We start from the raw sequence: 57671 nt of genomic DNA, 5'->3' as shown, positions 1-57671 counted from the left end.
AATTTCCATGTGAGCACCGCCAGGAGAGATATAAACATTACCAGGAACTATGACATCTCCTGCCTCAGCTTCGCGTATTCGTAATAGTGAAGTGCGATTAAGGCGATCCGCAAATGCCTTAGTAAATTTTTCGGGCATATGCTGTGAAACTAGTATTGCAACAGGTATGGTAGGAGATAAAACTCTTAAAATAGACTGTAACGCTGGAGGTCCTCCAGTAGAAGCCCCAATAGCAATTATACGAGCAAGAGGTTGACCCTCGAATTCTCTAAGTTGGTCATAAGATTTATCAATAGATTTTATTGATGAATTACTAGCTAAAGAAGATCTACGAGCAAATGATAATGCCTGCAAAGAACGTACTGCCATCGCTTTGCGAATAATTTCATTTTTTAACTCTGAAAGGTCTGGCGCTAAAAATCTTTGTGGCTTTGCAACAAAGTCAAGTGCACCCAATTCAAGTGCTTGAAATACATCTTGTTTACGACTGTGAGAACTTATCACAATGACCGGAGTTGGCATTTGCGACATTAAAACACGCAGAAAAGTAAAGCCATCCATCCGCGGCATTTCAATATCTAAAGTTATCAGATCAGGTTTTAGTAAAGCCGTTAATTTTAGACCTTGTTCACCATCTTCAGCGCGTCCAACAACTTCGAATTCAGGATGGCCGCTAAAAAACTCAGAAATTGTCTGGCGGTTATATGCAGAATCATCAACAACTAAAACGCGAAGCTTCGCTACACCCATCAGCTTACCTACGATACCTTTTTAGGTCCAATTATTTTTGTATCTGGTGGCCTACGATATACGATATCATTTTTTAAGGCGACTAACTCAAATTTTGTACTTGAATTAATCAAAGATTCAGAATGGCCTAAAAGCAAAAAACCGCCTGGGCGAAGTTTACGATAAAATGCATCAATTAGTTGTACTCGGCTTTCAGCAGAAAAATAGATAAGTACGTTCCTACAAAAGACTACATCGACATTTGCTATTAGCGCCATGGAAGCTTCATCCATGAGATTTACATGACCAAAAGTAACTGAACTGCGAATTTCATCGTTTATTTGCCAACCGTCTTTCGCTTTGTGAAAATACTTATCACGATAGCGTTTATCGGTTTGACGAAACGAGTTCTCACGATAAAAACCAGCACGAGCTAAACGTAATACTTTTTTTGATACATCATTGCCAAAAATATCAAACTTGTATCCTTGTGTAGACTTAGCTTCTCTTACTAACATGGCAATAGTATAGGGTTCTTCGCCAGTGGCACATCCTGCAGACCAAATACGGATACGTTCTCTTGAGTCTCTATTAGAGGTAATTATTGGCATAATTTCATCAGTAAAGGCATCAAGCTGATAAGATTCTCGAAAAAAATAAGATTCGTTAGTAGTAATGCGTTCAACAATTTCATCAAATTCATTGTGAAGATCACGACCATATTTAATTAAACGATAATAATCACGAAAGCTAGTCAACCCATGAGCATCAAGTCGAGGTCGTAATCGACGTTCTACTAGATATGCCATCGATTGTGGTAAAAGTATTCCACAGTAGTTGTAAATGAGGCCTCTAATGAGGAGAAATTCCTCCTCAGTAATTGTTACAGCCTCAGTACCAAAGGCCATTATCCCCTGCCTCGACTAATAGTAAAAAGACGTTCAAGAGCATCAAGCACTAGTGGTTCGGTTTCATCCTCTAAGACTTTATTTAATATTTCTTCGCCAATAATTAAGTCACGATTCGCTAGTGCTTCAGCAGCCGCCAAGCGGACATGCCATGAACGATGCGATAAACATGGCAATAATAATGGCAATGTTTCTTCAACGCTCAGACGCATAGTGAGAACAATTGCTTCTCGCACTACTTCAGGATCAACATGCTGTAGAGCTCGCTCAACTGCATGCATTATACCTTTCGGTCGTAAACGGAATAAGCTCTGTAAAGCAGCAATAGCTACGGGTGCCTGCGAACTAGCTGCAGCATCAAGCAGGGTTGTAGCAGCTTTTTCACCACCAGCTCTTCCTAAAGCGCGTAAAGTCTCAGCTACAACTAAGGCATCTGTATCATTAACACTTACCATTAAAGCATTTATGACACGCTCACTATGGTAATGTCCTAAAGCTCTTGCAGCTACAGCTCGAACTGCTGGACTCTCGTCTGTTAGTGCTAAGACCACAACGTTTTCGTCTACTTCGCCGTGATATGCGCTAAAAGCCTCAATAGCAGCCCGACGTACATCAGAATCTCGGTGACGGCTTGCTGCCACAATAGTATCCATATCTTCGCTACGACCTATTAAACCAAGCACTATTATCCAAACCGGTCTAACATCTCCATTTGCCAATACTGCTCTAATTTTGCCAGCAACCTCTGAAGGATGTCGTATTCCTATTGCAGCTAATGCTAATGCCGTTTGGCGAACAATATCATTATCACCATTGCAAACGACATTCATTAATTGGTCAATACAATCTGGACCACCTAATTTACCTAAAGCACTTATTGCTGCTTCTGCAGCGCGTGGTTCTATACCAGAAGCAATGCTGAGTAATTTTGCAACAGCTCTTGGATCACCAAAACTTTCAATGACCTCTAAGGCTAATATCCGCGCATCAATTGATAAATCATCAATAGCATCTAATAACGGTGGAACTACTTCTGTACCCATTGGACGAATTGCATCAAATGCTGCTTTTACAAATGGTCTTGAGGCAACAGCTTCAAGAATTCGAGGAACAAAAGCTGGTTCACGAAGTATACCTAATACAACAACAGCTGCCTCTGTAATTGCATCATCTGGATTATCGAGAGCTTTTTCAATATCGGTGATTGCGTTAGGAGCAGCTTTAAGCAAATCACGTAACTCGAACTCAGAATTTTCGTCAAGATGCTGATACTGCAGCGCTAACGCACGAATAGCCTCATATCGTGCACCTTTAGCACCAGTAGTAATAGCTTCAACAAGTCGCTTTCTAGCTCGTTGATCATTGCATCGCCCTAATAAGGGGTGCACAAGCCGGGCAAGTTCTGGACGTTCAAAGAATAAAGCCAATTCTTCGTAGCGTAATTCCGCATGAAGTTCTTCAAGAGCGCTAAGGACGTAAGCGGTAAGCTGCATATCTTTTGTACGATTTGCAAGGCGAGCTCTCAAAGCTTCTACAGTGTCACGGTCACCTATATGCGCCAAGGCCGATACTACCGACGCTTTAACGTTTTCATCGCTGTCATCTAATGCAGCTATTAAACTATGGCCTACTCCAGCAGAACCAATTTCACCTAAAACTTCTACTACAAATTTTCGAATATCGACATCAGATGTCCCTAAAGCACGGATCAATTGTGGTACGGCTACTTCGCCAATGCGAATAAGAGTCTCAGCACAAGCACTTCGTAAACCAGCATTCTCTGGTTCACCCAATGCAGCAATAATCGATGGAATTAAATCTGGCCGTTTTCGTAAACCTTCTGCATGATTGAGTGTAGCTTTGCGCACACGCCAACTACGATGCCCTAATAAAGGTATGAGCTCATCACTAGTAACAGTGGCCAAATTTAGTGTTAAAGATTTGGCATGGCAGCGTTCTTCTTCAATATCATATGAAGTTACCGGATTCATGCTGTGCCTCCACGAAGCTCAGCAACTATCGCCGCTAAGGCTTCAGCAATCGGATCCCCCTGCACCGCTGCTTGACCCCCCACCATATCAGCAAGTAATCGTCGACCTTCATCGATTGCTACATCGAGTCTTTCATCTCTTTCACCTTTAGATAATTTTGATAATTCTTGCTGATGATATAAAGCGACATCAGCGGCAATACTACGCGCTAAAGTTAATATCCTCTCACTTCGATTTAATTCATTTCGTGTATCTGGCCCGTCAATCGCTTTGAACTTCTCATGAGATGAAGGAGCTGGTATCTGTAGTAAAGCACATAGTTTTTCTGGCAAAAGATCATGCACATGATGTTGTTCAACATAATCATCTGCACCATATAGCGATGTCGGTCTTCGTTTATATGCTGTGTGATTAAAAACCGAAGCAATTAATATAACTTTTATTCCGTTAAACTCTTTGCGTGAACGAATACGTTCAATTATTTGAAAAGACATTACCTCTGGCAAAGCTACATCTAGCACCGCTGCATGTGGATGTTTCTTTTCAAGTAAATGCATGGCAATAGCGCCATTTGGTGCATGCATCGGCCATAGTCCTGTCTCTGCTACAATAAAACCAATACGTGCTGCAATATTCTCTGACTCATGTGCAACTATGACTTTTAAATCACTCGTTTGTGGAAAAACCATAGCGTGACAAGTGTCACAACGAGACCATGCGACGTTATTATGAACAATTTGCTTGCTGCATGATGGACAAAAAAACGTCACATGCTACTCCGTGCAATTTCGTTGGCGCCAACTACATCGATACTATCTTCACTAGCAACAACATTTTTAACATTTAGAAGCAGCAAGGTCCGCCCACGGTATTGACATACGCCTAAAAAATAAGGGGCTTGTTCTGGTGTAAAAATACCAGGTGCTCCCCTAATAGTATTACGGGGCGCACGTACAACTTCAGTTACAGAATCGACAACTATACCCAATACACGACCTTCAACCATAAGAATAATAATTCTACGACGTTCTGAATCTTCAGGAGGTAGCTCGAAACGAACACGTAAATCGACAATCGGAATGACTTCTCCACGTAAGTTGATAACTCCCTCGACAAAACGTGGTCCTTTGCGTACTTTAGTTACTGTCAGTGGTCGAATTATTTCACGCACTCTCATTATATCAACCACATACTCTTCTTGGCCAACACGAAAAGCTGTCAGCTGCACCAGTTCGCTGTCTTGCTTTTCAGTAACATAATTCATGCGGCAGCATCCATAATAGCAATAACTGAACTAACTTCGAGAATAATGAACAAACGGGAATCTAATCGGCCAACACCTCGAACAAACTCGCTAGTTTGACGGCGCATCGCGTGTGGTGTTGCTTCAACCTTTTTAGCATCAAAACGTGTTACACTAGTTACACGGTCAACTAATAATCCAATTGGATCATCTTCAGAGCGAACAACCAAAATTCGCGTCTGACGAGAAATAGGTCGTTCTTCTAGATGTAACACACGACGTAAATCTAAAATTGGCACGATCGTTCCACGCAAAGATATTATACCAAGCACCGCAGAACCAGCACGAGGAAGTTCGGTTATTGGTTGAACCTTAATTATTTCTTGAATTTCGATAATCGAAATTGCGTACTCTTCATCAGCTACCCAAAAAGCTAATAATTCTAGCGTCTGCTCAGTTTTGCCTATTTTCTTATCACCCTTGGTGCCACCTGAGACAAAGCTCTTTGTCATTAAGGCTTTTTCATTTTCGGATACAAAAAACTCTTGCAATGGATCATAAGTAACATCTCTAGATTCATTTTCAGAATTTTCTAAAACAGTTGATTCGGAAGTATTCGATATAGATTTTGTAGATATTGCCTTTTTTCGTGATATTACATCTTCACGCGATGGTGTTTTCTTCATCAAGCCTCCGTCGCAGCGCTATCCACGGCAAGCTCATTAATGAGTGCTACCATATCGATAACTAAAATGGTTTTTTGGTTACCTAGTTCAGTAGCTCCAGCAATTCCCTTAATGTGCTGCAAGCGGCGCCCTAAAGATTTTATAACAATATCTTGTTGTCCAACAAGTTCATCAACAACTAGGGCCATACGATGTTGACCAACTCCAGCAACAACTCCATAACAAACTTCTGGGCGTTCTTTTGTTTCCATCCGAAAGTGATGACGCAAATCAACTAAGGGAACTGTTGCGCCTCGTACAGATATTACCTCACGACGTTCAATAGTGCTTACTGTAGTATCTTCAATAGCTAAAGTTTCAAGAACGTTGTTTAGTGGAATGGCATAAGTACGTCCCGCAACGGCAACTACCAATGCTGGAATGATTGCTAAGGTAATAGGTAACGTCACAGTAATCGAAGTGCTTTTACCTTTTACTGAAAAAATATCTATAACACCTGATAACTGAGAAATATTATTTTTAACAATATCAAGACCAACACCGCGACCACTATATTCTGAAACTTCGCTTCTTGTTGAAAATCCTGCAATAAAAAGTAGATTAAAAATCTCCCGTCTAGTAAGTTCTTTGGCACGTTCAGGAGTAACAAGTTTCTTTGCAACAGCCATCTTAATAACTTTTTCAGGATCAATGCCACCGCCATCATCAGAAACTTCAACGATAACATGATTGCCTTGCGCAAGAGCAGAAAGACGAACAGTACCTTCAGGATCTTTGCCAGCAGCAGCACGCACTTCGGGAGTTTCTATGCCATGATCAATAGCATTTCGAATTAAGTGCATTAAAGGATCTGCGAGATCTTCCACAATAAGCTTATCAAGCTCAGTGTGCTCTCCAGAAACTTCAATTCGCACTTGTCGCTTAAGCTCACGACTTATTTTACGCCCTACTCTCACCATACGCTCAAAGAGATTAGCAAGTGGCACCATTCGTACTTCCATGATACCTGCTTGCAGTTCAGATAAGCGTCGTTCGAAATTACGGCTTTCTTTATGTAAATCAACAGCAAGTCCGACAAAACCAATCTGTTGTTTCATTACATCGCTGATATGTAAAAAAGCGGTTTTCGTGAGTGATAACTCACCAACTAAATTCATCAATCGATCAAGACGGCGAATATCTACCCGTACAGTTTGTGAAACACTTTTAACACTGGCAGACTCATCTTGCGAAGAACGAGCAAACTCACTGCCTTCAACAGCTAATTGTGAGTTGCTACCTTCAATATTTTTATCTTGCTCTACGATCGCATCCGATTTAGTAGTATCCTTTTGTGGTATCGGCATCGCTCTTTTTTTCAGAGCGGTAGCCACCATCTGTTTTCGCTGAATTGTTGTGATCTCTATGCGGTCGTCGCCTAAGGTCTTACTCAATTCTTGAATGTTACTATCTGAACCAACTATAATATCAAATGAAATTGAACCTGATTCTGCAGTTTTTGAACTTGGAAGCTTAGTAATAACTTCTCCGATGCTTTTAACTGCTGCATCTAATTCAGCAAGCCCCAAATCGAAATTTGCAAGGTCGAAAGTTATACGCAAAATATATAAATTACGACCGCGTTTAATATTTTCTTTAAGGCGATGCTCTTCATACTCAGTTAAAACAGTGCGTACCTCACTACCCAACTCAATAAATTCAAGTGGATCTGCGGTATCGGCTGCGTCCCCTCTAGCAACTTTTTCAAGACGTTTAGTTAAATCTTCAACATTTGCATTACAATCTTCACCCGTTGCTGCTGCTGCAATAAGAGAATTAAAGCGTTCAACGCATGCAAATAAAACATCTAAACCTACAGGGTCGATATGCACACGACCAAGTCGCATACCATCAAGTACACTTTCGAGGCTGTGGGCAAGTCGGGAAATCGAATCGAACCCAAACATCCCAGAAATGCCTTTAAGCGAATGAGCGCTACGAAATAAATTATTAACCCGCTCAGGATCGATTTCACCACCAGTACTAGATTCATTTTCAGCAACAATAAGATCGCGATTAAGAACATCAACAATCTCTTGGGCTTCAGAAATGAAATCCTGGTTTACTGGTGGGCTCATGTTGCACTCCCAAGTAAACGCAACACTGCCGCCTTAAGGTCATCTGGGATAAAAGGTTTTGTGATATATGCATTTGCTCCTAAAGCCAAACCTTTAGCACGATCACGCTCACTCGACTCTGTAGATACAATAAGCACGGGTGTCTGGGTATAATTAGGATTTTTACGTATGAACGACAGCAGCTCAAGACCGTTGATATCTGGCATATTTATGTCAGTAATAATCAAAGCAAATCGTTCACGCGGCAGCTGTCTTAATGCGTCAAAACCACCTGCGACCTCGACAACTTCACAGTCATCGACCTGATCGACAATAGACGCAATCAAGCCGCGCATCGCCGATGAATCCTCGACCACCAGCACCTTGCGCATATTCACCTCGTATAGAACACTTTATTTAAAAGTTGCTGCGATACTTGCGCGAATCTTCAAGCTTACGCTCAAGTAAAGCTCGGTCCATCGCCAATCCAGCTTGCTGTAAGAATATCTCAAGACTATCGGTAAGTCCCAATGCTTTTCCAGAAGGATTATCTCCAAATAAGATAGCAGCCACACGATCGCCAGAAATAAGCGGTGCAGCAACAGCTTCATTTGTCGGCCAAGTTCCACTTAGTCCCTCAATCAAACGACGATTTCCATCACAATCTTTCAATGGTGCTCTAATCATAGAACGAAAATGACAGACGCGGGAAAAAATTGATTCAATTTCGACAGGAATTTGAATCCTCCGTACACGACTGACAAATTGATCGGATGCTTCATCGATACTGAAACCTCCTAAACCTACAAAAACACGTCTTGTTGCTAAAAACAAACCTGCACGTTCAACTAAATGACTTGCAAAACGTAGAACAAGTAAGGTTACCGTTTCTCGATTAGACGGGTCAACCAGCTCTGCAAGCATTGAGCGTAAAATTGCCATATCTCCAGCAGAAAGCATTGGTGGTGGTAGGTCATTTTCAAAACGTACACCTAATGCATCAATTTCGCTGCTTATTGCTGTACTTAAATCAAAATTTGCAAATGTATTGTTTTTTGAAGAAATAGAAGAATGTTCAGGTAGTGATAGCTCTTCTTGGTTATCGCTATCTGGTAATGATTTAGCTGCAATTTCATTGCTTAAAGTTTCATGCATCGCCGGTTTTTTAATCGGTGACGGTAAATCATTTACAAAAATATTTACATTTGCAGTTGAAGAATCTGTCGTTAAAATAGGTGCAGATTGAATTGATGCGGTTGTTGTTAAATTTAAAGTTTCTGATTTTTGATCAAGATTATCATTTGATGCAGTTTTGATATACGGGGCCAACACACCAGAAAGACTAACAATAAATTCTGCGAAGACCTCTTGGCCTCCTTGCTTAATTGCTGCTTGTACTTGAGCCTTACGAGGTTTTTGCAAGGTTGCAAGTGCCCCAAGATTTTTTGCACGAGTTTCGGCTTCTTCGTTTTGATAATCAGTAAATAAAACTACGGGTATATTCGACCATCGTTGACGAATTTTCTCAAGAATTTCAATACCACCTAAAATACCCTTGCCATCCGAGCGAGCAATTATTAAATCTGAAGCTATTACTAAATTTTCAGGATCTTTTTCTATCTCATTGAAGGCATCGCTGACACTTTCGCTAGTTGTGATTTCAACAAAATTATCAGCAAAGGCATCACGAATATATTTAGTTACTAATGGGTCATCATCAATAGCGAGTAATCGATAACCTGCATTTGTTTTCAATGTTGATAGTGATTGGCCTGCTGTTTGTAGTAATGAAACCGAATTGTCTATAGTTTTAACAGGGTTACTTTCAATTGTTGCAGATGGTACTTGTTTTATTTCAGTTTCGTTAGACTGTTTTTGTATTGTTATTGTATCTTCTATTTTTGCTAATTTTGCAGGTTCAAAAGATTTTAAAGGCGGGGTTGCAATATTTATATTAACACTATGTTCGGGCAAAGAATCAAGTTCAGCCGCATTACGTAGTTTTGCTGCAATTTCTTTAACATCTAAAGCAGAGTTCGCACTATGGCTTTCGCTTGGTTCCTGAGCTTTTAATAAAAAGGTCGATAATGTATCTTCTTTAGCTTTCTCATCGCGTATACGTGCACCTTCGATCGCTAAATATTGTGGATTAAGACCATTTTCAGCAACAGCCCTAGCCCCTTCAAGAGCAAATCCACGCCAAATATCTGGAGAGTCTTCAAGAACGAATGAAAATGTCCCTTCATTCCATTCAAACATAGTATATATTACATGTTTAAGAACATTTTCGAGAGTTTCTTGCAGTGCCTCTGGATTAACACCTGTTAAATTAAAAAGTTCAGGCCCACGTTTGCCATTTCGTTGGGCGGCTAACATATCCTGATAAGAATTCGGTGCAAGCACACCCTCTGCAAGCAAATCTTCGCCTATACTATTTTTGGCATTTGAACGAAAAGCTGCAACAACCCTGCCAGCACGAAAAACAATCTCGCCTGATTCTACCGGAGTAGTAAGCTGCAGGGTACCAGAACGACGGCTTAGCGAGACAATTTGAAAAATGTCGCCAAGTCCAAGGTCTGCAAGATTTCCAACCAGGCTCAGAGTATCCCACCTTTCATGGTCATAACTCGTACTCTGTGAGCACAAGTTCAATTAGTCCAGGTAACTCCGCTTCAAGAGCATTAATAAATTGCTCTTCTAACTCTGGTTTTTCTCTCGCAGATGGTACTGCGAAGACCATGCGTTTAACTCCTGCCAAGGTCATTACTTCATACGCTTTTCGGCAAGCCTTCCGTATATTCGTCGTTGACACCTCACTTGTCTGCCCAAGGCCGAAAACAAAAAGTCGATGCACTGTTAAACGGCTTGAAACTGGCGTTAACATTACCTCAAAAAGATCCGCCTCAAATTGCCTTTTTTCAATGGTACGGGACAACGCACCGCATAATCGCCAATCAATATATCCTACTGGTCCAACTAAAGGAGCAACATCAGACCAACAAAAAGCACCAACTGATTCAACTTCAAGAGCATCAAGCGCAGCTAAATCGCAGCGTAGGAAAACACTCTTTTGCCCCAAGCGATTTGGCGGTTTACTATTTGCTTGCGCTTTCATAATGTTTCTCACTCGTACATTTTTAGTTAAGCTATATTGCCTGATTACTGCCAGTATTTTCTGAACCTCCCACTTGGTCTAGTATTCCGTTCACAAAAGCTGCTGATTCTTTACCAGAAAATCGTTTTGCTATTTCAACAGCCTCGTTAATACTCACTACACGTGGAATATCAGGACAATATAGAATCTCGTAAGCAGCAACACGAATCAAGCAACGATCTACTTTTCCCATACGTGCCACTCGCCAATTTTGCGATACTTTAGCAATTGCTTCATCAAGATCGTGCAAATTCGCAGTTACACCTCGAATTAGACATTCAGCAAAATTGCGATCCTCTTCATCAACATTTTCAAAACTTTGCCAAAAATAATTAATGGCTTTATCGACATTAACTTTTTGACCATTATTTTCAAGTTCGCGGTTAACGTCCATTTGATATAGTATTTGAAGAGCACACTCCCTGCCACGACGCCGCATACTAACTTGTCCTTACTGGTAAATTCTTCCATAGCTGAGCCATCTCAATGGCTGCTATAGCTGCATCAAAGCCCTTGTTGCCACCCTTCGTTCCTGCACGCTCAATGGCTTGTTCTATGTTATCACAAGTAAGCACCCCAAAAATTATTGGTACATCACTTTGCCAAGCTGCCTCGGCAATTCCTCTGGTCATTTGGGCTGAAATATACTCAAAATGTGGTGTACCACCGCGAATTACTGCCCCTAAACAACAAATAGCGTGATAAAGACCACTTTGTGCCAACCGCCTAGCTACTAAAGGCATTTCGAAAGTACCGGGAACCCACGCAATATCAATTTTATCAGCGCCATGACGATGAAAACCATCACGCGCACCATCAATTAATTTTTCGGTTATAAAATTATTAAATCTACTGGCTACAATTGCAAAACGTAAGCCATCACCTGATAAAATTCCTTCATAAACATTTGCTATCTGGGGGTCTTTTAGGTTCATCATGATGATTGTATTCCTCCTACATGCGCGTCAACCACTACAGAAGTAGCATTAGTATACTCAAATTCAAGTGGTTGTACTCCATCGATTGTCAAACCAAAGCCCTCGATACCAGCATAGCGCTTTGGTTGATTTGTTAAAATACGAATGCGGGTAAGACCAAGGTCACGCAAAATTTGTGAACCAATACCAATATCGCGAAATACTCCACTTTTCTCATCACTTTTATTCACATCTTTTGAGCCTCCAATAGAACGTAAACGTTGTTCAAGTGTAATATTGGGGGGTAAACCTTGATTAAGACAAACAACAACACCACAGTCAGCTTTGGCAACACTGGTAAGTGCCGCATTTAATTGAGCATAATCATCACTGAAAAGATCAGCATACAAGTTACTGAAAGTATGACCGACATGCACGCGAACTAATGGCGGTTCGTTGGCGCTAATATCGCCTTTTACAATAACTAAATGTTCATGTGAATCTAAAGTAGTTCCGTAAGCATATAGTACTACTTCTCCCCAACGTGGGTGCATTACCTGTCGTGCGACCAAACGCCGAACTAAAGTTTCATGAGCTAAACGATAATTAATCAGCTCAGCAATACTTAAAATTGTTAGATCATGCTCTTGAGCAAAACGAGTAAGGTCAGACATACGCGCCATCGATCCATCGTCATTCATTATCTCACAAATAACCCCGGCAGGATAAAGTCCTGCTAAGCGTGCGAGATCAACCGAACCTTCGGTTTGCCCGGTGCGTACAAGCACACCACCATCACATGCGCGTAGAGGAAAAATATGGCCTGGTCTCACTAGGTCTTCAGGACGAGTTTTAGGGTCGATGGCTGTTAACACCGTTGTAGAACGATCATGAGCGCTAATACCGGTGGTCACTCCTCGGCGTGCTTCAATCGGTACAGTGAAAGCAGTACCATAAGCGCTGGTATTCTCATCGACCATCATCGGCAGCTCAAGCTGGTTAATACGAGCACTGGTTAATGTTAGGCAAATTAAGCCACGACCAAATTTAGCCATAAAATTGATGGTTTCAGGAGTAATTTTTTCTGCAGCGATACAAAGATCTCCTTCATTTTCACGATCTTCGTCGTCGACCAGGATAATCAATCGCCCATCGCGGATTTCCTGAATCGCCCGCTGTACGGGCTCAAATGTCATAAAAACCCCTTAGCTTCGAGGAATTCTTGAGTCAAGCAACCTGATGATTGCTCTTTGTTGTAATTTAATAAGCGCTGTACATAGCGAGCAATGGTATCTACCTCTAAATTTACTGTAGATCCATAAGGTAAATTATTTAAAATCGTCACTTGTCGCGTGTGTGAAATTAAAGCCACCCAAAATAATGCACCACGAATTTGTGTTACTGTAAGTGAAACACCAGATACCGCAATTGCACCTTGATCCGCAATTAATGGCAAAATCGTTTTAGGGGCTTCGATACCCAAATAAAGAGTATTCTCTTTGAAATTACGTTCTCGGATAAATCCGATACCATCAACATGACCGCTTACTAGATGGCCAGCAAGGTGATCACCTAAACGCAATGCGCGTTCAAGATTCACTTGGTCACCAATTCGCAATTCACCTAAATTGGTGCGGGCAAGAGTTTCGGCTGCAGCTTCATAAACTATACTATGAGATTCTTTTAAAATCGCTGTAAGACAACACCCATTAATGGCAACTGAATCACCAATAGCAACACCTTCAACAGGAATTGTCGATTCAATACAAATAAGACTTGGTGAGTTACCCGTAATTCTTTGTACGGTACCCACAGTTTCAACAAGACCGGTAAACATTGATGATAATTTAAAAACACTACAGCGTTGGCGCTACTTTTTAGGTAGTACCAACGCTGTTTGACTAAAGTGAACGTGACGGAATAAATAACGCCGCCACTGTTTATATTAATAACGGCTTATTTTTATTTCTCGTATACTTCGATTTCCCATGGTGAATAGCCATAGGCAGTACCACGTTTGATACCAAGGAGTTTAACATAATGACCCTGAACTGGAGGGTCGATTTTGTGTACTGAACGGCCTACGTGACCATCTTTCTCGTGATAAGCGACTTTCCATTCTTTGGCATCGTCAGAAACGAGAATTTGATACTCAAGACCATAAGCGGCTTCCCAGGTAATAACTACGGTACCGATAGTCTTGACTTCGCCTAAATCTATATAAATCCAGCCAACTGTTGGGTCAGGATCAGTAAAGAAGTTTGAACCCCAACGAGTGCTGAGATCACCATCAACCGCATATTTTGGTGCCATTTCGGCTTTTTCGTCAGAAGAACTGACTGCTGGCTTGTTAAGTGCCAGATTTTCACCGAGGGGGTTTGGTTCTTCAGCATCGCCACCTTCAGCACTAGCTTGAGCATCACCACCAGCTTTGGTAGTTGCGCAACCGGGCTGACCCACAGCGATCGCTAAACCAAAAAACGCTACGAGCAGACAACGCGAAAGATCTATATACCTCATACCTTCTCCTTTGGGTTTTTGTTGGTCCAAAAAGAGCAAACTGTATTTCATAATCACAGTCAGGCGTCAAATCATTCTGCAAAAGTTCTAAAACAGTTTTTTTAAAGGCGATCGAGTATTGTTTATAACTTTGGGTAATTATTAGCAAATCAAGGAGTTATACTGGATAGACAAATACTGCATTGTAAAGAGTAAGATATTTACCTACAAGTAGAAAAGACCCAGAGTCCTAGGGCATCCCCATAGATAAGCCATAGCAATAACCTATGCTGTGTTAATAGTCTATTATTATTAACTAGTTATAGATATTGCCTAACTTGGCATTGCCCTTGCTTATAACAATAAGTATGCGTTGGTTACTTGTTACATTTTCAGTTTTTTTCAGCAGCCAGACGGTTTTTGCCGCTAAGAGTGATAGACTTACTGTCAGCGTTAAAGTGATGCCAACTTGTGCAATTGCAAATTCTGCGTCAGCCATTAACGACACACTCGAAGGTAACATTACCGTCAGATGCACTAGAGGAACCATACATCCGCTTACTAGCGCACGTACGGATATAAACAAAGTTACGTCATCGCACATTAAACTCAATTCCAATACATCGCCTGACCAAAATGCAATCCACGTCTCACGCGTTATGTTAGCTAGTACTTCAACCGATACTGATTATCTTCTAGCTTCGAATACCCCAGCTTCGACAGTAATCACTACTTTGAATTTCTAATCCATCCATTCTCTAAAATTATTAAACATCTCCGTGCATTCAACACATTTAGAATAATTATTAAGCATGTCATGTATGTCGGTGTATAATATCAGCATGAATATTTTGCTTAAATACCTTAAAAATGCGTGAATATCGACACGCAACTATGTAAAATATGCATAGTTAATGTAACCATAGCTACCACCTGCAATATTATAATACCTTGTTTTTATTATACTTTTTCGTATGTAAAAAGTGCCAAACACCATTTTAATAGTTGGCACCAAAAATGCTCTACTATTTATCCAAGAAAACACACGCATTGCGGATGCGTTAGACTGGAGCACGGAAATGGCAAAATCATTCAAAATTAGTTTAGTAACCATCGCTTTTTTAACTGCGATTTCTTCGTCAGCTTTGGCTGCTACTGCTACTGCCAACCTCGATGTTAGCGCTGTAGTAGTTAATAATTGCAGTATCACCACCGCAGCGCTGGCATTTGGCACCTACGATCCTATCGTCGCTAACGCGGCCGTCGACCTAGATGCAACTGGCACTGTGACTGTGACCTGTACCCAAGGAGCAACGACAACAATAGGTCTTGGTCTTGGCGTCAATGCTTCTGGTACCCAACGACGGATGAATGACGGTGGCACTGGTTATTTAGAATATGACCTTTACCAAGATGCAGGCAGAACGACTTCATGGGGTGATGCGGCTCCTGATTTGCTAACTCCAGCTCCAGCACCCAGTAGCGCCCCTCGCCCCTTTACGGTTTACGGTCGCGTTAGCGCCGGTCAAGATGTACCAGCCGGCTCATACAATGATACCGTAGTAGCTACTGTAAACTTCTAAGAACAATAATTAGACCCTCAAGGCACCTTGCTTTACAATCTATGCATGCGCTGCCTCTACCCCATCCTGACCGCTTACTTACTCCTTATAACTAACCCTGCACTTGCAAGCACATTTAGTGTCAAACCGGTGCAAGTCACACTATCGTCAGATACCTCAAGCACTTTATTAATGATAACTAATGATAGTGCTGAAACCCTGCGTTTGCAGGTACGTGGGTTTTCTTGGGATCAGAAAAACAATGGTGAAATGGTATTAAAACCTACACAGGATATTGTTTTCTTTCCAACCTTATTAATGCTTCAACCTAAAGAGAAAAGAAATATCCGTGTGGGTACAAGAGTGAAAGCTAGTGATATAGAAAAATCATATCGCATATTTGTCACTGAACTACCGCCAGATAATAAAGACAAAAATACTGCTGAAGGTAATCAGTTAAGAATATTAACCGAGCTGGGTATCCCAATTTTTATTCATCAGGGCACCGCTAAACATAGTGTCAGTATCGAAAAAATAGTGCTAGCTAAACACCAGGTGAGTTTTGCCATATTAAATACAGGTAATGTGCATTTTTCTTTACGTAAAATTAATTACTCGATCACTAATACCAAAGGCTCCATAATAAAGGAGCAAAGCTTTGATGGTTGGTATGTCCTTTCAGGCGGCCAAAGAATCTACAATGTGGAATTAACTGCAGATGAATGTAAAAATAGCAAAGCATTAAATTTAAACATTGAAACCGATTTTACTACAGTGACCAAGAGCATGGATCTCCCAGTAAATGTATGTGGGCCTTAAAATAGGTGCTTTAGCACGTTATTTTTATTTTATATTCCGACTCTTGGCGCGGCATCAACGAACTGTATTTATATTTATCTTCTTTATTAGTCTGCCAGCATTAGCCATCTCTGATCTACCTGAAGATCCCACTATGTTACCCTTACCCATAGTAGTACCAATGTCGGTAAATTCAGTACCCAAGGGTGAAGTGTTAATCTATTTACTTAATAAGGATATTTATTTGCGAGTTAATGACTTACTTGCTGCAGGCATTAAAGAAACCAAAGGTACTTATAATATTTTTTATGGCGAAGACATGGTGTTGTTAAAATCGTTAGCGCCAAAAATAACTTATACCTTTGACGAGCAAACACTTAGTTTAAGCTTAACTGCTGCCCCTGATTTTTTTGCACCGACGACTATTAGCATGAGGTCTAATCGACCCAAGGATATCCAATATCCACGTGATAACAGTCTATTATTAAATTATGCTATTGATTGGAGCAATAGTACCGATTTTAGTGGGTTTTCTGAGTTGGCATTTAATTCACCTTGGGGACTACTTTATAACAGCGTCAGACGTACTACTTTAGGTGAATTTGTTCGCGGACCAAGTTATTTTGTTTATGATGACACAGAAAATCTAACGCGCTGGACTCTTGGTGACGCGCAAGCTAGTACCGGACTTTTAGGTAGTAGCGCACAATTTGCGGGTATTAGCGTTGCACGTAATTTTGCTCTTGACCCCTATTTTTTACGGCAACCAGGACATGGTATTTCAGGTTCAGTATTAACCCCAGCAACTATTGAAATTTATCGTAATGGGATATTTCTGCGGCGTGAACAATTGCCGCCAGGACCTTTTAATATTGAAAATATTCCAACACCAGTAGGTCGAGGTTCGGTAGAAGTAATTATGCGTGATGCTTTTGGCGAAAGTCGTGAAATAATTTCGCCTTATTATTTTGCAGCATCTTTATTATCGCCAGATATTACGGAATTTTCGGTCAATCTAGGGGTCCTACGCGAAAACACCCAAAAAAGTTTTGACTATGGTAAAGCTGTAGTTCTTGGATATTACCGCACAGGTGTTAATGATTGGTTGACGGTTGGTGGTCGCACTGATGCCACACCATGGCAAACTAATTTTGGTCCTACCATTAGCTTGGGTTTACCTATTGGTGAATTAGAGCTTGCAGGCGCCATGAGTTTTAGTGAAAACCGCACTGGTTCTGCCGGAGCGTTAATCTATACTAACTCTAGTCGATATCTTAGTTTTGGCGGCTCGCTACAAGTGCAAAACAATGCTTACACCAGCCTTAATTCATCGACTGAAATTGAAAAATTACCTATCGATGCTGCAGCTTTTATTTCATTACCATTACCTTTTGGTGTAGGTTTGTCACTACATTATGATTTAGGTGTGCATCAGAACCATACCGCCACACATCAATTTTCGGTTAATACTAATTGGCAGCTTGGTGCGTTAAGTTTCTTTTTAACAACAGATTTAACAATTGAAGATAATTCAACTACTACCTCTGCTTTTATAGGCTTGACTTACACAATGCCGCAATCGACTAGCGCCGCGGTATCACATCAAACTGGTGCAAATGCCACTACAACTTTTCAAATGCAAAAACCCTTACCTCCTAATGAAGGCATCGGTTACCGCTCTGAATTACAAACATTTAACGCTGGTGGTGGTGCCGCACGGGCGTTAATGCAGTATCAATGGGATTATGGACGCTATGAAGCTAGCTATGATGGTATCCATAATGAGTATGGTGCACAGAACACCGGCAGTGTAAGTGCAACTGGTTCTTTAGTTTGGCTTGACGGGTCGCTTAAAGCCAGCAGACCAATAAGTAATAGTTTTGCATTAGTACGTTTACCAAAAACACCCGATGTCTCCGTATTACTAGACAATCAAATTATTGGTCAAACTGATGCTAGTGGAGAATTTTTAGTGCCCAATTTATTACCATATTATGGCAATCGCATAAGTATAAGTGATGCTGATGTTCCTTTTAATTATGAAATTGAGCAATCGGAAGTAATAGTTGCTCCACCATATAGAGGTGGAGCATTAGTAGAGCCAAAGATGCGTAAAATGCAAGCTATTATCGGCAAAATCATTCTCATCAAGGATGACGAAATACTTCAACCAAATTATGGAGATTTAACCATCGCGACCAACAATGGCATTATGACATCACCTCTTGGCGCGAATGCTGAATTTTATTTTGAAAACCTGCGCTCAGGAACTTATCAGGCTACAATATATTATAGCGGTACAAACTGCATTTTTGCTTTAGTTGTACCACAAAAAGACGAACAATTTATCGACTTGGGAGTAGTTAAATGTATTGCCATTTCGGAATAAAAAAATTTGATAAGGTCGTTAAACCCCGACCTATCAGCTATAATGATAAAAAGACATTAAGTAGATTTAATATTCTATCAGTGTTTATCTTACTTTTTTTACTATTTGCCCCTACCAATGCACATGCGATTTATTGTTTTATTACCCAATCGACGGGAATAAATTTTGGGGCTTATGATGTATTTAATAGTACTCCCACTGATTCGACTGGCAGTTTCAGCTATTTCTGCTTTTTTGTCGGAGGCGCTTCAGTAAGATTATCCCTCAGTCGTGGTGGTGCCGCAAGTTATACTCCTAGACGAATGCAAAATGGTGGATTCACCTTACAATATAATCTTTATCTCGATGCATCCCGCACCATCATATGGGGTGATGGTTCAGGAGGTAGTTCGTATTTTCAAACTGTCCCGCCTAATTTCAGAACCGAAACTGTTACTATTTATGGACGTATACCCCCAGGGCAAGATATACCAGCAGGTAATTACCACGATACCATCGTTGCAACATTACAATGGTAACACTGTACAAATAATATAATTTTAGCTTTCCTATTTAAAACATTTAGTTATCTATTTTTGCGTATATAACATGCCTTATGTTAAATAACACGATACAATATAATTATGTGATTGCGGTTGTTTGATTTTACTAACTAAGTAAAAACGAACATTGCGAGACATCGTTTTTGGAGTATATGTATGCATATATGCCACCGTTTTCAACCGCGCCTCATTTTTAAACAGGCAAGGCAAAAAACAAATGGTTGGTTTAAAAGAAGAACACCACTTATTGCATTTGTTTTTGGTGTATTTCTTTTGTTTGCAGCATCTAATACTGCCTTGGCGATAAAATGTAATATTCGAGGTACTGTAGGCATTAATTTTGGCACCTACGATGTTTTTAACGCCACTCCAACTGATTCAACCGGCAGCATCACTTATCGTTGTCGTCAAGTAAATGGAGATCCCGTATTAATAACCCTTAGCCGTGGTAGTGCTACCAGCTATAATCCGCGCCAAATGCAAAGTGGTGCTTATGTGCAACAATACAATCTCTATTTAGACGCAGCACATAGTAATATATGGGGAGATGGTACAGAAGGTACTACTTATTACCAAACTATACCGCCAAAAAACTCAAATGTAACTGTAACTATTTATGGGCGAATACCACCAGGCCAAGACATACCGGCTGGTAACTATCTCGATACTATTGTAGCAACTGTACAATGGTAGTAGGGGCTAATAATTATTAGCCCCTACTTTACTTTACGTTCATTCAGTTGCTTGAATTCCTAAACGTCGGCAACGCTTTGATAAGGTACTGCGATTTACTCCAAGAGTACGTGCTGCTTTAGCAATAACCCCTTGGTTGATACGCAGGGCTCTTTCGATAAGTCTTTTTTCACAATCTTCAAGTGCTGCGTCTAAAGGCATGGTTTCTTGTAGATCTTCTATCTGTTGCGAGCTTAATTTTTCGCGCCCTAAAATATCAGCAACACTTTCAGCAGTAATTCGTGCTCCTTTCGGAGTCAACATGGCAAGCTTTTCCATAGAGTGCTGCAATTCACGCACATTACCTTTCCATGAATATGCTTCTAACAATCTCATTGCTTCAGCCGATACCATTACGGGCTCGGTACCATTTTCTGCCGCAAAATGCGCCAAAAAGTGTGTAGCTAAGGCAAGAATATCATCACGACGTTCACGTAATGGTGGTATGTGTAATGAAATAACCGCAATGCGATAATATAAATCAGCCCGAAATCTGCCATCGGCAATCATCGTCTCAAGATTACGATGAGTTGCACATATTACCCGTACATCAATTTGACGAATTTTAGTTTCACCTATGCGACGAAGCTCCTTATTTTGTAATACGCGCAAAAGCTTTGCTTGCATAGTCTGACTCATCTCAGCAACTTCATCTAAAAAAATGGTACCGCCATCAGCAGCTTCAAATAAACCAGCGTGATCCAAAACCGCGCCGGTAAAAGCGCCACGACAATGACCAAATAATTCGCTATCCAGCAAAGATTCTGAAAGTGCAGCACAGTTTTGCGCAAGAAATGGTTTATCTGCACGACGACTATGCAAAAATAAAGCACGAGCGATTAGCTCTTTGCCTGTCCCTGTTTCACCTAAAATAATAGCATTCGCGTCCGAAGCTGCTACCCGTTCAACAGTTTCATATAAGCGTCGCATTGGTGCACTATCACCAATTATTCCTTCAAAACGAGAGCCGGTGACAAATTTACCTCTGAAAAATTGGTTTTCACGTTGTAGCCGTTCAACCATACCTTCTAGTTCAAACCTTAATCTGGCATTTTCTAAAGCTACAGCATGGCTTTCAACACTTCTGACTGCCAAAGCACGCAGTTCTAAGGCACTAATTGGCCAGCGGGCAAATAAAACATTAAATTTATCAGGGGGAAGCTGAGAAAAAGCTTTCGAATCTTCGGGCACACATACTAATAATGGTGGTTGAATTTCTACTTGCGTGTACCGTAAAATTTCAATAACCGTTTTAATTAAAACATCATCTCCTTTACCGTTGCCAATAACAATTAATCCGACTTCACTGCGAGACATCGAAGTATTTAATGTCTCAAGGTCCTTTATCTCTTCGATTGGATATAAATCATCTAATGTCTCTTTAATTTTTTCAATTACAGGAAAATCAATAATAGCTATACGATGACGAAAACTGGCCATAAGCTCGACAACAGCTTGGTCGACACTGGGTTGTTCGGAACAAAAATGTACTCCCATACGAACCGCAAGTCGTCCTGCAGAATCTCTGGCAGGCTGGCCAGTCCAAGCTACTTGACATTTAATGATCAATGGAGCCTGAAGAGTTGGAAGATGCAAACGCAGAGCTAATTCAGTACCTACCGGCAATCTACCAGCTTTTTCGCCCAAATCTTTAAGCGGTAGACTAAAAGCCAAACCATCACGGCTAATATTGCTAGTAAACCCAGCAATGTTTAATGAATTACCGCTTACATCGACATGAGTGTGAAATGGTACACGTGGGTATCGTCTGGTTTTAGCTTCACCCTCAACTCGCTCCATAGAGACTCCTTATTATTCAAACACCCTACCATTGTTATTAGGTATAGTCCGCTTTTTTGCTTACAACATGGCATTTTTACGAAAAAACCTACCATTTACGCATCAAATCGCGATTTAAGTTTTTATACAGGTTTTTGTACGTTTTAAGTCCTTGATCGCCTAGCTTATTCGTTGATTTTATTGGTTTTTTATAATTTTAACAATAAATTTACAATTCTGCTGCTCTTAAAAAACCTTTTGTGTACTTTTCAGCCACTGATCAAATCGAGTATAAGACTTTTCTACCTTGCTCTATCTTATATTTTGGTTGAGCGGTGGTGTGATGATTGGGTTATTCTTTTTTCGCGAAATTGCCAACCGCCAAAGGGGGCCCGATCATCGCACCATCACTCCACCAAAACTTTTAACAGAACTAACTGTATTTAATTAACGTTCAAGACATAAAATCGTCTTGTTATATTTTAGTTTACTAGTAAGTGCGGTGTATCGTCTAAAGAAATTTAAGCGCTTGCTTTTGTTTTGACCCGACGGTCGTATTGCTCACGCAACAACACATAAGATGGAGCAGCAATAGCAATTGATGAATAAGTACCAATGATAATTCCTACCAATAAACACGCGGAAAAATCCATTAACGCGCGACCGCCCCAAATAAATAACGAAATTACTACGAACATTGTTGTTAGACCTGTAAGCATAGTACGGGAAAGCGTTTCACTAATCGAAGAACTAACTAAAAAACGCAACTCACGACCACGTAACCGAGCAATATTTTCTCGAATGCGATCATAGACAACAACCGTATCGTTTAATGAGTAACCAATAAGAGTAAGAATACCGGCAACCGTTGATAAAGTGAAATCAATTTGAAAAAACGAAAACACTCCTAGAACTATTGTAACATCATGAAGAATAGCGATGATGGCACCAGGAGAAAAATAAAAATCAAAACGAATGGCTATATATAACATCAAAAATAGTAGCGATATTGCTACGGCCATAATCCCCTGATTACGAAGTTGCTCACCAACTTGAGGGCCAACAAATTCTATCGATACATTGCCTGCATCTACATTCATTTTTTTATTTAAAACTTCAGTTATTTGCTGGCCGATAGATGCAAGTTCAATTGTATATTCTGACTTATCTGCACGTTCGCCAGCGGTAATCTTGAGCACTTTTAAATTATGCTTAGATAGCAGAGCTTGTACTTGATCTTCGATTATCGGTTGATCAAAACCCACACTTATAACTTCACCACTTTCGGCTATTGTCCAATTAGCAATTTTATTAATACCACCAGCAAGTGTTTCAAATTCATTCTTAAGTGCGTCTTTTTCTTTTTCACCAAGAGTACCCTGTTGGCGAACGAGAATTAAGTATTCAAGGCCATCTTGATTACCAAGTTGTTGCACTCGAGCATCGGTAATACCTAATGGACTAATTACTGAATTAATCTCGTCTTCGTTGACAGCTTTTGGCAATTTAACCTGAATTTCATAACCACCAGCAAAATCGAGACCAAAATTAAAACCACGTACTGCTATCGATACTATGCTACCGATAATCAGCAATGCTGAAAATGTCCCGAAAACTCGGAACTTACCCATAAAATTTATATATAAACCTGGTTTGAAGAACTCTCGCATAATATTTGGTTCCTTAAATACTTAAACGCTGAATACGCCAGCTAGAAGTAATAAAGTCATATATCAACCGCGATACAATTACTGATGTATATAACGAACAAAGCAGACCAATTATAAGCGTCACGGCAAAACCGCGCACCGGCCCCGTGCCATACTGCATAAGCACTACTGCAGCAATTAATGTTGTCACATTAGAGTCAAAAATTGCTGAAAAAGCTTTGCTGTACCCAGTATCAATGGCAGCTCGCGGTGTTTTACCCAAACGAAGTTCTTCACGAATACGCTCACAAATAAGTACGTTGGCATCTACTGCCATACCTAGAGTTAAAGCGATGCCAGCCATACCTGGTAGGGTAAGAGTTGCTTCAAAAACGACCATAATTGCCAACAATAAAACAAAGTTGAGAATTAAGCCGAAATTGGCAATTAAACCACTTACCCGATAATAGAAAACCATAAAAATTAATACAGCAAAAACACCAACAACCAAGGCTATTTGGCCCTTGCGAGCAGTATCCTCTCCCATAGTTTTGCCAACTTGGCGTTTTTCACGAACATCAACTGGTGCTGGTAAAGCACCAGCTTTTAGCACGGTTGCAAGATCTTTTGCTTCTTCAAAGCGAGAATTTGTTGAGCCGTAATTGCCACCAAGAGTGATACGGGCTGAGCCTCCACCAATTTTTTCTTGAATAACTGGGGCGCTATTAACTTTTTCGTCAAGCACAATAGCCATCATACGCTGTTCGTTTTCTTCAGTTAACTTTGCAAAAATTTGAGCGCCCTTTTGATCGAAAGTCATAGAGACATAATAGTCACCCGGCATTTTTGGGTCTTGCTCGACATTAGCGTCAGTTAAATAATCACCGGTAATCCCAGGACGGGTAGTAACTAAATAGGTGCGCAAACGTTGTGGTGTTTTTACTTGTGTCGCTTGAGCCGCACTGCCTTTTCTATCGATATCACCAAATAAAATCTCTCGGTCAGAAGGTATTTTTGCGGTAAGTAATTTTTCTAAGGCTTCTTTTTGCTCATATGGCGTTTCAAAATAAACTTCGCGAGTTGATTTACCACCATGACCTGTAAAGGTGTGCTCTTCTTTTGTAACACCTTGCGGCAATTGCTCATTAGTAATTTCGTCAAAAACCGCAGTTGCTTCAGCGTCAACTATTTTAAATTCGAGTTGTGCCGTGCGGCCAATAACTGCAATAGCTCGGTCAGGGTCGCGAACGCCTGGCAATTGAATTAAAATGTTATCAGTACCGCGCTTTGCAATCGTAGGTTCGGTAACACCTAGTTTATCAGCACGGTTACGAATGGTCTTAATTGCCTGCTCAACGGCAGATTCGCGAATGTGCTCTGCATATTCCCCGGTTACCGCAAGGGTATAGGTACGATCTTCATGTTGAACTATGTGTAATACTTTAAATTCTTTACGAATTATTTTTTTAAAACTTTCATCAGAATCATTAGCGGTTAAAGTAACAATGATATCGCTATTGTCTCTTGGTCTAATAATATTTGAAAAATTAATTTTTTGCTCTTTCAACTCTTGACGCAGGGCATCTGCGAGACGATCAGCTCTTTGTTGCACTGCTTTTTCAACCTCAACACCCATGACCAGATGAACGCCACCATAAAGATCTAGGCCGAGATTGAACTTTTTACAATGCATGCCTTTTGGCATTGATTTGCAAAAAGCATCGTTGTCTTCACGTTCAGCTGCGGAAGCCTTATAGTAGTAAACGTAAGATGGGTATAAGAGATATAATGACCCTAATAAAAAAATTAACGTCAGAACAAACTTAAAATACCATGAGCGATTCATGCTTTTTTGTTCCTCGCTGATATCCTTAACTCTTTTGAGCTGCAGCCGCAGTTGGTGAGGCAAAACGACCGGCAATACGGTCTCTTAGCAGCCTAATTTTAACCTTATCGGCAACTTCTAAAGTAACAATACGATCTTCGATGCGCACAATTTTGCCAATAAGACCACCAGTGGTAATGACTTCAATGCCTGCTTCAAGCTTATTTAACATTGCTTGATGCTCACGGCGTTGTTTGCCAGCAGGACGTATTAAAAGCAGGTAAATAACCACAAACATTAAAATGGGGCCACCAATGGTTACAAGACCATCAAATGGACCACCTTTTGTAGCACTATTACCGGCAGCTTGCGCTAACGTTACGAAATTTATTAAATTTACGAGCGTCATTACCAAAAACCTCCATCACCAACAAAGCGGGCGCTGTACCACACCGATGACCCGCGACGCAACCGCTTAGAGCAGTTTCCTATTGAATAGATTCGAAATTATTCAAAATGAGCATGATAGTTTTGATAATTGCATCTGCGCGGATTTCGGCTACGATCTATAAGTATATGCAAAGTGTTGCCATAAAAATAAGTATAGCGACACTTCGCGCAAGGAAAAAGAAGCACGACCGCTGTCTTAAGGAGGCGGGTATGCAGTGCAATTGGTTGTTGAGTTTTACAATTTTAACGATTTTATTAGCAAATTGTACGAGCCGTACTCCTAAAACTGAAATCATTAACATCCCAATCGAGACAGAGCAAAACACTTGTATACCCACAAATGAAATTTGCGATGGTATCGATAATAATTGTGATGGAGTCATTGATGAAGGTTGTACCAGCCAACCAGCTACTAATTTGAACGGTTTATGCAGTAATAATCAATTGTTATGTAACCAAGACAATCAATGCATTGAGGCTTATGACAATTATTTACCCACAAATGAACTTTGCGATAATTTAGATAACGATTGCGATGGAGTTATAGATAACGGTTGCGACAGTGATTTGGATGAGCATTGCGATGCCCAAAAAATAATTATTGGCAGTCCGAATATTTGTCCACAGAGCCCAGCCGGTCTAGGCGATGATTGCAATGATAATGATCCTGACGTTTGGGGGCGCTGTGCTATCTGCCGTGATCTTGACGCTGATGGTGCTTTCGCTAATTGCGACCAATATATATTACATACTCAAGACTGTGACGATACTGATTATCGCCGTTCACCGTTAAATACTGAGATTTGCTATGATAGTATCGATAATAATTGTGATGAAACGATTGACGAGTTATGCCCTCCTTATACTGTAAGTTTAACTACTTCGGGATCAACGATTAGCTTGCATCCAAATGAAACGCGCCACTTTAGTGCGCTTATTCAACATAGTGTTCCGGTAACTAATGCTGCTCTTAGTGTTGCAGCAACCAGTGGATGTAATAGTAGCGACATTAATACGGCTCTTAGTAACAACGGTGATAATTATGACATTACTATTATCGTTGCTAATGATACGGTCGATAGTTGTACATATAGCGTTACACTCGGCGCTGATGGCAATGGCGTTGATGCTAGTTTGTCATTGATTATCAATAACGATGCCCCAGAAATAATTCAGGTCAGCAATGCTCGTCTTGTTGGTCAAGATTGGTATGTGCTGGCAATAGCTGATAGCCAAATTACACTCGCTGTCACTGCGGCTGATATAGATGGCAATAGTTGGGATTTTAGCTGGACCGATAACGATAACTTATTAATTTGCACTGGTAGTGGAACCTGCAATACCACTGACACTACCTTGGAGCGCAGTGTAACTGCAGTTATACCAGCGGCAAACCCTACTCCTCATCTCATTACGGTTAGCGTTAGTGACGGTGCAAAAATTGACACTGCTAATATTTATATCATCAGTGAAAATTGCGTTTGGGCTACTAATGGCGGCAGTGGTAATGGTAGTGGTAGCGATGCTTCCAATACTATGGGGCCACTTATTAACGCTTTAAATAAAGCCTGGAATGATGGCACGAATATCTGCATATTAGGTAGCGATGATTTTCGCGGGCCGTTTGTATTAAATCCACAGCAACATTCTAACCCACCCCATCATCCGAGCATTTTTGGTTTCGTTAATGCCACCACACCGGCTACTACACCTTTGGCAACATTACAAAGTAGCAACATAGTAACAAATACTGAACCGACATTGACTTTTTCTTCTGGGTATAATGGCACTATTTCTGGTCTTAATATAGTATCGCAAAATGCCTCTGCAGGAGCAGTATATAATAGCGGCAGCACTGTTTTACTGTCTAATTGTACTTTGCAAAGCATAGCAGCAGACGCAGCAACAGTCCGTGGCCTTTATGTGACCGGTACTACGGCCATCCCCGCACAACTGCAAATGCGCGGCGGCACAATTACTGTCACCGGTGGAGCATTATTAAACGCTGCTCGCGTAGAGGCGACTGAGACTAATGGAGCGAATTTAGTTTTAGATGGTCTTGAATCAATTTCAGCACAAAATTGTACTAATGAATGTTTAGCGGTAGCAATTGTAGATAATGCAAGTGCTACCATTCAACATATTAAAAAGATTTCGGCCTCAGGTAGCAGCACAAGTAATACTACTACTCAAGCAATTGGTATTAATATGACTACCGTTAATGGCGGGAGACCTAGCGCCAGCATACTTGCTAATGATGAAATATCCGCTAGCGGGAGTGCAGACGTCTCGGCAGCTATTCGTATTGACCACTCAGACAATACTATAATTGCAGACAATGATGCTATTATCACCAACCAAGAAGCCGGCCGGCTTTTATGTGCCGGCATCATTGACGCAAGTTATGATAATGTTAGTCGTCTAGCTGTTACTGCTGGCAACTCCTATAACTTGCAAATTATCAATAATCATTTAATTGCCGACATGGCGTTTAACATGCCAAGCAGTGGCGGACCGTTAGTCGCTGTTGGATTACTGCTATATGGCACAAACACAGCTTCTATTGTAAATAATGGTAAATCCGCCAGCAGTTACGGCTTTGGAGCTATTACTGGTGGACCAACAACCGCATTAAATTCTAACATTACTTCTGATCCACTTCATGCCACCGGCTTATGGTTAATAAACAACAGCGGTGCAGTGGTTAACAATAACGAAATACGAGCTGGGTACTACATAACCTCAGGCAGTGATACTAGCGCCGATATTGTCGCTATTGCTTTTCGCGATACCACTGAGTTAAGTACTAGCTCTGGCAATCAAGTCGGCACTCTTTTTGATGCTAACGGAGTTTCGTGTGTTTTGCCTACACTGACAGCTTCAACAACCAAAATACAAACTAATTGCGCTGCAGCGATGATTGATACGCCAACTACTATCAGCGCCCCACTACTTACTAATAATGTATTCTTATCAAATCGGGGGCAGCATTTGATAGCTTTGTGGCAAAATGGCGGAACTGGTGTTGCTGCCTATCATAATCTATTTGCGGTTAGCCCAGAAACTGCATTAGCAGCGCCAGGGCAACTCCAGACTGCGATTTACCTCAACCAAATCAACAATGACGGCATAAGCTTGGTTAATAATATATTTAATATAGGCAATAGCATCGATGAGTCGCGGCGATTAGCGGTGCTTGAAATAACTAGCACACAAGAGAGCAATATGGCGAGATTTAGTCATAACTTGATGTACATTGCTAAAGACGACTTAGCGACTAGTGATGTACCCGTCTATGTGGCTATTGGCCCAGAGACGAGTATGGTCACCTACTCTGCCGCAACTATTAATCAAATTGCTGGCACACCAAATATCACAAGCAATCTTATTGTAGACCCATTTTTAGTCGAGCCTAGTGCAAATTGGGATTATTCTCAAACGCGTTTATCGGCAGTGTCGCCAGCACGAAATAATGGTGCGTCATTAGATAATAGTACCTCTAATATTAGCCAAGATATTGAACAGCAGACTCGGCCGTCAAGTGATGGTATTTTTGATATTGGACCGGATGAAGTTAATTAATGAATATGGTAAAAAAACAATGGCCAGACTAATTATTTTTCGGAGTCAGAAAACTAAACTTGTCATCATCTGCAAGCAACGATAGACATAAGGCGTGACTGATCTCATGTATGCCCGCTGGCTAATGGGCTTAACTTTAGCCTTTCATATTACTTTTGCGGCTATTGGTGTCGCCCTACCCTTAATGATGACTATCGCCGAATGGCGTTGGTTGCGTAGCGGCAAAGCGGTGTATCGCGAGTTGGCGCAAAAATGGTCTAAGGGTGTTGCGATACTATTTGCCGTCGGCGCAGTTACCGGCACGGTCATTTCATTTGAGCTTGGCTTGCTTTGGCCGCGCTTTATGGATTTTGCCGGACCATTAATTGGCTTTCCTTTTTCTCTTGAAGGTTTTGCATTTTTTATCGAAGCTATATTTTTAGGCATCTATCTTTACGGTTGGGAGCGTGTCAGCCGCCAGTTACATTTTTTCTCTGGAATCATCATTGCTTTAAGCAGCGCCTTATCTGGATTTTTGGTAACCCTTACTAACGCCTGGATGAACAACCCGGTTGGTTTTGCACTGATTGACGGTAAGCCGCATAATATCTCCCCTATCGTTGCCATGTTTCCACCTGGTTTTGCTGAAGAAGTAATACATGTACTGCTTTCATGTTATGCCGCTGTTGGTTTTGCCGTGGCTGGCATTCACGCCTTTTATTTATGGCGACAGCCTAGCAGTACTTTTCATCGAACCGCACTTTTAATTGCAATTGGCGTTGGTGGTATTGCTGCACTGTTGCAACCAATTTCTGGAGATTTTTCTGCACGGCATGTTGCAACTAACCAACCACGCAAGCTTGCAGCTATCGAAGGTCACTATCTTACTACCAACGCTGCCCCCTTGCATATTGGTGGCATACCCGACGATGACACTATGACAACACCGTATGCACTTAAAATACCTTATGGCTTGTCACTTTTAGCTTTTCATGACCCTCATGCAAAAGTGCTTGGTCTTGAAGAGTTTCCCCGCCACACCTGGCCAAATACTTTACTCGTACATTTAGCTTTTCAAATTATGGTGGGCTTGGGATTTTTAATGGCATTTGTCGTGCTTTTAATATACGCAGCCATGTTACGCACACGCTGGCGCAAACAAGAATTTGTTTTTAATCACACCTTGTTAGCTATCATCATGCTGTGCACCCCAATAGGTTATATAGCTCTTGAAACCGGTTGGTTAGTAACTGAGTGGGGACGTCAACCTTATACGATTATGAATACGATGCTAACTAGTGCTGCCGTAACCCCTATGCCAAACTTAGCCACGCCATTTTGGGTTATAATTAGTTTGTTTGCTTTGCTTGGGGTGTCAGTTACTATTTTACTTAGCCGTATGATTCATAAGGGTTCACAACCAACCATGGCAACAATGACATCATCAGCAATAACTTCGGAGCAATCCAATGTCCACTGCTGATGTTTTAGGTTGGGTATTATTAGCAGCCATATTAATTTACAGTTTACTTGGCGGTGCTGATTTTGGTGGTGGAGTACTTAGTGCCCTAGCTTTTGGGCAAAATAAAAATGAGCAACGTTTGCTAATTAGACAAGCGATCGGTCCGGTTTGGGAAGCTAATCATGTTTGGCTTATATTAATAGTAGTGCTCTTGTTTACTTGTTTTCCGCCGGCGTTTGCTGCCTTATCAATAAGTCTTTTTATACCCATACTTATATTTTTAGTTAGTGTAGTGTTACGTGGTGCTGCATTTGCGTTTTACACCTCTGATTATGCTTCACCGACTATACAAAAATATTGGCAATTGGTTTTTGCGCTAGCCAGTATTATCGCCCCACTAATGCTTGGCATAATTATTGGTACAGTTAGTTCCGGTCGTTTGCGTTTTGTTAATGGAACGTTCACGGGTAGTTATTGGCAACCTTGGCTGGGTCTTTTTCCAATTATAACTGGGTTGCATACAGTTGCTTTATTTGCATATATCGCCGCTGTATATCTTATTATTGAAGCACAATCACTTGATGAACAAAAACATTTAATCGTTGTTTTTCGTCGCGTAGCCTTGTTGTGCAGCATTGCGGTTTTTGTACTCGCACTTTTTGCAATTATTTTGGCATGGGCCGAAGCCCCTATTTTTTTCATCCAACTAGTGACACAAGCATGGTCAATACCTTTGCTACTTGGAATATTAGCTGCAGCCATATTTGCGTTTAGTGCACTGTTGCGAAACAAATTTTATTTGGCCCGATTAGCTGCAGTACTGCAAATAGCATTACTAGTCATTAGTTGGGGTGCGGCACAGGCCCCTTACCTGATTATGCCAGATATCACTTTAACTGCAGCTAGTTACACAACGGTAACTCAAACAATGGTGTTATGGGCGCTCGGACTAGGCTCAATTATTCTAGTCCCTTCAATTTATTTACTCATGCGTATTTTTAAAAACATTAAAATCATATAAATATATTCACGCGATGGCAGCATCTAGTTTTTCAGGGTCAATATCAAGGTCTTTAATCGCCTGCTCAACAACTTTTGTTTCAATCGTACCATCTTGCGCCAACGAAGCAAGTGCGGCTTGTGCAATGTAGGCTGCATCAACTTCAAAAAAGTAGCGCAAAGCCTCACGCGTGTCAGATCTACCAAATCCGTTAGTACCAAGTGCGGTAAAACGTCGTGACAAATATCGTGAGACAATGCTGGGTAACTCACTAACATAATCACTAGTGGCAATTATTGGGCCTTGATGGCCTTCAAGCAATTGCGTAACATATGGGAGTTTAGGTGTATTGCTAGGATGTAAGCGATTATGACGCTCACAACTACGTGCCTCACGATATAATTGCTGATAACTTGTAACCGACCATACATCTGCGGCGACATTATATTTAGTAGCCAATATTTCTTGTGCCGCTATTGCACTTCGCAGCAGAGCCCCACTACCAAACAATTGCACTCTCGGACCCTTGATATCACTGAGGGCGGCTCGATCAAGATACATACCTTTTACGATACCTTCATCAACACCTTCAGGTTTAGGCGGCATTTTGTAATTTTCGTTATATAAAGTGATATAATAAAATATATCTTCATTATCACTAAACATACGGCGTAAGCCATCTTTGATTATTACTGCGACTTCGTAAGCATAGGCAGGGTCATATGCTTGCATCGTTGGATAAGCTAAAGCGTAAATATGGCTATTACCATCTTGATGCTGTAAGCCTTCACCAAGCATAGTAGTTCGACCAGCAGTACCTCCCATCAAGAATCCACGACCACGACTATCACCAAAAGCCCAAGCTTGATCACCAATACGCTGCAAACCAAACATTGAATAGAACATATAAAACGGTATTATGGGCACATTATGGGTAGCATATGCAGTACCAGCAGCGGTAAAAGTGGCCATACTACCAGCTTCAGTAATGCCCTCTTCAATTAATTGCCCATCTTTAGCTTCATGATAATTAAGCAACATGTGAGCATCAACAGGCTCGTATTTTTGCCCATTTGCGGAATAAATACCGAACTCTCGAAAGAATGCATCCATACCAAAAGTACGTGCTTCATCAGGTATGATTGGAACTATTAATTTGCCAAAATTTTTATCACGCATGAGTTGACGTAATAGTCGTACAAACGCCATTGTGGTAGATACTTCCATTTCATCTTTAGAACCATGATAAAATTCTTGATAAATATCAGTAGCTGGTTTGGGTATAGAAACTTTGTGTGAAATTCGTGATGGCGAAAAGCCACCTAAATTTTGACGACGTTCATGCATATATTTAACTTCTGGGCTGTCAGCACCTGGATGATAATATGGTGCTTCTTCGATTTTACTGTCAGGTATCGGTAATTGCAGCGTATCACGAAAACGTTTTAATTGATCGAGATCAAGCTTCTTTAATTGATGTGCAACATTTGCTGCAGCAAAACCATAGCCCAACGTCCAACCTTTTACTGTTTGCGCGATAATCACCGTTGGTCGACGTTGATGGTCGATAGCTTTGTTATAGGCAGCATAAACTTTAGTTAACGAATGACCACCTCTTCGCATTTTTTGCAGGTAGTTATCATCAAAGTCTTTAACTAACTCAAGCAATCTGGGGTCAACGCCAAAAAAATCTTTACGAATATAATCACCAGATTCAGTAATATATTTTTGAAATTGCCCATCTACTACTTCATTAAGTCGCTTTATTAGCACTCCGTCATAATCACGCTTAATTAACTCATCCCATTGTGTTCCCCAAATAACTTTAATTACTTCCCAGCCTGCACCACGAAATGTGCCTTCTAACTCTTGAATAATTTTACTATTGCCGCGTACCGGCCCATCTAATCGTTGTAGATTGGCATTAATCACAAAGGTTAAATTCTCAAGTCTTTCACGGGCCGCTAGATCTATTGCTCCCAGCGCTTCAGGTTCATCACACTCCCCGTCGCCGATAAAAGCCCAAACTCGTTGTTTACTTGTGTCTTTTAAACCTCGAGCATGAAGATAACGATTAAAACGGGCCTGATAAATCGCGGCAATCGGTCCTAAGCCCATTGAGACTGTGGGAAATTCCCAAAATTGTGGCATTAGCCAAGGATGTGGATAAGAAGACAAACCCTCTCCGAGTGTTTCACGGCGAAAGTGTTCAAGCTGATTTTCATTTAAACTACCATACAAATATGCACGCGAATAAATACCAGGGGCTGCATGACCCTGAAAATATACTTGGTCACCACCATCAGGATGTTGTTTACCTTTAAAAAAATGATTAAAACCAATCTCATATAAACTTGCAGAGCTCGCATATGTTGCAACATGTCCGCCGATACCCGGGAAATGTTTATTGGCTCGATAGACCATAGCCATAGCATTCCAACGAATTATGCGACGAATTCTTTTTTCAAGTGCTTCGTCACCCGGGTAAGGTGGCTCTTCATGTGGAGGGATACTATTAATATAAGGAGTTTGAGTTAAATTGGGCAAACCAATTTTTAATTCACGAGCACGTGCCAAAATTTTCTCAAGTAAAAAACGTGCGCGTAAAGCACCTTGATATTCAACAACATCATCTAGGGCTTCAACCCATTCATCGGTTTCTTTAACATCGAACTCTGGAAGTTGCGCAGTGTAAGTGCTATTCGTCATATAATACCTCACTCACACATAAATAAAGATATCATTTTAAATAGCTGAACGCATTATGCTCCCATTACAGAAAAAATCCTTCTACTTATAAAATTAGGTATTGTTAATTTTTTAGCAATCCCCATATAAACAATAAGTGCTACATAGCTTATACTATTTTATGACTTTATTACTAGTTCTTTCGTTGGAAGTATCACACAAAGCACTAAGTAAAACACAGTTAGTAATATGCTCACGCGCTAATTTTTCGGCTTCTTCGTCTGTTTTCGCTACACCAAACGCCATTAAATCATTTTTGACGCTTTCAATACTTTTATTTAGTACCTCTGTGTTAACAACATCGTTATTTGGTTGAAGTTTATCTAATCCTGAGCGTTCTGCTGCAAGGACCAGTAATTGATCATCAAGATACTCGCGCAATGCTACTTGTGCGCGTGGGCAAGCATTACTTCCTAATGCTTTAATTATTGAGCTACGATAATTTTCAAAAACTGATGGTGGCTGACGAAAATGGCCGACTTCACAGAGAGATAATGAATAGCCACGCAATAAACTGGTAAGAGCTAATGTCGTACCAGAGGTTATAACTGCCCCATTATTACGTAAAACTTTTGAAAGTTCAGTAACTTGTTGTTGGGTCGTTGCCTCTGTACCAGAATTATAACGTTGCCAGCGTCTTACTAAAATTTTAGTAACATCAACTGTAGCGCGACCTATGTAATGCCACATAATCATTTTTTGTTTTAGTGCCTTTTCTTGTGCAGGAGTTAAATGTCCGTTGACCGCCTGATTTAATGCCTGCTCTGGCATTTTCTCGATTTCTTGATAAAGTTTTTCAATCCCAACTTCAAAACCTGCAGAAATGCCAATTCGATATGGATTAAAACTGGGACCAAGCTTGGTCATCATTACTAATAGTTGTACAAAAGCGGCTCTATTACTGTCATTACCAAAAGCTTTATGAGCACTGGTATTAATAACATCGAGTGTCATCCCAATGGTGCGGTAATAAGCGAGATCATAAAGAAAGCGCCCAGAAGTACCTACTACACCTGGTAGATTAATTACTTGGTTACGTATTGGGCTAATTAGTATGGTTTTTGCTTTTTGAAAGGTTTGGAATCCTTTTTTAACCGCCAAAACACCACGACTAGCGAATATAAGTACTTGTGTCCCTTTACTTAAGTTGTTGGCGGTAGTAGATATTTTAACTAGATTGCTGGCTTGAGCAAGAGTAGCCACACCAGCTGCTTCTACGGCTCCACCTAGTAGCATCAAGGTTGCAACATCGAGTACTTGGAGAGCAACCCAATTATCTTGTAGGTTTTTAGTTGTTTTCTCCGTACTAATCTGTAAATTTTCAAGGCGAGAATTTACATCAGGTAGATTTGGCGCAAATACTACTTGAGTAAGATCCAGGCTTTGAGTAATTGCTTCATTTAAAAATATGCCCTCAGTTTCATTCGTACCAACAAACAATTGACCGGTATTAGTAGTATTCCATGCGTTTATTATGGCTTGGGCTTGTAAAAAATTGTTATTACAAAATTGAGACAACATTTCAGCGTTATTGCTGCGTAATGCAGTTATATAAGCTAAGCGCTCCTCTTCTTTTGTAAGTCGACAATAGATATCTATAGCCATTTGTAAATCTTGTTTTGCAATATTTGTTAGCGCACTGATTTCATCAGACAGTTTTTGTTGATTTTTATCTTGCGATATTCCTCTATTGATACGCCCAAAAATAGTACCAACAACTAAACCACCATGATCACGAAATGCATCATATTTATCACTGATACAGTCTATACCTTTAACCGTCGCAAAGGTTTGTTGTTCTGTTAGCTCATCAAACATTTGTCTTTTTATCTGTTCAATCCCATAACTCAAATCAGACATAATTGTATTATAATAAGAGCTAACGGCATTTTGAGACGAGATGGTAACGATGTCTTTAATTTCATCAAGCAGCTTATAGAAACCTGTGCTTTCACTGTATGCAAAATTAGTACCAAAAAATATTTGTCGCAGACAAGCCAACGCAGTCTGGGTAAACATTTCTGATATTTTAGCCTTATCATCTTTTACCAATATATTAACAACGCATTTATTTCACGTTGATGCCATATAATGGAATTTCTTTTAGATGCGTCAAATGCTTTTATGTAGATATCGCCGACACCAGCACTTTGAAGATTTATTAACGGATTTGCTTTATTAAACGGAATCAAAAATTCTTCGCCAATGATAACGTCAGTCATACGAGAATCAAGAAAGTTTTGCGTCTCTTTGTTGCTTTGTTCTTGAGCAATTTCTACCTTACGTTTTTTATCCAGTATTTTAATTTTGATTTGTAAATTTTCTTTAGTCTTTTGTTTTTCTGTTTTGGAGAGTTGCAGTTTTAGCTTTTGTTTTTGATATTCAGGCCAAGCTCCTGCGGTAAGACGTGCAGCAAACTCATCTCGTTGACTAATTATTGCGTCGTATTCTTTTTGGGAGTTATGTAACCTCCAAGTAGTATAGAGTATTTGCAACTCATTACGACCAACGATACTATAAATTTGAGTTGGATAGGTTGCTCCTAAGGTAGATATTGGTAAAGAGTTAAGTTTTTTTAAGGTTTCTTGATAAGCTTTTAGTTGGGTATCCTTATCTGCTGCTCGTTCTTCGAGGTAATTAACAAAATCATGGAGATTTAGTTTTTGCTCGTCTTGCTCATCAAAGGTTTTCTTGCCAACTTCCATAGAGACGCGCGCATCTGCCGCCAAAAGTTCTATTTCAGCAATCTCGAGTGATAACATCGCAGCATTGTGGCAGAGAAGAGCTAATCTTACTCCCACTTGTGGGGTTGCAGATACTTGACATTGTTGTTCAAGATCATCGGCCTCTGCTTCATAGGCATCACTTAAACAAAAAACTGCCGTTGCATAGTATTTTGCTATTTCGACGATGGTATTATCATTTATTTCATTTACTTTTTCATTGCGCAGTATCTCATGAATTGATTGCAGTTGTGGTCTAATCTTTTCTAAAGCTTCTATTATATCAGCACGAGTAATGCTGTCTTCTGTCCAATATGTGTTGATTGAAATTGTCTCTTGGACCCAATGTAGTGTGGTTCTTATATTTATTAGTAATAACTCAATTTGTTTAGCGCTTTTGATTTCATTGCCAATATCAGTTGCATCAATTTTATGTTTAACATCTGCTTCCACTACAGCATTCGCTGCTGCATAACGACCAGCATTAAGGCGCTCAGGATCATTATTATGTGTTTTTTGGGTAACTCGTTTGGCATGCCGCTGATACAAACTTGTTAAAACTGAACGTGCGGCTTTCTCTTGATTGGCAATAAGATCGCTATAATTATTAATTGCTATTTTAGCACGCTCGACCATTTTTTGTGTCTTGATGATTTCTTCATCATTTGGGGATAGATTTAAGACTTGATAGTTTAACTTTACGTTTAAACTATCAAGACTATGCTCGGCCATCGCTAATTTAAATCTATTATCCTTAAGATTATAAAAAATATTTGTAGCATTACTTACAACAATATTTTGTTCTTTTTGCCAAAATTTGGTTTGCATAGCCTGCATAGTAAGCAGCAGCGGATTTTCTCCTGTTTCAGCTTCTATCTCGCCGCGAAAATGGGCAACATACTCACCATATTTAAGTAACAAGTAAATACTGTTTGCTATTTTCTTTTCTAGATATTTTGATTTATTGTCAGCCTGCTGATGCCTTATATAAACCTCTATCACATTGTTCGGAATGCTTCCTGTTGCTAACCATTTCAACAAATGTGATTCTGTGATTTGTAATTCATTAAAAATTCTTTGAAACTGTGGCAATTGTTTTTTAAGTTCATTAAATTGTTGCCTTATTATTTTTTCTGCACTCGCATCCTGAACCATTTTCGCTTTATTTAACGCATCAATAACATCCTCAATATTTTTATAATAAATGTTGTTCCCGATGATGCCATTTTTACTAACAAGATTAAATCCCAGTTGTGTTGAAGATACACTTAATGAAGATGGCATAGTTAATGATGAATCAGAAAACAAACAAGTACTTTTTGATGGTAGGTATAACTTTTTATTTTTATCTGAAATAGCCGGTGTTACTTTATCGCTATGCGCGCGATTACTATCGATACCTTGATAAAATTTTACTAATGATTTAGTAGCTTCTGGTGCTACAGCTACAGATGAATCAAAAGTAAAACCAATTCTTTTTTTAGGAAGAGTTAATTTCTTTTTATTATCATTAATAATTTTAGTTTGGTCTTCGTTTGAAGAAAATGAAATATTTTCAGGCAAATTATAAGCCAATAATTGTTTGGCTGTTTCAATCATTATACTGCTCTCCTTTTTATACCACAACCGGTAATAACAAATAACCAATGTTTAGATCTGAAAGATTACTGTATTGATATGAAGCCAAATTTAAATAATTCATACAAAGTTATATTCACACAAAGAGATTACGATGGCGTAAAATCATAGCAACAAGTTTGAATCATTTTCGCGACAAACAAAAAGACTTAACCCATTTTATTTTAATAATATAAGCATAGTAATGCTATCGCACGTTTCACTCTTAACCGCATGCAACATAACTGTGACATAAATTATGTAACGCGGTTAGTTTGTAACATTTTCGTTAAAGACTATTTTCAAAGCAACTACTTTACATATTTTCCGGCAACACCTAAAAGTGTTTTACAACAATATTTAATATAACTTTTTGCTAATATTAACGGCATTTTAAAAAAAGGAGCAAATAATGTTGACTATAAATAGTAATCAAATAACACCAGCGGCTAATGTTGGAGAATTATGTAATAAAGCCTGTGGAGCATTGTGAAGATTTAACCGCTGAACAAACATAATTAGGAGAGACAGCACCAATATTAACGCAAGTAGCTTCAGCACCTAATCCTTTTTTAGTGCAGTCATCATTAGTATTGCTACAACTATGTTTTTGACCTAAAGTTGCAATACTAGTTTCACATTTACTCCATACATATTCAGTGCAATCGGGGTCGTCTGATTTGCAATTACATATACGACAACCGCCATCACAACCTTGACCACCTTCGAAACACGACAAAATATCCCAGCGCACGTCACAGCTTTCGGTAGTATCTTCAGTGGTTGCGATATTTTTTATACAAAGTGCGCTATTAGTTGCGCTTAAACTACAATCCAGAGAATGTAAAGTAACACATAGTTTATTAGTAACACCGGCTACTTCATCAGTAAATTCTTGGCAGGTATAATTAGGAGCACATAAATCATTAGCGTCACATGGACGGTTACGTTCTTCTTGTTTACTATTGGAACAAGCCACTATAGAAAACATCAGGAGCGAAATTGCAGTAATGCGAAAGACAAACGAAAACCTTATAATAACCTCATAATAATTATGGCCAAAGCACATACCACCAGTTTAAACTCACGTATCGTTTGCGGTTTAGTGTACCAACCGCGAACAACCTTAAAAAAGCTATTTAATGTAATATCGTTCAAGCAATATTATGCCTATTTCTACAAATGTCTATCTGCTAAAGTGTATCATTTATGTGACAATACAAGGCTAAGTTTGTATAGCTAAATGCAAAATATTGCTTGATATTTGCCAAATACAGGCAACCTGACATGCAACATTATCGTAACATTTGTGGCTACTCAGGAATAATATTTTTATAATTTAGCGATACATAGTGTCTCTGCAGACACGAACAACAATAATTCGTCAACTACAGCTAAAAGCCAAAGTCATAGACAGATGACTCAAACAGCCTAATACAGTCATTACAGCCCATATTCTAACTATGCGCCTTCAGCTCCGTATCAGCCATTTACAGTATCAGAGCCGATGGATAATTCATCGTCTACTGATTAAAAAAACCACAAACATACAACCTCAAATTACTATTTAGGGTTGTGTGTTTCTTTGTAGAAATGAGATATATGCACCTATGACAAAAATATTATTACCTCGTTCTGAAGTACGTCGTGCTATTGGCAATATGATTATCTGTGGTTTTGATGGAACTAGCATTACCGCAGAATTGCGTGAATTATTACGAGAAGTGCAACCACTAGGGATAATTCAGTTTTCACGAAATATTGAATCATTAGAACAAATCTGTGAGTTTAATCGCGAGTTAAAACATTTCCGCAAAGATGAACCATTATTATGTTCTGTAGATCAAGAAGGTGGCCGCGTAGCTCGCATTCGTGAGCCTGCAACAATCTGGCCTTCAATGCGTCAGCTGGGTAAGTTAAATGATCCTAAACTCGTAGCATCAGTGGCTAAAGCAATCGCACAAGAGTTAAGGGCTTTAAATTTTGATATTAATTATGCCCCAGTGTTAGATGTAGATAGCAATCCCCAAAACCCAATAATTGGCGATCGATCATTTTCAAATAATCCACAGTTAGTTGGTAAACTAGCTTCTGCATTCATTGCTGGCCTACAAAATGGTGGTATTGGCGGTTGTGGTAAACATTTTCCTGGCCATGGCGACACCGATAAAGATAGTCACCTTGAATTGCCATTTGTTGATCATAATTTAACTCGACTGCGTGAACTGGAATGGCCACCATTTCATGAAGCTATTAAAGTTGGCGTTGGAGCAATTATGACTGCGCATCTGATTGTTGTATCACTTGATGAAAAACACCCGGCCACAATTTCAACTCAAGTATTAAAATATTTGCGAAACGAACTAAATTTTAATGGTGTGATTCTTAGCGATGATATCGAGATGAAAGCGCTCGCTGATCACTTTAGCATTGACGAAATTGCTACTCTTGGAGTCAATGCAGGCATAAATGTTTTCTTGGCCTGCCATGAACCAGCTATTGTATTAGAATTGTATCGTGCATTAGTGCTAGCTGTTGAAAATAAAAAAATTTCTCATGAGACTTTATTATATACAGGAAAACGCTTACAAACCTGGAAACAACGGTTCTATCAACCTGCTACATCATGGGTGCAAACCAAGCATTTAATCGGTCCAACTGCCCATGGTGCATTAATCGATAAAATACAGCAGCTATCATTGCTTGTTTAGTGGTTAGCCGTAAGCTAGTACTAAAATTAACTACTACCTGGATATAAACTTCCAGCTTTAAAAGGTTTGAGTATTTTTTCAAGAAAACGCGTAATTTTTGCGCCAAGCACTTCTTGAGAACGACGAGTGTCTAGTACGGCATTAAAGCGTATATGATCAAGCTCGGGTGGTGCAAAAGACACCATACGTGATTTAAAAGCATGTTCTAAAAAAGTTTTCAAAACCACATAAGGGAGAGGCAAAGTCGGCTTATTTAATATTTTTAATATATAATGCAGCGGAACCGGTTCAGTGCCTGCCAAATTAAACACTCCACGAACACCTGGCATTAGAGCATTTTCGACTAAAGGCAACAAATCTTCTTCGCTAATAAGCTGCAGCATGGGATCGTATCCCATTAAAGTGGGTACAATATTGAGCCTTAAATATTTTGAAGCAGCATTTCGTACATGTGGACCAACTATATGACAAGGCCTTAAAATAACGGTTTCGATTTCATTATGACGCCAAAAAAATGATTGCACAGCTCGATCTACAGCAACTAAAGTGCGCATGCCAGTTGACGATTGGCTTGCCATTAATGGTGCGTCTTCATCAATAAAATGACTATTAGTCGCTATTGGCCCATAAACATCACCAGAAGAAAGCAGTACTAATTTTTTGATGTGGTATTTTACTATCAACTGTAGCAATTTCTCAGTACTAAAAATATTGCGTGTATAATGCTCTTCGTTAGAGAAACGAAAATTGTGCGTAACCCCCATATGCATTACTGCATCAAATTTTCCTTCTTTCAAAATATTTTCAGCAGTTCGTCTACGTAAATCAATTTGATGATTCTCGATTTCAATCGGGAAACAATTAGGAGGTCGTGAATCAATACCCACTACGTAATGATTGCGGTGTAACTTTAATGCCACCCGCCGCCCCAAGCGACCCGAGCTGCCGGTGAGTAAAATACGCATTTATACCTACCTTTTTTTTAAACCTCACCAAAAGACATGCTCGCGTTGGGATAAACCAGCCGTAATCATTTGTTGCATGGTTTGTTTTACTTGCTCAACTTTTTCGCTAATAATCGTATCATCATCATTTGCATCACCTGAAAAATTAAGTGGTTTACCAAAATAAATACGATAGCGCGTTGGCATTGGGAATAAACCAAGACCTGGGATTAAGGGGTGGAAAGGTGTTACGGGTAATGCAGGAATACCTAATAATTTTCCAACCCATTCAAGATTAGCAAAAGCAGGCGCTTGCTCTTCAGCACCAATTACAATCGTTGGTATTATCGGAGTATTTGTCTCAAGCGCCAGTCGTATAAATCCACTGCCAAAACGTTGTAGTTGATAGCGTGCATCCCATGTTTTGTTAAGTCCTTTAACACCTTCTGGAAAAACTAATATTGCTTCTTGGGCTTCTAGCAATCGTTTACAGTTCTCTTGAGTACCCAAAATTTGTCCACATCTGGCTAAAAATACTGACACAAAAGGTGTTGATGGTATGAATCGATCTAACATTGCACGCAAATAGCGTGGTGGCTCTCGTTCTACAAAAGCCGCAACAGTAAGCATTGCAGCATCAAACGGCAATTGGCCAGAATGATTAGCTACAATAAAACAACGTCCATCAGGAATATTTTCAATACCAAAAGCTTGAGCACGGAAATAACTACGATAAAACCAAACAGCTAGGCCAAAAACTTTCTTAAGGTACTGAGGGTCAAAACCAAAAGCATCTACACCTGATTGACCTAACTGTGCAGGAATGCGATCAATGCGCTGTTCTAACTCGGCACTAGGCGCCATCACCGTATTAAAGGTTGCTTTAACCTTACTAGCAATATCTATTGCTCTAACAGCTAAATCAAAAAGATTCACTCTACAGGCTGTATCTGAGCCGCAGTATTGGTGTCAACTGCAACAAAACTTAACGACGCAGTGCAGTACTAGTAAAAAACGACTGACAATAAGAAAAATCGTTATAATAATGCAATTAGCCTTTAACGCGAGCTAATTCAATTTTAAGTTTTTGTTTCAGATCTTCAGGTGCATCTACTAATGGCAAACGTACTGGACCACCAAGCTCCTCGCCTTCTGTCAAAATATCGAGTGCAGCTTTAAGTGGGGCTGGACTAGGCATTACAAAAAGCATACGTATTAAATCAGTAATCATAAATTGCAATTTACGCGCTTGTTCAACTTGACCTTTGTTAAAAAGGTCTATCATTTGCTTAATTTCATTGCCTAATAAGTGTCCAGAAGCCGCAATCGCCCCATCGCCCCCAAGACAAATATTCATATAAATAAACTCATCTTCACCGGTTAAAAATGAAAATGAACGGCCTAATTCAGAGCGACAACGTCGGGCTACATCAGTAGAAAGAGCTAAATTATTTGGACAATCTTTAATACCGATTATATTTTCATAACGTTGCGCTAGACGAATAAGGGTATCAACTTGAATTGAAACGCCGGTTCTACCAGGATGGTTATACAGTATTATCGGTAACTTAGTATTTTGTGCCACTGCCGAAAAATGTTGATACAAACCATCTTGATTAGGGCGGATATAATATGGCGATACTAAAAGCACACCAGCAATACCTGAACGCTCGCAAAACTGCGTCATTGCAATAGCTTCTTGTGTATTAGCGCTACCAGTTGCAGCCAGTACCGGTACTCGCTCCTTAACAGCTTTCAATGTGCGTAAAATTACCACTTCTTTTTCATCATGTGACAATGACGTTGATTCGCCGGTGGTTCCAACAGCGATTATTGCATCAGCGTTTTGTTTATCAATGATGAAGTCTACTAATTTATCTATTCTTTCGAGATCGAGACTACGCGCAGCATCATTTTTAAATGGCGTAATATTTGGAACAATCATCCCTTTTAATTCACGCATTGTCATAACGTTTCTCTTTTACTTTCTTGCAAAATTTACAGCGTTGTCTAACCTTAACACAACAACACATATAACAAGAAATACAAACATGTAGCACTAAAAAAACAGCATTTAATTAGGGACACCCCTTAATAAGTATCATGAAAAAAGTAAAGAAACCGCTGTAGTAGTCACTAAAGTAAATTCGATCAGTAACAATTTCTTGTAAATTTTTAAGATTTTCGTGTTAGCTTATTTGATAATGCAGCATGACGTTCGCTAATAGCTGCCACTAATGCATCTATCGCTGCGAAATCATCGGCTTTGGGTGCGCCTTTGCATAATACCGGTGGTAACACTTCGGCTTTGATATTTGGCATAACTCCTAGAAGTTGCTCGACGAGTTTACCACCCCAACCAAATGACCCAAGAATAGATAAATGCAGCAATTTAGGTCTCAATATATTCAATAGATATGCCGCATATACTACTTTTGGATGCGCCCCCATAAGAACCATAGGCGAACCAACTACGACTGTAGCTGCATCTACTAAAAGCATTGCTAGCTTACCAATATCACCGTCGCCTAAATTAATTTGCTCAGTACAAATACCGCGTCGAGCCATGCCATCAACAAAATACTCAACCATCTGACGAGTACTGTCATGCATTGAAATGTACGGCACTACAACTAAATTACGTGGCGGCGAACTTACCCAATCAAGATAAGCATCAGTAATAAAATTGGGTATATTAAAAATTGGTCCATGGCTTGGTGCAATGTAACTAATTTCTAAATCATTTATTTTTGCAAGTTGCTTATTAATATTGCTGCGAAAAGGCATCATTATTTCAGCATAATAACGCTTGGCACCCAATAAAACATCAGCTTGGCTGTCGGCAAATAAATCACCTGTGGCGAGATGTGATCCAAACAAATCGCAAGAAAAAAGTACTGCGCGCTCAGGCAACCACGTTAACATGGTCTCGGGCCAATGCACCCATGGGAAATGAATGAATTGAAGAGTGAGGCCACCAAGATCGATAGTATCACCATCTTTAACAACTAACATACGCTCAGCATCTATATGCAATAGATCACAAAGCATCCCTTTACACTTCTCAGTAACTACCACCTTGGCTTCTTTATGTTGCTCAATCACTATAGGTATTGAGCCAGAATGGTCCTGCTCGGCATGATTAGCAATAATATAGTCAATTTTCTCAATACCAGTACTCTTTATGCGACTAAGCATAACTTCGGTTTTTGCTGGATCAACTGTATCGATAAGCGCTGTGTGCTTAGAACCACGAATTAAATAAGAATTATAACTGGTGCCATCAGGAAGTGGTATTAGTTCGTCAAATATCCGACGGTCCCAATCAATTGCCCCAACCCACATAACATCATCAGTAACTTTACGAGCTTTAAAATCGCGTAATTGCATAACTACTTTCCTTAATAATTTTTCTTTAAATCACTATCTTTTTGCTATGTTAAATTTTCACGAGAACCAATCGGCAGCTGCCGAGATTTTCGTAAGGCCTGTAATAACTCTTCATGAATATATCCATTGCTTACTACAATATCAAGTGACTCTGATTGAAGTGGGTTACCTTGCAATGTTGATATTTTACCACCAGCTTCAGACACTAAAAGAATGCCACCTGCAATATCCCAAAGATTGAGTCGATATTCCCAAAAAGCATCGAAACGACCACATGCGACATAAGCAAGATCTAATCCTGCAGAGCCACAACGACGCACACCTTGAGTTAGTAAATTTAAACGACAAAATTCAGCATGATTATCATCAGGGTTATCAATACGGTCATAAGCAAAACCAGTAGCAGGTAATGACTCAATGAGTCTACCTACATCTGATACCGATATAGGTTTACCATTTAGTGTTGCTCCTGTGTTCTTATTAGCAACAAACAACTCATCGCGTGATGGGTCATAAGTAATCGCAATGCTACTTGCATATTTATTGGGGGCTATACGTTCTTGTACGGTTATAAGTACAGCATAGTATGGTACCCCATGGGCAAAATTAGTTGTGCCATCAAGTGGGTCAATTACCCAGCGCCAAGGGCCATCTTTTTGATTATCACCACTCTCTTCAGCAAAAATTGCATGCTCTTTATAGCGCTTATGTATTTCGGTTAATATATATTTTTCAGAAGCACGATCAGCATCGGTTATTAAATCAATACTACCTTTATATTTAATGGTGCGAGTATTACCAAATGCATCACGTAAAATATTGCCTGCGCCTTTTGCAATAACAACAGCATCTTTATAAATTTGGTCTTTAGTAGTCATTTATTTATTCCGGCGTGCCGCTAAATCACTGAGTACTTTAATATGCAATCCCCCAAAAGAACCATTTGAAAACAAAATAATTACATCGCCTCTAGTTGCTTCTTTGTAAATCGTGTTAGCAATTTCATCTACTAGCGCGATAGCTCGCGCATTTATCCCTTTTTTCTGTATTTGCTGTACTAATAACTGAGGATTAAAACGTTGTGCGTAAGGAATTTCATTCATACGCTCATGACTAGCAATCACCACCATATCGGCATCTTGAAAAGCATCAACATATTCGTGTTGTAATACATTTCTGCGAGCAGTAGCTGAACGCGGCTCAAATACTGCCCATAAACGACGATTAGGCCAACGTACCTTAGCAGCGTTTAATGTCATACGAACCGCAGTTGGATGATGGCCAAAGTCGTCAACTACCGCTATACCATTTGGTTCACCCAATAACTCAAGGCGACGCTTTACCCCACGAAAAGTTGCAAAACCATGCGCCAACTCATCACGATTAAGCCCAGCATCAATTGTAGCGGCAATAGCCGCAAGAACGTTTTGCACACTAACCTCACCCCACAATGGCGCATTCATAGAACCAAGCGAAACGCCATTAAAGACTGGCGTAAAAATAAGACCATTTGGACTATCAATATATTCTTTTAAATATAAATTTACGCCATCTTGTTGGTGCAAAGCATACACCGTAATATGCCTATTGCCAGCATATGCAAGTTGTTTGCGAGCACGCGTAGCGCCATGCCAAACTATTAAATGGCCATCTTCAGGTACGGTTTGCACAAGACGGCCAAAAGCTTTTTCGACTGCAGCAATATTTTCAAAGATATCAGCATGGTCAAATTCAAGGCTGGTGATTATTGCAGTACGTGGTCGATAATGAACAAATTTCGGTCCTTTATCAAAATATGCTGTATCGTATTCATCACCTTCGATAACAAAAAATTTACTATTAGTTATGCGAAAAGATTCTGGGTAACCAATTAATGCCCCACCAATTAAATAAGACGGATCACGCCCAGCGGCTAGTAAAAGATGAGCTATTAATGCCGTTACCGTGGTTTTACCATGCGTTCCGGCTACGACGATGCTATGACGGTCACCAATACCAAACTCAGCAATAGCTGCAGGCATTGACATTTGTTTAATGCCTTGCTCGCGTATAAAAATCGCCTCAGGATTGCTGGCCCTAATCACATTACCAACAACAACCAAATCAGGACGACGGCTAAGATGCTCAATGTTATAACCATTAAGAATGGGAATACCCCATTCTCTTAGTTTGTCGCTCATGGGAGGATAAACATTTTCATCGCTACCAACTACTTCATGGCCTAATTGTTTAAGTAAACCTGCTAAGGCACCCACTCCAGTGCCGCAAATGCCGAGCATATAAATATAACTCAAAACATCTATCTCCTAATTTAAAACCTTTTAAACCTAATTCAGGGACATCCCCTAATAACGACGGCCACCATATGGTGAAGACGTTTGCACTGAGCCTTGAGTTGATGAATCATAAAAAGCTTTTGAACCCATTGCTTGATTGATCTGTGGTAAAATTGCCTCTCCGTGTTTGGCAATTAGTTCAAATACTCTTAATTGAATTTTAGCAATGGCTTCAATTTTGTCAGTTGCGCGAGGATGATTGCCATTAGCAAGGAAAACTCCCGATATTTTACTTGCTAGATCAATCCAAATCGCTCCAGTTAATGGATCAACTTGCCCAACTGATGATTGAGAAAACCGTTTGCCTGCCTTGGGATTATTAACAGTTGTGGTATCCCAAGCTAAGGCGCGAGTAGCAGAAGCTAAACGTTTTGAACGAGTCCAAAAACGTTTTACTGCACCACCTAAAAAAAAGCGCCCCGTACCATGATAACTTTGCTGTAATGCATCGATAATAGTCCATACCGCATCAATTGTGCCAAAAAGCCCAGCATGACCGGCAACGCCACCCGCTATCCATGCTGTAGCATCACTAACTTCACCTTGAAGCAATTTGTTACGCCATGGACATTGCTCACCCGCAGCAAAAACCCTTTTAGCACTAAGCATTGGATGATGAGTTTCATATAGGCGCACAAAAAATATTTGGTCAGCAATCCCTAGAGGTTTAAATATTTCACGTTCTAAAAAGATATCAAGCGGTTTTCCGGTAACCGCTTCAATGATCCACCCAAGCACCATGCTATTAACCGCTGACTCCGTAACCATACTACCAGGTGTAAATGATAATTTTAATTGTGGGACTACCCGCTTAAGCTCCGCTAAAGCAGCACTTGTACCAATAATACGTTTATCTGGTGGACGACGATTATCGAGCTTGCGCAAATAATTTGATAGGTCATTGCTCGAAGGAAATCCGGCACAATGTTCTAACAGCATCGAAACTGTTATTTTGCTAAAACGACTATGTTTAAACTCAGGTATGGTACGATCAAGTGGAATATCTAAATCTAAACGGTTTTTGCTAATAAGGTATAGTGCTGCTAATCCAGCGCCTAAAACTTGAGTTAATCCTCCAAGGTCAAATAATAAATTATAATCGCTACGGCGTACAGGTGGTGGTTGTGACACTAAACCGTACACACTACGATGAAAAATTGTGCTACCCACACTAGCAATACATGCTGCAGCAGAAAAAGTTTTATTATAAATGCCTGTTTGAATGCTACGATCGATATCAGGAACAGTTGGTTCAGGCTGTTGCATTACGTTCATGGCTGCACCGTTAGCGTGGCGTTTTGTGTATTTAATTCTGCTTGTGCCCCAAGCAATACCGCACGCGCGCTCGGTTCATGACCAAAAGGCAGCCCCGCAAGAATAGGTAAATGCATATCTGTTAAGGCACTAAGTATGGCTTGTAATGCAGAATTTTTATCGTTACCTGGATCACAACAATTAGTAAGTTGCCCCACAGCTACACCGCGAACTTTACTTAGCACTCCAGAATATCGCAATTGTGTTAGACTACGATCAAGACGATAGGGTCGTTCACCAATATCTTCAATCATCAAAATAAAATCATCTAAATTTGCATATACGCCTGTACCACTCATCGCTGCAAGAACAGTAAGATTACCACCTAATAAACGTCCTCTTACAAAACTTGGCCCACCAGATATAACTTCTCCCTGATAGATTATGGGCTTGGGACAACTCAACAATTGAAATAATTCTTGGCGTGCTTTTTCATCCCAGGTTTTTAACGTAGTAATATTAGCACCGTGTATAGATACGATATTGGCTTGCGACCATATAGAATGTAAAGCAGTCGTGTCAGAAAAACCAATTAGCCAACGTGGTGAAGTTACAATTTGATTTATTGAAATATGGGGTATTATTCGTGTAGCTCCATAACCGCCTCTAGCAACCCATATAGCTTTGATATCTGGTTCATTTAATGCTGCTTTTAATTCATTAATACGTCTACTATCACTACCAGCAAGATATTGCTGTGATACAAATATATCTTGATTATAACGTGTTTGAAAACCAGCTTGCCTGAGAATTTCTATTCCAGATGTGAAAGCATCATGGTCAAAACAGCCACTAGGGGCGATAACACTGATAACGTCACCAGGTGTTAAAGCAAGAGGTATGATTGCCATACCTCTGCTTTGTAGCGTACCAACAACAATAGCGCTACCCCTTGCTGGGTAAGGATGCTTAGTTATTAGCTAACGTAAAGGATACCCCTGATCCTTAGGCATTTTGCCATTAACGCTAATAACACGCACACTATCATTTACCTTATCTATTGGTAGGTAAACAATTGCACCTTTAAGTTTACCAACAACCGCACAGGCAAGTTCAGGAGAACGTACAATCGGTGGAGCTTTTCCTTGGCCACGAATTAACCGATCAACCCAATAGCGCCCAACTGCATCAGGGTCCATCTTAAGAACCATTTTATCGAAGACGACTCTAATATCATTACCTGGTTCGTAATTAAAAGGTAACATCCTTTGTCCATCAATTTCTGAAATTTCAGCCATGAATAAACGGCGCAATTGGTTAAACGGTATGTTGGTAAGTAGCGAATCTTTACCAACAACTATTACTAACACATTTGCACTTTCGGCAGCCTTAGCTTCTACACCTAACGGCAGAATTGCTAACAGAGCACTTAATAACGCAATCATAGCGTGACTCCGCGTTTTCATTAGTGCTTGTCCTTTCCTTAGAAGCCCCAGGCAAGTTGAATTTCAATGCCATCGTGCCTACCTTCATTGCTACCATCATCCATAACAAAATGATGGTTTGCATATACTACTTTGGCAACCGCGTTAGGTAGCATACGATAATTTAAGCCTAGATTATGAATGATAATGCTATTGTAGCCTGAACCAGCATATACATAACCACCAAAATAACGCTCCCACGAATAAAACGGCATAAGTGGTAGCCATGGTAAGCGATAGCCAGCTACAGCATAATAACTCAACATACGGCCATCTCGTGGGAATATGCCAGCTTGAAACCCTTTGCCGTTAGGACGGCCATGTTTTGTATAAGCGCGCTCATTCCAGATAGCTTCGCTTTGCAAAAGTATTCCTTTATATTCCCACTTAAGATCAGCAGCTATCGTAAATTCGTCGTATTGTTCAAGAATAGGAATTAAAGATACTATTTTATCACCTTGCATTTGCGTTTCTGGCGCATCGCGATCAGTATATTGGCCTTTGTAAAACGATACCCCTAATGTTAGCTCACCCAAAAGGCGAGTTCGACCATATAACCTACCACCAACTGCTTTATTTTCATCAAGGTCACGCCAAGTATCAATAGGCCCGCGACCATTAGAAACCGTTAAGTTATAGCCCAGCAAAAAATCGCCCAGGCCTTTGGTGCCATATAATTCTAAGCCGGTTTGGGTTTGCGGAAAAAAACCAGCACGGATTAAATACGGAGCAAATGCATTAATAATAACCAAAGAACTATGATCGACGTTCCAAATACCAATTGGTGTGGGGAATTGCCCTGCTCTAATATTAAGCAAATCACTTATTTGATATTCAAGCCAAACACGTTCAACGGAAATACCGCTCCAGGTAACATCTTTGCCAGGTTCATTATAATCAAAGACTTCATTGTTATAACGCGGATAATCATCTTCTTCGACATCTTCGCGATCACTGCCGTGTGGTAAATATAAAAATTGAACTTCGGCAAGAGCACGCCAGCGTCGTGCCAAAGTTGCATCAAAATAAACATTTAAATGACCAACCGTAAAAGTTGGATATGCTGCTAACTGCTTTCCCCTAAAATCCGTCGGCATCTTAAACCAATCAAGATAGGTAAAATCAGCAAAGCCATAAATGCTTAAGTGCTTTTCAGTAATAGGCTGATAGGTATCCAACATTGCAGTAGCAACTGCAGCCGCTGCTGCGGCATCCGCATCTGTGGTTTTCTTTGTAGCAGAAGCAGTGGCAATTGGCTCTGCAACTGGCTCATCAACTGGTTCTGATAATGTCGTTTCATCATCATTTCCAGTAGCTGAGTCTTCCTGTGCATTTGCACCATCGCTAAAGGCGAAATTAACGAAGCCCGCCACCAATAAAGATGCAAAGCACGATAATAGCTTTGTAGTTTTCATGGGGTGACTTCAACCTTTCATTTATTTACAGCGCCACATTCAGCGCCTAAGTCAACGTTATCGTTAATCGCCGATTCTGGGTAACAATAATTTGTAGGTATCCCTCTAGTACCACCGGCACTTAAATAAGTATTTCCAACAAGTTTTGGCCAGCTACAACAGGCATAACCGCGAGGACAATCAAGTATATCATCTAAATCACAAGCAGCTACTTGACAGGTATGGGCGAAAAAATAATCACAACTCCAAGCTTCATATTGTGCACAACCATCAGGACCATCGCAGGCCTTACCTAATCCTGTTGCTGGTCTCATACAGTATTGAGGCGATACTCTTGTTTCACAAGTATATTTACCTAAACAGTCATTATTGCTGCTACAACCTTGTGTGGTGCAATAACCAACATTGCCACCATCAAGCAAATGGCAATAAGTAAAAATTGTATCATCACATGGTTCTGTAGCACTGCATGGTTTGCCTTGTTTACTAACAACACATACGCCTTCACTATTGCGTAAATAGCCTTCAATACATTCGCAGGTATCGCTAAAGGCTTGTTCAAATTCACCGCAAGGTATGCAACGACCAACCTCTTCAGGAATGTGGTTTGGTTGGCAAACGCAGACGCTATCTTTAAGTTCTAAACCTTCACCGCAAGGGTCGTCAGGATCATAAACACACCCCGCCAATACAAATAAAGGTATCAGCAATGATACCCCCCAATACTGTTGCATTCGTGGCATACAGATTTTGTGGTTCACTGCGTCCTCCTGAAAAATACTGTTTATAAAAAACGTTACTTAAGCGTAGTCATCCTCTGACTGCACCGTAAATAATAATTATCTTAGCGTTAAAAAATATTATGCACGAAAAGCGCGTACCGCTTTGTGAAGAACTTCAGCCTGCTTATTTAGTGAGTCAACTGTTTGGTGCAGTTCGCTTGCTGCACTGCGTTGACTATCAGCGACTTGGCGAATACCATTTACTGATTGTAAAACACGATCTGCACCACTAGTTTGCAATCGTTCACTATCATTAAGATGTTTAACCATATCTGTAATACTATTAACAGAATCACCTATCTGCTCACTGCCATGCATCTGTTCAATAATGGCTTTTTGTACTTGCAATGCAACGTTGCGCATCCGTTCGGCAATATCATGAATTTCAATTGAGCGTTGCGATTGTTCACGAGAGCGAGATGAAATTTCTTCTACCGATTTTACTATACGTTGGGTTGCTGTCGTAATAAGACGTGAACTTTTTGTCTGCTCTAAACTAGCATCGGCTATCTGACGCACCATAGAAGTGGCTTTATCTGCCGAAGATGAAATCAGACCTAAGGCATCTGAAGTTTGAAGGCCAAGTCTTACTGCATTGTCGACTTCTTGCAAACTTATATCAATACTGCTTTTAGCATCACTAGATTTAGATTTTATATCTTGCACTACAGTTGCAATATCTTGCGTCTTATTACGGGTATTCATTGCTAAAACTTTAATTTCTTCGGCGACTACAGCAAAACCACGACCATGCTCACCAGCACTTGCAGCAATAATCGCAGCATTTAGCGCTAACAAGTTCGTTTGGTCAGCAATTTGATTAATGACATCAAGCATAGCACCAACATTGCCAATCTGTTTATCTAAATTCTCAAAAGCAACCGAAACAGATTGAGATGAAAGTTTCACACGGTCAACACCCTCTAATGTAGCAGCCAGAGCTACTACACCGTTTTGAGCATGATTTGAAACTGCATGCGCTAATGACGAAGTTTCACCAGCATTATCCCCAACTTGAGCAATCGATGCATCCATCTCAACAATAGTAGAAGATGTCTCAGCCAACGAAACGTTAAGGTGATCAATACTATTCGCTATCTGAACAATGGATTCGGTCAATTGTTCAACAGCGCGCATAGTTAAATTGACTGACGACTCCATCTCTTGCACACGAGTTGATACTTTTTGATTTACCGTCACCATCTGTGAATTTGCAGTTGCACTATTCTCGGCATTTCCCTGCAGCACTTCAACACTTTTAGCAACAGTATGCAACGAATCTAACATTTCAGTAGTTGTATTTGCTGTCTCGATAACACGAGACTGTAACAATGTTGAACCTTCATCAACTTTTCGAGCTATTGCTAAAACACGTTCAGATACTTTTGTGATGCCCAATGTCAATTCATTAAGTGTCTGACGAAAACGTTGCAACATCATTACCATTTTTGCAAAACTTGCCGCCAATACCCCTATCTCGTCATGACCACGAATATTAATTTCTTGTGACCAATCACCACGATCAACAATATTACTAGTAATACGAGTTAGCTCATAAATAGGTCGCACTATTGTTCGACCTATAATAATCGATAGCAATATCGTCATAAAAGCAGCTATTGCAATAACAATAGAAAACATCACAAAATGCTGTTGAGCGGTTTTTACTCTTTCAAGCGTATATATTGCCATTGTACTGCCAAGAATTATACCTTGAACACCTATATCGAGACGAGCCCCTAATGTTTCATCATCAATGAACACCTTAGTTCCAGATTTAGCTGAAGATAAAAACTTGACATAGGCATTAATATTGCCAAGGCTAGCCATTAACTTGCCGTCATTATCAAAAAGACCTATTGCTAGTAGATCAGGGTCACCTATAAAACTCTGTAATAATTCTTCAAGGGTTTTACTGTCCTTGGCTGCTAAAGGGATTTCTGCATTTTCGCGCAAACTAAGTATTGCATTATTAATTTTTACATGAATGCTTTGTTCTTGAGCCGTTAAATTAGCAATACGATAAAAATCTCTCCCCATAAATGAAAATAACCCTACCAATATAATAATAATACTTAAATTGAAGATAAGTAGCTTATTTCTAATAGCCATAAAGGAAAATAGTCTTATTGAACCTTTATGTGGAGTGAGAGCGACTTTTGTCTCTGCTCGCGGCTTAAAAATATGAAGCATAGCCTCAAATTCTGTTTGCTGTTAATAAATTATAAAAAACACCAACTCCCCCATATACATTAAATAGATTACCGCGTTACTTAGACCACCGCATATATATATCCAAGACTTACTAGTTTGTCAGATACCCCAAATGAATACCAGAAAAAAAATCACGCCTATTATCCAGCAGAATTAAATTTATATGAAAATGAAAGATCGCCCATATTTATAACCGCATAAAAAATCTTATGATTTAGCGCAAATAACTTTTTAACTCATATAATTTTGCAACTCGCATAAAACTAAATTATTTTCTGTAGTTGCATTACTCATTTGTCAATTCGATGTTTTCCATGATATCTTGGTTAGCAATATTATTGTTATAGGGTGAATAGAGCAAAATAGGGTTGGAGTAATAGCTATTGTTACCGCAGCGTTAAAACAAGACTCTAATTTGGTATTCGGAAAATACCAAGTAATCAAACGCCTAGCCGTGGGTGGAATGGGTGAGATTTTTCTTGCTCGACAAACCAATGGCATCAATAATTCTGAACGTTTCATAATTCTTAAAACCCTTCTTCCGAATTTAGCGCGTGAATCTGGTCATGTTGAGCAGTTTCTCGACGAAGCACGCGTTGCTGCCTTTTTGCATCACCCTAATATTGTTGAAGTTTATGAGGTTGGCCCTTGGCAAGATACCTATATAATTGCAATGGAATTTATTAGAGGCGAAAATTTAGCCCGTCTAATGACTGCAATTATTCGTAATAATGAGTCTTTGCCACGCCACTTAGCAGCAAAAATAGTGCATGGAGCAGCTTTAGCTTTGCATCATGCACATCAATCACATGATACAGACGGACACCCACTTGGTGTAGTACACCGTGATATAGGTCTACAAAATATTATGATCGACCACAATGGAGTAACCAAAGTAGTCGATTTCGGCATCGCTCAAGCAATTCATAAAACCTCTATTAAAAGCTCAAAATTAGTAAAAGGGAAACTTAGGTATATGTCTCCAGAACAAGTTCTAAATAAAGAACTTGATGGACGTAGTGACCAATTTTCACTTGGGATTGTACTATGGGAATTAGTAACCGGAAGAAGATTATTAAAAGATAAAGAAGATACAGAAGTTATTAAAATTCTGACTCAAAGTGATATATCAACACCTAAGAGTATAGATCCATCGGTTCCAGATGAGCTTAACTTTATAATTAGCAAAATGCTCAAAAGAGACCGTGAACAGCGTTATACAAATTGTAGAGAAGTTGCTATAGCATTAGCAAAATATATTGAGGAAAACGAAGAAGATGCATCAGAAGATTGCTTAGCTGATTATATCAAACGTCACTTACCAGAAAACATTATTGAATCGCCACTTGAACACCACTTAGAGCAAGAACACGAAGTATTTACATTTGCGACACGAAATAAAAAGAAAGCTACGACTCAAGAAACTACACGCGTAAATATACAGCAACAGCAAATAAAACTTCAAAATAAAAAGCAAAAAAACATTTTAGTACTGACACTAATATTAATATCTATAATAAGTATCGCACTAATTACTGTTGGTGCAGTAATCTGGCGAAATTTTAGATATACGACTCCTTCATCAGTACATATTGTTGAATATAATCCACCTCAACCGCCTCTGGCATCACTAAAAATTTCAACAATACCAGCTGGTGCTCAAATATTTCAGGACGAGCATATTATTGGTATTAGTCCGGTAACTATAAACACTCTTCAAACTGACACTACCTATGAATTTAAACTTGCTAAAGAAGGCTACCAAGAATCTTTCGTTTCGGTTACGTTATCTTCTAAAGAATCAAGAATCATCTATGTTTCCCTTTCACCATTAGTTGATCCACTCTTGGCACAATTAGAAAATCAAGAAAATCCGTTCGATGAAGCTAGTGACAAACTAACACAATTTGGATTTTTTGTTTTATCATCTAAACCAGGTAACAAAGTAGCTATTGATGGCAAGTATTATGGTAATACGCCTATTAATAAAATAAAACTTTCTCCAGGTAACCATATTTTACGAATTAATACAGAAGATACCCAAAAACTGATAACACGAAAATTCAACATTCGTATTGGTT

At 39.8% G+C, this 57671-nt stretch carries 46 protein-coding genes (2 of these 46 cut by a window edge); 11 read left to right on the top strand and 35 right to left on the bottom strand.

Annotated elements, in window-relative coordinates:
• From JW841_01695 to JW841_01625, 15 genes are all read right to left on the bottom strand, one after another.
• A protein-coding gene (locus JW841_01695; GenBank protein MBN1959633.1) for a chemotaxis response regulator protein-glutamate methylesterase crosses the window boundary here: on the bottom strand, window positions 1-750 show its 5' portion. The gene continues 330 nt to the left of window position 1, outside the view; 750 of the gene's 1080 nt are visible here — the first part of the coding sequence; its start codon is at window positions 748-750; its stop codon lies off the left edge, out of view.
• Between the two features lie 8 nt (window positions 751-758).
• Window positions 759-1637 (bottom strand): protein-glutamate O-methyltransferase CheR, encoded by an 879-nt coding sequence (locus JW841_01690; protein ID MBN1959632.1) that lies wholly within the window; start codon window positions 1635-1637, stop codon window positions 759-761.
• Entirely contained in the window at window positions 1637-3628 is a 1992-nt protein-coding gene (locus JW841_01685; GenBank protein ID MBN1959631.1) for a HEAT repeat domain-containing protein, read from the bottom strand. The genes JW841_01690 and JW841_01685 overlap by 1 nt, the downstream gene beginning before the upstream one ends.
• Window positions 3625-4398: a hypothetical protein gene (locus JW841_01680; protein ID MBN1959630.1), complete on the bottom strand. Its 774-nt coding sequence runs from the start codon at window positions 4396-4398 to the stop codon at window positions 3625-3627. Before JW841_01680 ends, JW841_01685 begins: the two co-directional genes overlap by 4 nt.
• The gene (locus JW841_01675; protein MBN1959629.1) at window positions 4395-4892 is read right to left on the bottom strand and encodes a chemotaxis protein CheW; all 498 of its coding nucleotides are present in this window, start codon (window positions 4890-4892) and stop codon (window positions 4395-4397) included. The genes JW841_01680 and JW841_01675 overlap by 4 nt, the downstream gene beginning before the upstream one ends.
• Window positions 4889-5557, bottom strand: coding sequence for a purine-binding chemotaxis protein CheW (locus JW841_01670; GenBank protein ID MBN1959628.1), 669 nt, complete (start codon window positions 5555-5557; stop codon window positions 4889-4891). Before JW841_01670 ends, JW841_01675 begins: the two co-directional genes overlap by 4 nt.
• Window positions 5557-7674, bottom strand: coding sequence for a chemotaxis protein CheA (locus JW841_01665; GenBank protein MBN1959627.1), 2118 nt, complete (start codon window positions 7672-7674; stop codon window positions 5557-5559). Before JW841_01665 ends, JW841_01670 begins: the two co-directional genes overlap by 1 nt.
• The gene (locus tag JW841_01660; protein MBN1959626.1) at window positions 7671-8045 is read right to left on the bottom strand and encodes a response regulator; all 375 of its coding nucleotides are present in this window, start codon (window positions 8043-8045) and stop codon (window positions 7671-7673) included. Before JW841_01660 ends, JW841_01665 begins: the two co-directional genes overlap by 4 nt.
• 25 nt (window positions 8046-8070) lie before the next feature.
• Window positions 8071-10305, bottom strand: coding sequence for a DUF4388 domain-containing protein (locus JW841_01655; protein MBN1959625.1), 2235 nt, complete (start codon window positions 10303-10305; stop codon window positions 8071-8073).
• A complete protein-coding gene (locus JW841_01650) occupies window positions 10274-10768 on the bottom strand; it encodes a hypothetical protein (protein MBN1959624.1) in 495 nt (164 codons plus the stop codon). Before JW841_01650 ends, JW841_01655 begins: the two co-directional genes overlap by 32 nt.
• Window positions 10769-10799: 31 nt before the next feature.
• Window positions 10800-11246 (bottom strand): transcription antitermination factor NusB, encoded by a 447-nt coding sequence (gene nusB, locus JW841_01645; GenBank protein MBN1959623.1) that lies wholly within the window; start codon window positions 11244-11246, stop codon window positions 10800-10802.
• 1 nt (window position 11247) lies between these two features.
• On the bottom strand, window positions 11248-11745 hold the full coding sequence (locus tag JW841_01640) for a 6,7-dimethyl-8-ribityllumazine synthase (GenBank protein MBN1959622.1): 498 nt from the start codon (window positions 11743-11745) through the stop codon (window positions 11248-11250).
• Window positions 11742-12920 (bottom strand): 3,4-dihydroxy-2-butanone-4-phosphate synthase, encoded by a 1179-nt coding sequence (gene ribB / locus JW841_01635; GenBank protein ID MBN1959621.1) that lies wholly within the window; start codon window positions 12918-12920, stop codon window positions 11742-11744. Before ribB ends, JW841_01640 begins: the two co-directional genes overlap by 4 nt.
• The gene (locus tag JW841_01630; GenBank protein MBN1959620.1) at window positions 12917-13561 is read right to left on the bottom strand and encodes a riboflavin synthase; all 645 of its coding nucleotides are present in this window, start codon (window positions 13559-13561) and stop codon (window positions 12917-12919) included. Before JW841_01630 ends, ribB begins: the two co-directional genes overlap by 4 nt.
• Window positions 13562-13686: 125 nt before the next feature.
• Complete coding sequence (locus JW841_01625; protein ID MBN1959619.1) at window positions 13687-14244, bottom strand: discoidin domain-containing protein; 558 nt, start codon at window positions 14242-14244, stop codon at window positions 13687-13689.
• Between the two features lie 347 nt (window positions 14245-14591).
• Between JW841_01625 and JW841_01620 the strand changes: the two genes are divergently transcribed.
• The 6 genes from JW841_01620 (at window position 14592) to JW841_01595 (ending at window position 20207) form a co-directional block, all read left to right on the top strand.
• Entirely contained in the window at window positions 14592-14969 is a 378-nt protein-coding gene (locus JW841_01620) for a hypothetical protein (protein MBN1959618.1), read from the top strand.
• Between the two features lie 333 nt (window positions 14970-15302).
• Window positions 15303-15806, top strand: coding sequence for a spore coat protein U domain-containing protein (locus JW841_01615; protein ID MBN1959617.1), 504 nt, complete (start codon window positions 15303-15305; stop codon window positions 15804-15806).
• Between the two features lie 129 nt (window positions 15807-15935).
• Complete coding sequence (locus tag JW841_01610) at window positions 15936-16604, top strand: fimbria/pilus periplasmic chaperone (GenBank protein ID MBN1959616.1); 669 nt, start codon at window positions 15936-15938, stop codon at window positions 16602-16604.
• Window positions 16588-18972, top strand: a complete 2385-nt coding sequence (locus JW841_01605) for a fimbrial biogenesis outer membrane usher protein (GenBank protein MBN1959615.1) — start codon at window positions 16588-16590, stop codon at window positions 18970-18972. The genes JW841_01610 and JW841_01605 overlap by 17 nt, the downstream gene beginning before the upstream one ends.
• Window positions 18973-19052: 80 nt before the next feature.
• Entirely contained in the window at window positions 19053-19490 is a 438-nt protein-coding gene (locus tag JW841_01600; protein ID MBN1959614.1) for a spore coat protein U domain-containing protein, read from the top strand.
• Between the two features lie 180 nt (window positions 19491-19670).
• Complete coding sequence (locus tag JW841_01595; GenBank protein MBN1959613.1) at window positions 19671-20207, top strand: spore coat protein U domain-containing protein; 537 nt, start codon at window positions 19671-19673, stop codon at window positions 20205-20207.
• 39 nt (window positions 20208-20246) lie between these two features.
• Here the strand turns inward: JW841_01595 and JW841_01590 are convergent, their stop codons facing one another.
• The 4 genes from JW841_01590 to yajC all read right to left on the bottom strand — a co-directional run bounded on the left by JW841_01590 (window position 20247) and on the right by yajC (window position 25908).
• A complete protein-coding gene (locus tag JW841_01590) occupies window positions 20247-22046 on the bottom strand; it encodes a sigma 54-interacting transcriptional regulator (protein ID MBN1959612.1) in 1800 nt (599 codons plus the stop codon).
• A gap of 500 nt (window positions 22047-22546) precedes the next feature.
• Window positions 22547-23656, bottom strand: coding sequence for a protein translocase subunit SecF (gene secF, locus JW841_01585; GenBank protein ID MBN1959611.1), 1110 nt, complete (start codon window positions 23654-23656; stop codon window positions 22547-22549).
• Between the two features lie 52 nt (window positions 23657-23708).
• Window positions 23709-25367: a protein translocase subunit SecD gene (secD, locus tag JW841_01580; GenBank protein ID MBN1959610.1), complete on the bottom strand. Its 1659-nt coding sequence runs from the start codon at window positions 25365-25367 to the stop codon at window positions 23709-23711.
• A 178-nt stretch (window positions 25368-25545) separates the two neighbouring features.
• A complete protein-coding gene (yajC, locus tag JW841_01575; GenBank protein MBN1959609.1) occupies window positions 25546-25908 on the bottom strand; it encodes a preprotein translocase subunit YajC in 363 nt (120 codons plus the stop codon).
• 251 nt (window positions 25909-26159) lie between these two features.
• On the opposite strand from yajC, the gene JW841_01570 reads away from it, so the two are divergent.
• The 3 genes from JW841_01570 to JW841_01560 all read left to right on the top strand — a co-directional run bounded on the left by JW841_01570 (window position 26160) and on the right by JW841_01560 (window position 31993).
• The gene (locus JW841_01570) at window positions 26160-29531 is read left to right on the top strand and encodes a putative metal-binding motif-containing protein (GenBank protein ID MBN1959608.1); all 3372 of its coding nucleotides are present in this window, start codon (window positions 26160-26162) and stop codon (window positions 29529-29531) included.
• A gap of 94 nt (window positions 29532-29625) precedes the next feature.
• Window positions 29626-30993: a cytochrome ubiquinol oxidase subunit I gene (locus JW841_01565; protein ID MBN1959607.1), complete on the top strand. Its 1368-nt coding sequence runs from the start codon at window positions 29626-29628 to the stop codon at window positions 30991-30993.
• Complete coding sequence (locus tag JW841_01560; protein ID MBN1959606.1) at window positions 30980-31993, top strand: cytochrome d ubiquinol oxidase subunit II; 1014 nt, start codon at window positions 30980-30982, stop codon at window positions 31991-31993. Before JW841_01565 ends, JW841_01560 begins: the two co-directional genes overlap by 14 nt.
• Before the next feature lie 6 nt (window positions 31994-31999).
• Here the strand turns inward: JW841_01560 and aceE are convergent, their stop codons facing one another.
• The 4 genes from aceE to JW841_01540 all read right to left on the bottom strand — a co-directional run bounded on the left by aceE (window position 32000) and on the right by JW841_01540 (window position 40039).
• Window positions 32000-34681: a pyruvate dehydrogenase (acetyl-transferring), homodimeric type gene (gene aceE, locus JW841_01555; protein ID MBN1959605.1), complete on the bottom strand. Its 2682-nt coding sequence runs from the start codon at window positions 34679-34681 to the stop codon at window positions 32000-32002.
• 153 nt (window positions 34682-34834) lie between these two features.
• Complete coding sequence (locus JW841_01550; protein ID MBN1959604.1) at window positions 34835-36772, bottom strand: hypothetical protein; 1938 nt, start codon at window positions 36770-36772, stop codon at window positions 34835-34837.
• Complete coding sequence (locus JW841_01545) at window positions 36766-39042, bottom strand: hypothetical protein (protein MBN1959603.1); 2277 nt, start codon at window positions 39040-39042, stop codon at window positions 36766-36768. Before JW841_01545 ends, JW841_01550 begins: the two co-directional genes overlap by 7 nt.
• Before the next feature lie 481 nt (window positions 39043-39523).
• Complete coding sequence (locus JW841_01540; GenBank protein ID MBN1959602.1) at window positions 39524-40039, bottom strand: hypothetical protein; 516 nt, start codon at window positions 40037-40039, stop codon at window positions 39524-39526.
• A gap of 631 nt (window positions 40040-40670) precedes the next feature.
• On the opposite strand from JW841_01540, the gene nagZ reads away from it, so the two are divergent.
• Window positions 40671-41771 carry a beta-N-acetylhexosaminidase gene (gene nagZ, locus JW841_01535; GenBank protein MBN1959601.1) on the top strand — a complete coding sequence of 367 codons (1101 nt, stop codon included), beginning with the start codon at window positions 40671-40673 and terminating at the stop codon, window positions 41769-41771.
• Window positions 41772-41797: 26 nt separating this feature from the next.
• Here the strand turns inward: nagZ and JW841_01530 are convergent, their stop codons facing one another.
• The 12 genes from JW841_01530 to JW841_01475 form a co-directional block, all read right to left on the bottom strand.
• Window positions 41798-42736 carry an NAD-dependent epimerase/dehydratase family protein gene (locus JW841_01530; GenBank protein MBN1959600.1) on the bottom strand — a complete coding sequence of 313 codons (939 nt, stop codon included), beginning with the start codon at window positions 42734-42736 and terminating at the stop codon, window positions 41798-41800.
• 24 nt (window positions 42737-42760) lie between these two features.
• The gene (locus JW841_01525) at window positions 42761-43579 is read right to left on the bottom strand and encodes an acyltransferase family protein (protein MBN1959599.1); all 819 of its coding nucleotides are present in this window, start codon (window positions 43577-43579) and stop codon (window positions 42761-42763) included.
• A 187-nt stretch (window positions 43580-43766) separates the two neighbouring features.
• On the bottom strand, window positions 43767-44684 hold the full coding sequence (locus JW841_01520; GenBank protein MBN1959598.1) for a 4-hydroxy-tetrahydrodipicolinate synthase: 918 nt from the start codon (window positions 44682-44684) through the stop codon (window positions 43767-43769).
• Window positions 44685-44890: 206 nt separating this feature from the next.
• Window positions 44891-46105, bottom strand: a complete 1215-nt coding sequence (locus tag JW841_01515; GenBank protein MBN1959597.1) for an FprA family A-type flavoprotein — start codon at window positions 46103-46105, stop codon at window positions 44891-44893.
• A gap of 44 nt (window positions 46106-46149) precedes the next feature.
• The gene (locus JW841_01510; GenBank protein ID MBN1959596.1) at window positions 46150-46983 is read right to left on the bottom strand and encodes an inositol monophosphatase; all 834 of its coding nucleotides are present in this window, start codon (window positions 46981-46983) and stop codon (window positions 46150-46152) included.
• Window positions 46984-48399 (bottom strand): UDP-N-acetylmuramate dehydrogenase, encoded by a 1416-nt coding sequence (locus JW841_01505; GenBank protein MBN1959595.1) that lies wholly within the window; start codon window positions 48397-48399, stop codon window positions 46984-46986.
• Between the two features lie 51 nt (window positions 48400-48450).
• Entirely contained in the window at window positions 48451-49716 is a 1266-nt protein-coding gene (locus JW841_01500; protein ID MBN1959594.1) for a serine hydrolase, read from the bottom strand.
• Window positions 49713-50606, bottom strand: a complete 894-nt coding sequence (locus tag JW841_01495) for an LD-carboxypeptidase (protein ID MBN1959593.1) — start codon at window positions 50604-50606, stop codon at window positions 49713-49715. The genes JW841_01500 and JW841_01495 overlap by 4 nt, the downstream gene beginning before the upstream one ends.
• 69 nt (window positions 50607-50675) lie before the next feature.
• On the bottom strand, window positions 50676-51140 hold the full coding sequence (locus JW841_01490) for a hypothetical protein (protein ID MBN1959592.1): 465 nt from the start codon (window positions 51138-51140) through the stop codon (window positions 50676-50678).
• Window positions 51141-51178: 38 nt separating this feature from the next.
• A complete protein-coding gene (locus JW841_01485; protein ID MBN1959591.1) occupies window positions 51179-52594 on the bottom strand; it encodes a hypothetical protein in 1416 nt (471 codons plus the stop codon).
• A 17-nt stretch (window positions 52595-52611) separates the two neighbouring features.
• The gene (locus JW841_01480; GenBank protein ID MBN1959590.1) at window positions 52612-53355 is read right to left on the bottom strand and encodes a hypothetical protein; all 744 of its coding nucleotides are present in this window, start codon (window positions 53353-53355) and stop codon (window positions 52612-52614) included.
• 99 nt (window positions 53356-53454) lie between these two features.
• Window positions 53455-55488, bottom strand: coding sequence for a HAMP domain-containing protein (locus JW841_01475; GenBank protein ID MBN1959589.1), 2034 nt, complete (start codon window positions 55486-55488; stop codon window positions 53455-53457).
• Between the two features lie 517 nt (window positions 55489-56005).
• Here JW841_01475 and JW841_01470 point away from each other — a divergent pair.
• A protein-coding gene (locus JW841_01470; GenBank protein MBN1959588.1) for a serine/threonine protein kinase crosses the window boundary here: on the top strand, window positions 56006-57671 show its 5' portion. 26 nt of this gene lie beyond the right edge of the window; the window shows 1666 of its 1692 coding nt (coding positions 1-1666); the start codon lies at window positions 56006-56008; the stop codon falls past the right edge of the window.

Source organism: Deltaproteobacteria bacterium (genome assembly GCA_016931625.1).
Lineage (GTDB): Bacteria > Myxococcota > XYA12-FULL-58-9 > XYA12-FULL-58-9 > JAFGEK01 > JAFGEK01.
The sequence above is the reverse complement of the archived record's forward strand: the minus strand, read 5'-3'. Positions and strand labels throughout refer to the sequence as shown.

Excerpts from the sequence above, each read along its gene's own strand:
- JW841_01630 (MBN1959620.1), bottom strand. The coding sequence starts at position 13,561 with ATGTTTACCGGTCTTGTTGAAACTGTGGGTACCGTACAAAGAATTACG.
- JW841_01560 (MBN1959606.1), top strand. The coding sequence starts at position 30,980 with ATGTCCACTGCTGATGTTTTAGGTTGGGTATTATTAGCAGCCATATTA.
- JW841_01520 (MBN1959598.1), bottom strand. The coding sequence starts at position 44,684 with ATGACAATGCGTGAATTAAAAGGGATGATTGTTCCAAATATTACGCCA.
- JW841_01515 (MBN1959597.1), bottom strand. The coding sequence starts at position 46,105 with ATGCAATTACGCGATTTTAAAGCTCGTAAAGTTACTGATGATGTTATG.
- JW841_01605 (MBN1959615.1), top strand. The coding sequence starts at position 16,588 with ATGTATGTGGGCCTTAAAATAGGTGCTTTAGCACGTTATTTTTATTTT.
- JW841_01615 (MBN1959617.1), top strand. The coding sequence starts at position 15,303 with ATGGCAAAATCATTCAAAATTAGTTTAGTAACCATCGCTTTTTTAACT.
- nagZ (MBN1959601.1), top strand. The coding sequence starts at position 40,671 with ATGACAAAAATATTATTACCTCGTTCTGAAGTACGTCGTGCTATTGGC.
- JW841_01625 (MBN1959619.1), bottom strand. The coding sequence starts at position 14,244 with ATGAGGTATATAGATCTTTCGCGTTGTCTGCTCGTAGCGTTTTTTGGT.
- JW841_01620 (MBN1959618.1), top strand. The coding sequence starts at position 14,592 with ATGCGTTGGTTACTTGTTACATTTTCAGTTTTTTTCAGCAGCCAGACG.
- JW841_01490 (MBN1959592.1), bottom strand. The coding sequence starts at position 51,140 with ATGATTGCGTTATTAAGTGCTCTGTTAGCAATTCTGCCGTTAGGTGTA.
- JW841_01500 (MBN1959594.1), bottom strand. The coding sequence starts at position 49,716 with ATGAACGTAATGCAACAGCCTGAACCAACTGTTCCTGATATCGATCGT.
- JW841_01665 (MBN1959627.1), bottom strand. The coding sequence starts at position 7,674 with ATGAGCCCACCAGTAAACCAGGATTTCATTTCTGAAGCCCAAGAGATT.
- JW841_01670 (MBN1959628.1), bottom strand. The coding sequence starts at position 5,557 with ATGAAGAAAACACCATCGCGTGAAGATGTAATATCACGAAAAAAGGCA.
- JW841_01640 (MBN1959622.1), bottom strand. The coding sequence starts at position 11,745 with ATGATGAACCTAAAAGACCCCCAGATAGCAAATGTTTATGAAGGAATT.
- JW841_01525 (MBN1959599.1), bottom strand. The coding sequence starts at position 43,579 with ATGGCGCCTAGTGCCGAGTTAGAACAGCGCATTGATCGCATTCCTGCA.
- JW841_01590 (MBN1959612.1), bottom strand. The coding sequence starts at position 22,046 with ATGGAGCGAGTTGAGGGTGAAGCTAAAACCAGACGATACCCACGTGTA.
- JW841_01570 (MBN1959608.1), top strand. The coding sequence starts at position 26,160 with ATGCAGTGCAATTGGTTGTTGAGTTTTACAATTTTAACGATTTTATTA.
- JW841_01545 (MBN1959603.1), bottom strand. The coding sequence starts at position 39,042 with ATGATTGAAACAGCCAAACAATTATTGGCTTATAATTTGCCTGAAAAT.
- JW841_01495 (MBN1959593.1), bottom strand. The coding sequence starts at position 50,606 with ATGGCAATCATACCTCTTGCTTTAACACCTGGTGACGTTATCAGTGTT.
- nusB (MBN1959623.1), bottom strand. The coding sequence starts at position 11,246 with ATGCGGCGTCGTGGCAGGGAGTGTGCTCTTCAAATACTATATCAAATG.
- JW841_01685 (MBN1959631.1), bottom strand. The coding sequence starts at position 3,628 with ATGAATCCGGTAACTTCATATGATATTGAAGAAGAACGCTGCCATGCC.
- JW841_01595 (MBN1959613.1), top strand. The coding sequence starts at position 19,671 with ATGCATATATGCCACCGTTTTCAACCGCGCCTCATTTTTAAACAGGCA.
- ribB (MBN1959621.1), bottom strand. The coding sequence starts at position 12,920 with ATGACATTTGAGCCCGTACAGCGGGCGATTCAGGAAATCCGCGATGGG.
- JW841_01660 (MBN1959626.1), bottom strand. The coding sequence starts at position 8,045 with ATGCGCAAGGTGCTGGTGGTCGAGGATTCATCGGCGATGCGCGGCTTG.
- secF (MBN1959611.1), bottom strand. The coding sequence starts at position 23,656 with ATGGGTAAGTTCCGAGTTTTCGGGACATTTTCAGCATTGCTGATTATC.
- JW841_01690 (MBN1959632.1), bottom strand. The coding sequence starts at position 1,637 with ATGGCCTTTGGTACTGAGGCTGTAACAATTACTGAGGAGGAATTTCTC.
- yajC (MBN1959609.1), bottom strand. The coding sequence starts at position 25,908 with ATGACGCTCGTAAATTTAATAAATTTCGTAACGTTAGCGCAAGCTGCC.
- JW841_01485 (MBN1959591.1), bottom strand. The coding sequence starts at position 52,594 with ATGAAAACTACAAAGCTATTATCGTGCTTTGCATCTTTATTGGTGGCG.
- JW841_01510 (MBN1959596.1), bottom strand. The coding sequence starts at position 46,983 with ATGACTACTAAAGACCAAATTTATAAAGATGCTGTTGTTATTGCAAAA.
- aceE (MBN1959605.1), bottom strand. The coding sequence starts at position 34,681 with ATGACGAATAGCACTTACACTGCGCAACTTCCAGAGTTCGATGTTAAA.
- JW841_01675 (MBN1959629.1), bottom strand. The coding sequence starts at position 4,892 with ATGAATTATGTTACTGAAAAGCAAGACAGCGAACTGGTGCAGCTGACA.
- JW841_01530 (MBN1959600.1), bottom strand. The coding sequence starts at position 42,736 with ATGCGTATTTTACTCACCGGCAGCTCGGGTCGCTTGGGGCGGCGGGTG.
- JW841_01650 (MBN1959624.1), bottom strand. The coding sequence starts at position 10,768 with ATGAAAGCGCAAGCAAATAGTAAACCGCCAAATCGCTTGGGGCAAAAG.
- JW841_01475 (MBN1959589.1), bottom strand. The coding sequence starts at position 55,488 with ATGGCTATTAGAAATAAGCTACTTATCTTCAATTTAAGTATTATTATT.
- secD (MBN1959610.1), bottom strand. The coding sequence starts at position 25,367 with ATGCATTGTAAAAAGTTCAATCTCGGCCTAGATCTTTATGGTGGCGTT.